Source organism: Burkholderia sp. Bp8998, assembly GCF_003854235.1.
GTDB lineage: Bacteria > Pseudomonadota > Gammaproteobacteria > Burkholderiales > Burkholderiaceae > Burkholderia.
In genome coordinates this window covers 1-42,988 of record NZ_QTQF01000053.1, presented here as the reverse complement: position 1 = coordinate 42,988, position 42,988 = coordinate 1, and the positions used below count along the sequence as shown (strand labels likewise).

Genomic DNA, 42,988 nt, shown 5'->3' with positions numbered 1-42,988 from the left:
CGCCTGTTGCGCTCGCTCGCGAAGGGCGAGGCGATCACGCAGGACACGTCCACGCTCGAGAACCCGGCGATCCTCGAGCAGCTCGCCGAAGTGCGCTGATCGCGCCTGTTGCGCACGTTGCGCGCACGAGCCCCTGCGCGGCAATCCCGATTGCCCGCGCAGGGGCTTTTTGCTAAATAACGGCATGACCGTTCCGTCCCGTCCGGTGCCTGCCGCGCCGCCGCCCGTTCCCGAGCCGCTCGCGCGTGCCCATGCGCGCTATTGGCGTTTCAACGTCGCGCTGATTCTGGTGCTGATGGCGATCGGCTTCACGGTGTCGTTCGTCGTGCCGTTCTTCGCACCCGCGCTCGCGGGCATTCGCTTTGCCGGTTTCAGCCTGCCGTTCTATGTCGGCGCGCAGGGCGCGATTCTCGTCTATCTCGTGCTGATCGTCATCTACATCGGCCTGATGCAGCGCGCGGACCGCACGTTGCGGCGCGCGTACGACGAGCATGCCGCGCACGCGGACGATGTGCACCATGCCCGCTGATCCATGCTGACGCATCGACTGATTCGCGCGTACGCGCTCTACACGCTCGGCTTTCTCGGGTTCGTGCTGCTGCTGTGGCGGATCGAGCGCGCGACCGGCTCCGGCGTCTGGATCGGCTACGTGTTCCTGTTCGTGCCGATTGCCGTGTATGCGGTGATCGGGCTGCTGTCGCGCACGTCCGATCTCGTTGAATACTACGTGGCCGGGCGGCGCGTGCCGTCCGCGTTCAACGGGATGGCGACGGCGGCCGACTGGCTGTCGGCGGCGTCGTTCATCGGTCTCGCCGGCTCGCTCTACGCAACCGGCTACGACGCGCTCGCGTACGTGATGGGGTGGACCGGCGGGTTCTGCCTCGTCGCGTTCCTGCTCGCGCCGTATGTGCGCAAGCTCGCGCGTTACACGATTCCGGATTTTCTCGGCACGCGCTTTTCGAGCACCGCCGTGCGCGCGCTCGCGGCCGGCGCGGCGATCCTGTGCTCGTTCGTCTACCTGGTCGCACAGATCCAGGGGATCGGGCTGATCGCGACGCGCTTCATCGGCGTCGATTTCGCGATCGGGATCTTCTGCGGGCTCGCGGGCATTCTCGTGTGCTCGTTTCTCGGCGGGATGCGCGCGGTCACGTGGACGCAGGTCGCGCAGTACATCATCCTGATCAGCGCGATCCTGATCCCCGTGTCGCTGATCGCAATGAAGAACGGGCTCGGGCCAGTGCCGCAGTTCAACTACGGCAAGCTGATGGAGCGCGTGGCGGCGCGCGAGGCGCAGCTGCGCCTCGCGGCCGAGGAGCAGCAGGTGCGCGATGCGTACCGCCGGCAGGCCGCGGTCGTGCAGGCGCAGCTCGATCGCCTGCCCGCATCGTATGCGGACGCGCGCAGGCAACTCGTCGACCAGCTCGCGGACCTGCGGCGCCACAACGGGCCGCTGCGCGAGATCAACCAGCGCGAGCGCGAACTGGCCGACTTCCCGCGCGACCCGACGGCGGCGCGCGTGACCTGGACCCAGGCGCGCGACGACCTGCTGGCACGCGCCGAGCCGCCCGTACCGATGCACGAGCCGTTTCCCGCGGCGAACGACGACGATCGCAAGCCGCGCGAGCGGAATTTCCTCGCGCTGCTGCTGTGCCTGTCGCTCGGCACCGCGAGCCTGCCGCACATTCTCACGCGCTACAACACGACGACGTCGGTGGCGTCCGCACGGCGCTCGGTCGGGTGGACGCTGTTCTTCATCGCGCTGTTCTATCTGAGCGTGCCGGTGCTCGCCGTGATGATCAAGTACGAGATTCTCACCAACCTGGTCGGGCGGCCGATCGCCGAATTGCCCGCGTGGGTCACGCAGTGGCATCACTTCGAACCGGACCTGATCAGCGTGGTCGAGGTGATTCGCGACGGCATCGTCCACTGGTCGGAGATCCAGATGCAGCCGGACATGGTCGTGTTGGCCGCGCCGGAGATCGCGGGGCTGCCGTACGTCGTGTCGGGGCTGATCGCGGCCGGTGCGCTGGCCGCGGCGCTGTCGACCGCGGACGGGTTGCTGCTGACGATCGCGAATGCGTTGTCGCACGACGTCTATTACTGCATGGTCGCGCCGGATGCATCGAGCCAGCGGCGCGTGACGATCTCGAAGGTGCTGCTGCTCGGCGTCGCGCTGTTCGCGTCGTATGTCGCGTCGCTCAATACGGGGAAGATCCTGTTTCTGGTGGGGGCGGCGTTTTCGCTGGCGGCGTCCAGCTTCTTTCCGGTGCTCGTGCTTGGAGTGTTCTGGAAACGCACGACGACGCGCGGTGCGATCGCCGGGATGGTGACGGGGCTCGCGGTGTGCGTGTATTACATCGTGTCGACTTATCCGTATTTCACGCAACTGACGGGCTTCGCGGGGCGGGCGTGGTTCGGGATCGAACCGATCAGTTCAGGCGTGTTCGGCGTGCCGGCGGGGTTTGCGGTGGCGATCGTGGTCAGTCTGCTCGATCGGGAGCCGGATGAATACACGCGGGCGTTGGTGGATTACATTCGGCATCCGTGAGGGGGGCGGCGCGGGGAGGCCGGCGGAACGGCAGCATTGCCACGCACGCCGACGACAAGTCGCCGAATTCGTTACCTCGAATCCTGAACGGATATGACGCGCTCGACGATATGGGCGAAGGTCTGGACGGAGGGGCGGATGGCTTCGACATCGAGCGCGCCGAACCCCAACAGAAACCCGTCACGAAACTTGGGGTCGCCTTGATTGAACGTATGCAGCCGTCGAAGGTAAATGCCCTGTTCGAGAGAACGCGATATGGTCGTGTCGAAGTCGACCAGATCGCGAATCCTGACGGTCATATGCAGACCCACCGCGTTTCGCGACGTCTCGTGTGCATCGCCAAAACTCCGATCCAGGCATCGGAGCAATTCCGAATGTCTCGCACCGTAGATATCGCGCATCCGCCGAATGTGCTTCGCGAAATGTCCATCGGCAATGAAATCGGCCATCGCCGCTTGCAACGAAAGGTGCCCTGGCCTGTACAGACGTAACGAAGCGGCTGCAAAGGAATCGACCAGGTCGGGCGGAACGACCAAATAGCTGAGCCTCATGCCGGGATACATGACCTTGCTGAACGTTCCCATCAGAATGACCCGCCCGTTTTTGTCGGCGCCTTGGAGAGACGGAAGCGTGCGCTGGTCGTATCGGAATTCACTGTCGTAGTCGTCTTCCAGCACGAATGCGTCCCACCGTTCGGCAGCCTCGCACAGCTGGGCTCGCCGTTCATCCGACAATGTGACGCCCATCGGAAACTGGTGTGATGGCGTCGTCACGATCAGGCGGGGCCGACGCGCGCATCGTTCGATCTGTATGCCGTTGTGATCGACAGCAATAGCCTCCACATCCAGCCCGTTGGCGCGCAGCAGGATCGGCGTCGCCCAATGGCAAGGGTTTTCAACATAAGCCAGCTCGCCCGCATCGGCCAGAATGCGCGAGCACAGATCGATCGACTGATTGCTGCCCATGGTCACGATGATCTGTTCCGGAGTAGTTCGGACTGCTCGCGATACGCGCAAGTAATCGGACAGCGCGCGGCGCAACGGAAGATATCCCCCTGGATTGGAGTAGCCCATGAGATCCACGTGCTGCTCGCCGAGATAGCGATTCTGGATACGCCGCCATATCTGATAAGGAAAGCAAGTCGTATCGCAAACCCCGGGCACGAACGCGCCCTTGCGCTCCTGAATGCCGGCCGGAGCACGTATCAGTTGCTCCCCGCGTTCAGACAGCGTTCGTGCCGTCGATGCTCGAAGCGACGGCTTGGTCGATTGCGGCAGCGTGTCGGCGACAAGCGTGCCGCTCGTGGAGTCGGAACGAAGATAGCCGTCGGCCGAGAGTCTTTCATAAGCCGTGACGACGGTTATCCGGGAAACCTCGAGTGCCGCTGCGAGCGTTCGCGACGACGGCAAACGCGTTGCGGCCTTCAGCATGCCGTCGGATATCGCGTCTCGAATCGCGTTCGCGATCTGGATCTGCAGCGGTGCGGACCCGTCTCGACGAATGCGGCTGATCAGGAGGTCGGCGAGCAGCGAGTCAGCCATTGGACCTATCGAACTTTCTGAATTGGACTCATAGCATCACCACGGGAACACGTACTGTCAAGGCCAACCTCATTCCGCTTATTGGTGGTCCTATGCGAGTTTCTCTGCGTCTGAATATTCTTCAGTTGCATCGGGCAATAGGTCTGAGCATTGGCCTGTTCGTCGTCATGGTGGCGATGACGGGCGCGGGCATGCTGTTTCGTGCGCAGCTCGAACCGATCGTCTACCCCAGTCTGCTCAAGGTTCAGACGTGTCATGCGCGCCTGCCGCTCGATACGTTGATCGCCAATGCCCGCGCTTCCAATCCCGCAGCAGGCCAGCCAAAGCAACTCCGCATATACGACGACGCGGATTCCTGCACACGTATTCTTCTTGGCGACAACCGGTGGTACTACGTAAATCCATGCACCGGCAAAGTCCTCGGAAGCGAGGATCGTTACGGTGGCCTGTTCGGTGCGATGGCTGCTCTCCACAGTTTTCATTTCCTGAAGAATGGAAGCGTCGTCGCCGGATCGCTCGCGCTGACATTCGCGTTCGCCCTCGTCATCGGCGGCCTGGCGGTGTGGATTCCGGAGACGCTGCGCAAACGCAGGCGTGCCGACGCGACCTCGGTCAACCTTCCCGTTCGTGCGCGCCGGCTCAACCTGCACAAAACGCTCGGCGGCTATGTCAGCGTCATTCTGCTTGCGTGCGCGCTCACCGGCGCCCTGCAATCGTTCCAGTTCGTGAGCGACGCGCTCTACGCACTGACGGCCTCCATGCCTCCCACGCCGTCTCCCAAGCTGGCCGCGCAGTCCACTACGCCCGGTTTGTCGGTGGAGGAACTGTGGCGACGCGCACAGGCTCTGGTGCCGATGCCGGAATATGCCCGCATTCACTACCCGGCCAAGCCCGGGGATGCTTTCAACGTCGACCTAGTCGCACGCGGCGCACCGCATATCAATGCATTTTCCTATGCAAGTCTCGATACGAGAACGGGCAAGGTGTTGCGTTTCACTTCTTATTCCGATAACAGCCTAGGCGACCGAATTTACTTGACGGCGCTTGCGTTTCACTACGGATGGTTGAGCGGCGGGTTCTTGCAGATGCTGCAACTCATCGGCGTACTCTCGGTGCCGGTCCTGGCTTACATCGGCATCGGAAGCTATCTGCGCGGAAAGCGCAAACGACCCGAATCGGCGCTCGCATCGGCACCCGCGGCTCAACGGACGACGCTCACGTTGAAAGTGGCCAGGAAAACAGCCGAAGCGGAGGCCGTTCAATCGTTCGAACTTGTCGACCCGGCCGGAAAACCGCTGCCGCCATTTACGGCCGGCTCCCACATCGATGTTCATGTACCCGGTGGAAAGGTGCGTCAGTACTCGTTGTGCAATTCGTCGACGGACAGGCATCGGTATCTGATTGCCGTCATGCTGGCCGAATCGACGCGCGGCGGATCGAAGGCCATGCATGAACGGCTCGACGAAGGGGACTTGATCGAAGTCGGCATGCCTAGGAACTTCTTCCCGCTCGTGGAAACCGCGAAGCGCTCCGTGCTTGTCGCAGGCGGTATTGGTATCACGCCGATCCTGTGCATGTCGGAACACCTGGCTGATGTGGGGGCCGATTTCGACCTGCACTACTTTGCGCGCTCCGCGTCGCGCGCAGCCTTTGTCGAGCGCATCCGGCGTTCGACATTCGCGGATCATGCCTTCTTTCACTTCGCGCAAGACGAGCAACGGCAGCGGCTGGATCTGGCCGAGCTTTTCGACAGACACGATACCGAAACGCACCTGTATGTATGCGGTGGTGAGGCATTCATGAATGCGGTCATCAACACCGCCTTGGAAAAGGGGTGGAGCGAAAGCCGAGTACACCGGGAGTATTTCAGCGCAGAGCAGAGGGAATGTGACGGCAATGTCGAATTCGACGTCGTGATTGCAAGCACGGGCAAGACGATCCGCGTACCCGAAGACAAGACCGTCATGGTGGCTTTGGCCGATTGCGGAATCCATATCCCGGCGTCTTGCGAACAAGGCGTCTGCGGCACCTGCGTGACGCGCGTGCTGGACGGCGAACCGCAACATCGCGACTTGTTTCTTTCCGATGCCGAGAGAAAAAGAAACGACTTCTTCACGCCCTGTTGCTCGCGCGCCAATAGCCGGACGCTGGTACTCGATCTTTAAGTGCAACGACCGGCGGCGTCGACAAAAACCGTCAACAAATTTCTGATTGGACAAGCCGTTGGCGCGATCGAGGATCGTGCTCTCGGTTTGGCATGCGCTCGTCAAGCGCAGGTTCGAGCTATTCGCAGCGTTGCTGCGGCTGCACGGCGCATTGCCTTCGTGGCCAATGAGATCGACAGGAATCGCCCTTTTTTTCAACCACTGGATGGAGACACAAATGAAGATCCCCACAAAGCTGGCCGTCGTGGCAAGCCTGCTTGCAGGCATGGGCGCGGGCAGCCTCGCGCAGGCTCATGGCATCTGGTTCGCGCAGCGTTCGAACCAGTTGGCGTTGGTCTACGGCCTTGGCGCCGACGATCTGGACATGATCAAGCGGCAGTCCAAGGTGAAGAGCGTCACCGCCTACGACGAACAAGGCAAGGAGGTTTCCACGCAACTCACGGCCAGTGGGCCGCTACTCGTCGTGAATACCGACAACCAGCCGGCAATCGTTGCGGGCGTGTTGGACAACGGCCTGTGGAGCAAGACGACGGATGGCAAGTGGTACAACAAGGGCAAGGACGAAGTGCGCAACGCCGAGATCAGCTTGCATACGTTCAAGTACGCGGTGAACCTGCGTCGCCCTCTGCATGGGGCGATGCCGATACTGGCAGGGCAGAAGCTGCAGATCGTGCCGGTCGGCAATCAACTGCCGGATCGGCTGGGCCAGCCGCTCACGGTTCGGGTGCTGTACGACGGCAAGCCCGCAGCGGGCGCCGAGGTGCAGCCTGATCTTCTGAACGATCCGGACTCCGAACCGCTTAAGACGGGAGCCGACGGCCAAGTGACCATTCCGGTGCGCAACCAGGGTTTGAACGTCGTCGTTGCGAAATTCGACTCGCCGCCGTCGGAACCCGCGAAGACGAACAGCGACGAGCACGAGGCCACGCTGTCTTTCGTGCTGCCGCATCTGCCGGAGTGATCGACCGGGCCACCTTCTGCTGGTCGCAGGCAACCAGGATCGCCGGCGTTCTCGTCGTTCCCGAAAGCGCTGCTTGCCACGCGTGAAGGACATTGTTTCAACCTGTTTTTTATTCACCCACACCGCATTCACATGAAAAAGTCCTTGATTGCAGCGGTCCTGCTAGCCTCGGTCGCATGTACGGCACGTGCCCAGAGCAGCGTTACGCTCTACGGCTTGATTGACGTCGGGATGAACTATGCGAACAACATTGGCGGTCATAGCCAGTATTCGTTGGGCGCGGGCAATCTCGCCGGCGATCGCTGGGGGCTGCGCGGCACCGAGGATCTCGGCGGGGGCCTGAAAACGATTTTCGTGCTGGAAAACGGATTCAGTCTTGCGAACGGAAGGCTTGGCCAAGGGGGCGACGAATTCGGGCGCCATGCGTATGTCGGCCTGTCGTCATCGAAGATCGGTACCGTTACGTTCGGCCGTCAATATGATCCGATTACCGACCTGATCTACATGTTCGTCGCGGCTCAGACGTGGGCCGGATACGCGAGCGCCCATCCGGGCGATGTAGACAACACCGATGGCAGCAACCACATCAACAATGCGATCAAGTTCACCAGCGTGTCGTATGGTGGATTCACATTCGAGGGGGCTTACAGCTTCGGCGGTATCGCCGGAAAATTCAGCCAGAATCAGATCTGGTCGGTCGCGGCGAACTATGTTCGGGGGCCGCTCACGCTTGGGGCCGCCTTCGCCGATGCACGGGATCCCAACTTCTCTTACTTCGGCAACAACGCGGCTTCAAGCGCTACCGGGTCCAATATGGCCGCAAGTCGTGTGTATTCGGGCTATGCGTCCGCGAAAAGACAGCAGATTTTCGTCGCGGGCGCTTCTTACGTCGTCGGTGCCGCGACCCTCGCTGTCGACTACAGCAACACGCAGTTCAAGGATATCGGTGCGTTGCCGGGGCTCCCGGCAACAGGCGCGGGCGGCGATGCACGATTCCACGACATTGAAGTCAACGTCCTCTATCGCCTCACGCCTGCACTCCAGGTGGGCGTTGGCTATAACTTCTTGAAAGGTTATGGCGTCAACGGCGCGACTTACAATCAAGGCGCGATTGGCATCGATTACTTCCTGTCGAAGCGGACGGATCTATACGCAAATGCTGTTTACCAGCACGCGTCGGGCACGGATTCGACTGGTGGGAGAGCAGTCGCCAACCTCAACGGCCTGACGGCCTCCACCACCCAGAGTCAAGCGGAAGTCGTTCTCGGCATTCGACATCGCTTTTAGCAATCTGCGTTCGAGGACTGAAACCGATTCGCGCCTCGCGGGCACGTTACGAGTTCGTGAACCGGAAAACAAAAAACCCCGCAAATCATTGATTTTGCGGGGTTTTTGCCGAGAATTCTGGCGGAGAGAGGGGGATTCGAACCCCCGATAGGCGATTAACCTATACACGCTTTCCAGGCGTGCGACTTAAACCACTCATCCATCTCTCCGGAAGACCGAGAGTATAGCAAACTCTGGTGGCCGCCCGCCACTTCCTTCGACGATCGGCCGGAGGCAGCCGGAAATCGGGCCGCCGAGGCCGGTACGGTGCGCCTTCACCCGCATCGGAAATCCTTCGCGAGACCAATCGATCTGCTCGCGCGCTGCCCACCTGATGAGAGTCGTGCTGCCGGCGGCGCGGGGCGCACGGCCGCACCGTCAAGCGAACGACACGGCCACACGCGCTTCGGCGCGCCGGGGCGCGTGTCGAGCCAGACGGCTTCGCGCACGTTACCGCGAGTCTGCTATCTTCCCGGGCATCTCATCGCTCTCCCGCCGATTCCCCATGACTGACCGCATCGTCGCCGCATTCGATTTCGACGGCACCATCACGACCACCGATAGCTTCCGTCATTTCGTCCGCTACGCGGTCGGCACGCCGCGCTTCGCGTGGGCCGGGCTGCGCGCGCTGCCGTGGATCGTCGCGATGAAAGCCGGGCTGCTGTCGCGCGGCGACGCGAAAGCGAAGTTCGCGTGGTTTGCGTTCGGACCGATCCGCGAGGACGCGCTCGATGCGGTGGCGCTGCGGTTCGTCGACAGCTATCTGCCAAACCTCGTACGTCCGGACATGCTGGAACGGGTGCGCGAGCATCGCGCGCGCGGACACGAAGTCGTGCTGGTCAGCGCGTCGCCGTCGCTGTATCTGGAGAAGTGGGCGAAGACGGCGGGCATCGACACGGTGCTCGCGACGCGCCTCGCATTCGAGCGCGACACGTTCACCGGGAGGCTGAGCGGCGAGAACTGCTGGGGTCCGCAGAAGGTCGTGCGCTTGCGCGGCTGGTGGGGAAATCGGGCGCCGGGGAAACTGTTCGCGTACGGCGACAGTCGTGGCGACAAGGAAATGGCCGCGCTCGCGAACTGGGCGTGGATCCGCGGGCAGGGGCCGATGCCGCCGATCGGCGACTGACGGATTGACCCGGCACGCGGGTCACCACTATGCGTCGGCCCGTCGCACGCCGTGCACACCGCGTGCCGGACGATACGCGCCCCAGCGATTCGCCCGCCTGAACGTGCCGACATCGTTGAACCGCACGCCGACCTCACGCAGCGCCGCATGCGCGGGGCGCGCGGTCAGCTGCCGGATGTAGAACGGATCGCGCACGACGAAGTGATGGATCGCGTGGGTGCTGCCGAAGTTGAAGCAGAACAGCTGGAACGGCAGCATCCACCACGGGTTGAGCACCTGGGTCTGCTGGATCACGTTGTGCGAATCGATGTCGCCGAAGTAATGCATGTTCGAGCTGACGAAGTTGATGCAGAAGCTGCGCACGAAGTTCGGCCCGAGCCATACGACCGCAAGGAAATCGACGACGTGCATCACGCGCTCGACGACAGTCGGCACGGTCACTGCGTAGCCGAATGCATGCAGCGCGAACAGGACGGCGTGATAGACGATGAACGCGTGCCACAGCGCGTAGTACGCGTGACCGATCGGCATGTAGGACGACACCTGCTCGACGCGCAATTGCGCACGTTCAGCCGCATCCTGCACCGGCTGCGCGGCGACGTACTGCTTGACCTTTCGGCGCATCGCATCCGGCCGCAGCACGACGGCGAGCATCCCGTCCGCGATCATCAGCAGCCGCTTCACGCCCCAGCGCTCGCCGTTGGTGATGCCGAATTCCTCGAGATCCGATTCGCCGCCCGATACCTTGTGGTGATGCAGGTGCATGCGCCGGCGCGTCCACGGGTTGATCGTGCCCGGCCGCGTGAGCCAGCACAGCGCCATCATCAGGTGATAGGCCCACGGCGTCTTCCTGAAGTACATTAGATGGATCAGGTCGTGCTCGAGTTCGTGGATCAGCGACGTGACGAACGCGGCGAGCGGCAGCGCGACGTACCACGCGATCGCGCCGCGCGCATACAGCCACGCGATCGCGAGCATCGCGCTCACCGACACGGCCATCACGGTCGCGCCGACGAGGTTCTGGTTGTCGAGCAGCGGAAAGCGCACGCGGATCGCGTCGCTCGCGGCGTTGACCTCGCGGCGGACATACGCGACCTTGTCGGCGTCGTGGCGAAAGACGGTGCGTGCAGGTTGGCTCATCGACGGGAATCCGTGAGGAAAGAATGGGGCGCAATGCCGATGCGACAAGCATAGGCGAGCGCCGTTGCGCACGCGAGGGCCGCCGGTGCCAATGATGGTGTCAATTTGGGCCACGATGGCCGGCGCATCGGCGCCCGATGCGGCCTCGTATGGCTAGAGTGCCACCGTGGTGTCATTGCGGGCCAGCGACGCTACAATCCGCCGAAACCGCTCCGGAGTCCGCCGCATGGCCCTGTCCGTTCCGGATGCCGCGCGCCAGCTGAACAAGGCGACGGTATCGTCCGCGTATGCGCTGTTCATGCTGATGCTCGCCGAGGAGCGCGGCATCGATGGCGGCCGCATTCTCGCCGGCTCGGGCGTCGAGCGCGACCGGCTCGCCCAGCCCGATGCGCGCATCACGCCGCTGCAGCAGGCCGCGATCGTGTTCAACCTGCTCGACGCGACGAACGATCCGTCGATCGCGATCGAGATCGGCCTGCGCAGCAGTCTGACGAAATCCGGGCTGATCGGTTTCGGGCTGATGAGCTGTGCGACGCTCGGCGAGGCGATCGCGCTCGGCATCCGTTACCTGCCGACGCGCGTGCCGTTCTTTTCGGTGCGGCTCGCGCAGCTCGACGGGATCGTCGACATCGACGTGCTGGAGGCGTTTCCGCTCGGGCGGCTGCGCCAGTTCGCGGTGGAAAACTTCCTGGTCGAGACGGCGATCCTGTTCAACTCGCTGCTCGATCCCGCGCCGGGGCGCACGCTGCAGTCGCGTGCGGAGCTGCATTTCGAATGGCCGGAGCCGCCGTGGTTCGAGCGCTATCGTGCGCGGCTGCCGCGCTGTCATTTCGATGCGAGCGCGAACCGCATCCGCTGCGATGCCGCGCTGCTCGACGAGCCGATCGGCACCGCGAATGCGCAGACGGCGCAGATGATCGTCCAGCAATGCGAGGCGGAGCTCGCGCGGCTCGGCTATGCGGAGAGCATTGTCGAGCGCGTGCGCAACCTGCTGATCTGCGGCGAGACCGGCTATCCGTCGGTCGACGAGGTTGCGCGCGAACTCCATGTGTCGGCGCGGACGTTGAAGCGCAAGCTCGCGGAATTCGGCGCGACCTATTCGGTGCTGCTCGACGAGATCCGGCTGCGCGATGCGCTTCGCCTGCTCGAGGGCACGCGCCTGCCGGTCGACGAGATCGCGGCGCGGGTCGGCTACACCGACCGCGCGAACTTCACGCGAGCGTTCAAGCGCTGGACCGGCGTCGCGCCGAGCGGGCGGCGCTGACGGCGCGCCGGGCGGCGCGGGCCGGTGCCGCCCGTGCGCCGCGGTGTCGATCCAGCGATCCAGCGGTCATGCGGCCGATCAGACGATCGCAACCCAGTTCGCCCCGCGGCCGCCCGGCACGCGCGCGTGCAATGCCAGCGTGCCGTCGTCGGGCGCGATCGCGTAGACCGACACGTATTCCGACTGCTCGCCGCACGCGACGAGCCAGCGTCCCGACGGATCGATCGCGAAGCCGCGCGGCTGCGTTTCGGTGGCCGTCGCGTGCGCGGGTTCGAAGCTGCCGTGCGCATCGCGGCGATAGCAGAGCAACTGGCTCGACGTGCGTTCGCCGACATACGCGAAGCGCTCGTCGGGCGTGAGGTGGAGATCGGCAGCCCACACGGCGGGTTCGGTCGGCGCGGGCGGGCGCGCATGGCCGTGCGCGAGCTCCGCGATGGCCGGGTGGCGCGCGCTGATCCGTGCGTCGCCGAGGCGGCCGCTGTCGGCGTCGCGTGCGAAGGTCGCGAGCGTGGCCTGGAACTCGCTGACCGCGACGAGCGCACGGCCGTCGCGCGCGAAGCGCAGGTGACGCGGCCCGAAGCCGCCCGGCACGCGCGTTTCGCCGTGTTCGCGTGCACGCGGGCCGCCGGCATCCTCGATGAGCGCGAACGTGAAGATCCGGTCGGAGCCGAGCGAGCTGACATACGCGAACCGGTTGTCCGGCGACACGATGACCGCATGCGCGTTCGCGATGCCGTGCGCGACCTGCAGCGGCGCACCGTCGCCGTCGCGCATGCGCGCGGCGTCGTAGAGACTCAGCGAGTTGCCGCCGTACGACGCGCCGAGCAGCCAACGGCCGCTGAGGTCGAGCGACAGGTACGCATGGCTCGCGTCGATCGCGGTCGAGCCGATGCGTGCGAGCGCGCCGGTACTCGTTGCCACGCGGAACGCGACGATCGTCGGCTGCTCGCCGCGCGTCGCGACGTACAGCCGCGCGCGATCGGGCTGCACGGCGATGGGCATCGTGATGTCGCCGGCCGGGTAGCGCGCGAGCGGTGCGAGCGCGCCGTCGGACGCGAGCGAGAACGTGGCGAGGTCGCCGTCGGCGGCATTCGAGACGACGACGGTCAGGCGGTCAGTGTTCGGCATGGCGGAGCATGGCGGTGTTCGTGAAAGGCTCGTCGGCCGGCAGCCCGCGCGGCGGATCGCTGCGATGGTGCGTGCGGGCGAACAGCGCGGCGACCGCGGCGACGAGGGATGCGATCGCGAGCGCATACAGGCCGCCGGTGATCGAACCCGTATGTTGCTTCAGATAGCCGAATGCCGTCGGCGCGACGAAGCCGCCGAGGTTGCCGACCGAGTTGATCAGCGCGATCACGGCCGCGGCCACGCGCGTGTCGAGATAGCCCTGCGGGATCGGCCAGAACAGCGACGACGCGGCCTTGAAGCCGAGCGCGGCGAAGCAGATCGACGCGAACGACCAGACGGGATCGTGCGAGGTCGACGCGAACAGCCCGCACGCGGCGAGCACGAGCGCGAACGACAGCCAGCGCTGCGGATGCTTCCACTTCGCGGACAGCACCGCGAAACCGTACATCGCGCCGATCGCGATCATCCACGGAATCGTGTTGTAGAGGCCGACCTGGAAGTCGGTGAGGCCGCCCATCTTGCGGATGATCGTCGGCAGCCAGAAGGTGGCCGCGTAGATCGTCAGCTGGATCGCGAAATACAGGAAGCAGAACAGCATGATCTGCGGGTCGCGCAGCAGCGTGGCGGCCGAAACGTGCACCTTCGAGCGCACGTCGCGCGACGCACGCTCTTCATCGAGTGCGTTCCGGAGCGCCGCGCGTTCGTCGGCGGTGAGCCACGTCGCGTCGCGGATGTGCGACTTCAGCAGGAGCCAGCTCGCGCCGCACAGCGCGACCGAGAACATCCCTTCGATCAGGAACATCCACTGCCAGCCCTGCAGGCCGAAGCCGTGGATCGACAGCAGCGCGCCGGTGACGGGCCCGGACAGCACCGACGCCAACGCGGACCCGCCGAGGAAGATCGCCATCGCCTTGCCGCGTTCCTGCGGCGGCAGCCATTGCGACAGGTACAGCACGACGCCGGGGAAAAAGCCGGCCTCGGCCGCGCCGAGCAGGAAACGCAGCACGTAGAACGACGTGTCGTTCCACACGAACGCCATCGCGGCGGCGACGATGCCCCACGTCGCCATGATCCGCGCGAGCCAGATACGCGCGCCGTAGCGCTGCATCAGCAGGTTCGACGGCACTTCGAACAGCGCGTAGCCGACGAAGAACAGGCCGGCGCCGAGCCCGTACGCGGCCGCGCCGATTCCGATCGACGCTTCGAGGTGGCGGTCGACGAAGCCGACGTTCACGCGATCGATGTAGTTCGCGATGAACATGATCAGCACGAGCGGCAGCACGTGCCATTTCACTTTCGAGACGGCGGACGCGAGCGGGTCGCGGCCGGGCAGGGCGGGCGAAGTCAAGGGGAGTCTCCGGTCGGGCGGCGAACGGGGCGGCGGCCCGCGTTGGCGTCGGGTGGTGATCTATGTAGTATGTCGTCGTATGACATGGTACGCTTGAGATTCCAGCGTGACGTCGCGGGTTTACCCGGGATATGCCCAAATATTGGGGAATATCAGGAGACTGCCGTCATGTCCAATCACATCTGATGACGTATGACATGCGCTGCGCGGCGAGGCGTCGCCCCAAGGGCGCGGCCCGCTACGCCATCGACACGACGCTGTTCAGCAGCATCTTCACGAGCACCGCCTGCCGCGTCGCGCCCGTCTTCGCAAAGATTCCGCGCAGGTGCGCGCGGGCGGTGTTCTTCGTGATGCCGGTCGCGGCGGCCGCTTCGTCGAGCGTCAGGCCGTCGACGAGCCGCAGCGCGATCTCGGTTTCCATCGGCGTGAGGCGAAACAGCCGGTGCAGCATGTCGCGCGACGTCTGCGGCGACGACGCCGGATCGCGGACGAACACCGCGACGGCCGGCCGGTGCTGGCGATCCTCCGCGCCGCGATAGGGCGCGAGCGGGCGCAGCAGCACGTTCAACGGCATCGCGCCGCCGGGGCGCGACAGCGTGGTGGCCTCGATGCGCGCGAGCGCGCCTGCACGGAAATGTTCGAGCGCGGCCTGCAGCGCCCTCTGCAGCCGGCGCTCGTCGAGCGGGCAGGACGCATGGAGCCGCGCCTGGCGCAGGCAAAGACCGTCCTGCTGCTCGATCAGCCGTTCGGCGATGCGGTTGTGCTTGATCACGCGGCCGTCCTCGTCGAGGATCGCGGTGCCGACGTCGAGCCGGTCGACGGTGCCCGCGTACAGTGCGCGCTCGGCATCGAGCACGTCGAGCGCCGCATGCAGCTCGACCGCGCGCTGCAGATGCGGCAGCAGCGTCGCGACCTGCGCGCGTTCGACCGGGTCGAAGTCGCGGGCGCGATGAGCACGGCTCACGAAGAACGCGCACTCGACGCCGTGCTCGCCGCGCAGGTTCGCGCCGAGGATGAAGCGCAGGTCGAGCGGCTGCAGGTACTGCCGGTAGAAATCGTGCGCGCACCACCGGGTGGCGCCTAACAGCCCGTCGGCCGTGAACACCTGGCCGGGCGGCTGGTCGAGAAACGGGCATAGCGCGTAGAACTGCTCGCTGTACGACGGCTCGCCGGGCAGCAGCGGGCCGTGGGCCGATGCGTTGATGATGAGCCCGCGCCGCGAGCCGCCGGGGTTGCGCAGCACGAGCGTCGTGAAGCTCGCGTCGAGCCGCACGCGGATCGCTTCGAGAAAGCCCGCCCACGGCGTCGTTTCGGACGGACCCTGATAGACGAGCCCGAGCCACGCGCTGAGTTCGCGGGCCGTCCACGCCGCGTCGTCGAAACCGTCGTGCGCGGCCGTATCGTGGGGCGCCAGCGCGATCCGCATGCTCGTGTTCTCCTGGGTCGGGGTGAATGCTGCCGACCCAGCATACCGACCGGCCAGCGGCTCGCGTCATCCGAACGGAGTAGACGACGCGGGCCGTGGCCATGCGACGGTGCTTGTGCTGCCCGAGCGTGCATATGCCGCTGACGTCGCTTATGCCGCGCGCTCGCGCAGCAGGTACGCGACGATGCGTTCCGCCGCCGCTTCCGGCGACTCGGCCACCGTATCGATGCGCAGCTCGGGCCGCGCGGGCGGCTCGTACGGCGAGTCGATGCCCGTGAAGTGCTTCAGCTCGCCCCGGCGTGCCTTCTTGTACAGGCCCTTCGGGTCGCGTTCCTCGGCGATCGCGAGCGGCGTGTCGACGAACACTTCGACGAACTCGTCGGGGCCGGCCAGCGCGCGCGCCATGTCGCGTTCCGCGCGGAACGGCGAGATGAACGACACGAGCGTGACGAGCCCGGCATCGAGCATCAGCCGCGCGACCTCGGCCACGCGCCGGATGTTCTCCACGCGATCGGCCTCGGTGAAGCCGAGATCGCGGTTGAGCCCGTGCCGCACGTTGTCGCCGTCGAGCAGGTAGGTGTGCTTGCCGAGCGCATGCAGTCGACGCTCGACGAGGTTCGCGATCGTCGACTTGCCCGCGCCGGACAGTCCGGTCAGCCACACGATGCGCGGCGTCTGCGCCTTATGCACCGCGCGCGCGTCGCGGTCGACGTCGACCGCCTGCCAGTGCACGTTGTGCGCGCGGCGAAGCGCGAAGTGCAGCATCCCGGCGCCGACCGTGTCGTTGGTGAAGCGGTCGATCACGATGAAGCCGCCGGTGTGGCGGTTCCGCTCGTACGGATCGAACGCGACGGGCCGGTCGAAGCTCAGGTTGCACACGCCGATCTCGTTCAGCGCGAGCGTGCGCGCGGCGAGGTGCTCGCGCGTGTTCACGTCGATCTTGTACTTCGGCGTCGCGCAGGTCGCACCGACCGTCTGGGTGCCGAGCTTCACGAGATACGGCCGGCCCGGCAGCAGCGGTTCGTCGTGCATCCACACGAGCGTTGCCTCGAACTGGTCGGCCACCTCGGGCGGCGCGTCGGCACGCGCGATCATGTCGCCGCGGCTGATGTCGATCTCGTCGGCGAGCGTGAGCGTCACCGCTTCGCCGGCGCGCGCGACGCCGGCTTCGCCGGCCGGCGTGATCACCGACGCGACGCGGCTCTCCTTGCCGGACGGCAGCACGCGCACCCGTTCGCCGACGCGAACCTCGCCCGACGCGATGCTGCCGGCATAGCCGCGGAAGTTCAGGTGCGGCCGGTTGACCCATTGCACGGGCAGGCGGAACGGTTCGTCGCGAGTCACGCGCTCGACGAGCGGCAGCGTGTCGAGATGCTGCATCAGCGTGGGGCCCGCGTACCACGGCATCCGCGCGCTCGCCGCGATCACGTTGTCGCCGCGCAGCGCGGACATCGGAATGCTGACGATCTCCTCGAGACCGAGCTCGGCCGCGAACGCGCGATAGTCGGCGTCGATGCACTCGAATACCGCGCGGTCGTGGTCGACCAGGTCCATCTTGTTGATCGCGAGCACGACGCGCTTGATGCCGATCAGCGCGACGAGATGGCTGTGGCGGCGCGTCTGCGTGAGCACGCCCTTGCGCGCGTCGATCAGGATCACCGCGAGATCGGCGGTCGACGCGCCGGTGATCATGTTGCGCGTGTACTGCTCGTGGCCGGGCGTATCGGCGACGATGAACTTGCGTCGCGCGGTCGCGAAGAAGCGGTACGCGACGTCGATCGTGATGCCCTGTTCGCGCTCGGCCGACAGGCCGTCGACGAGCAGCGCGAAATCGAGTTCGCCGCCTTGCGTGCCGACTTTCTTCGAATCGGCCTCGAGCTGGATCAGCTGGTCGTCGAACAGCAGGTTCGATTCGTAGAGCAGGCGGCCGATCAGCGTGCTCTTGCCGTCGTCGACGCTGCCGCAGGTGATGAAGCGCAGCAGGTCCTTTGTCTGCGCATCGTCGGTGTGCATGTCGGCAGACGCGTGCGCGAGCGTGTCGGGCGCGGTGAGAACGTGTGTCATCAGAAATATCCCTCCTGTTTCTTCCTTTCCATCGAACCGGCCGAATCGCTGTCGATCAGGCGTCCCTGGCGCTCGGACGTGCGCGTGTCGCGCATCTCCTGCAGGATGTCGTCGAGCGAGCTCGCATCGCTGTCGATCGCACCCGTCAGCGGATAGCAGCCGAGCGTGCGAAAGCGCACCTTGCGCAGCTGCGGCACTTCGCCTTCGCGCAGCGGCAGGCGTGCGTCGTCGACCATGATCAGCGCGCCGTCGCGCTCGACCACGGGCCGCGCCTTCGCGTAGTAGAGCGGCACGATCGGAATGTCGTGCAGCCGGATGTACTGCCAGATGTCGAGCTCGGTCCAGTTGCAAATCGGGAACACGCGCAGGCTTTCGCCCTTGCGCTTGCGCGCGTTGTACAGCGACCAGAGTTCGGGGCGCTGGCGCTTCGGGTCCCAGCGGTGCTGCTCCGAGCGCAGCGACACGATGCGCTCCTTCGCGCGCGATTTCTCCTCGTCGCGGCGCGCGCCGCCGAACGCGGCGTCGAAGCCGTAGTGGTCGAGCGCCTGCTTGAGGCCCTGGGTCTTCCACACGTCGGTATGCACGGCCGAGCCGTGCGTGAACGGATTGATGTCGTTCGACACGCCATCCGGGTTCACGTGCACGCGCAGGTCGAGGCCGAGGCGCTCGGCCGTCTCGTCGCGAAACGCGATCATCTCGCGGAACTTCCACGTCGTGTCGACGTGCAGCAGCGGAAAGGGCGGCTTCGCCGGGTAGAACGCCTTCATCGCGAGATGCAGCATGACCGAGCTGTCCTTGCCGATCGAATAGAGCATCACCGGGTTTTCGCTTTCCGCGACCACCTCGCGCATGATGTGGATGCTCTCGGCCTCCAGTCGCTCCAAGTGGGTCAACATCGTTCGTCTCCTTGTTTCATGCCGGCGCCGCGCGACATGTGCGGCGTTTCGTGCATGACGCCAACGGTATCGAGCGAGGGCGGTCCGATTCTTCGTCCGGGTGGACTAGGGCCTGTTCACGCTAATAACGGGCCAGCCCCACGAATGAATTTTCCAAAACAGGGGAACGTGCCTTTCCGCCCGCATTGCGGCGTCGTTCGTCGTTGCAATAGCTACGGCTATTGCGCCTCCTCTCTCCTTGCCCTGCGGGCGGAAAGGCACGTTCGCAAGCCCGTTATTAGCGTGAACAGGCCCTAAACCGCGGCTCGGCCGCGCAGCGGATCTTTCCTTAGTCCGCCCGGACGAAGTGGCGCGTGGCGCGCTCGCTTAAGGTGAGCGCTCGACCATCGGCGGAGACGACACATGACGGACGACACACGTGCCACGCTTTTGCTTTCGGGCCAGACCTGGGCCGATTTCTGCGACACCCTGAAACGCAGCGGACAGCAGATCCTGCGCGCCGAGGCGCCGGACGATCCGCTTACGCGCACGGAAGGGTTCCGCTACCTGAGCCGGCTGATGCGCATCGCGCTCGAGATGCACGTCGAGTTCGCGGACGGCGCGTGGCCCGGCTTCTTCTCGCCGTCGCACGAGACCGCGAAGATCGGCGCCGACAATCCCGACAACCTGTACCAGTACGCGCGCCTCGACGGCCGCTGCGCATATCGCGTGACGGGGCGGCGCGGCACGGTCGCGTACCTGAGCTTCGGTACGCAGAAGGGCGGCTACGAGACGGACGGCAAGATGCTGCAGACGGGATTTCTCGACGCGAAGCAGCTCGAGATCGCGCCGGACGGCAGCTTCGAGATCGTGCTGAGCGAAACGCCGCGCGCGGGCAACTGGGTGCGCATGGAGCCCGGCACGAACGCGCTGCTGGTGCGCCAGACCTTCCTTGACCGGCGTGCGGAGACGCCCGCGCAACTGAGGATCGAGCGCATCGGCGCGCGCGATCGCCCGGCGCCGCTCGACCCGCTCGTGCTGCAGGGCGGCCTCACGCGCGCCGCGCGGTTCGTCGAGCAGACGTCGAAGCTGTTCGCCGACTGGGCCGCGAGCTACGGGGCGCACGTGAACGCGCTGCCGCCCGCGGACCAGGCGCTGTGCCAGTCGGTCGGCGGCGATCCGAACATCTACTACTACCACTCGTGCTGGTCGCTCGCCGACGACGAGGCGCTCGTGATCGACGTCGACACGGTGCCCGACTGCGACTTCTGGAACGTGCAGCTCAACAACTACTGGATGGAGTCGCTCGACTACCGGCACTTCGACATCTGCGTGAACAAGCACGGCGCGCGGCTGAATGCCGACGGCGGCGTGACGGTGGTGGTCGCCGCGTCGCGGCCGCGCGACACGAACTGGCTCGATACGGCCGGGCATCGCACCGGCACGATCTGCTGGCGCTGGGTCGGCGCCGCGTTGCCGGTCCATCCGCGCACGCGCGTCGTCAAGCTCGCGACGCTGAAGGAGGCTGCATGAACGCGCCGCTCGACCGGATCCGCACGCAGCTCGATGCCGACGGGCTGATTGCAGAGGCGATATCGCGCACGGGCGGCCTCACCGCGTTCGGCGACGGCCCGTATCGCGAGGCGCTCGACGTGATGTGCGCAGCGCTGATCGATGAAGCGAAGCTGTCCGCGCGCGGGGCGGAGATGATGCGTGAAAAGCTGGTCGGCCAGCTCGTGAACCGGCTCGTCGTCGAGGACTACTGCCGCCGTCATCCGGAGATCGCCGACATCGAGATCGACGACCCGCTCGTGATCGTCGGGCTGCCGCGCACCGGCACGACGCTGCTGCAGCGGCTGCTTGCCGTCGATCCGCGTTTCCATTCGGCCGCGTGGTGGGAAACGCGCTATCCGGCGCCGCTCGCCGGCGAGACGCTCGACGCGCCGGCCGTGCGCATCGCGCGCGCGCAGGCCGAGGTCGCGACGATGATCGACTGCATTCCGCAGATCCTGACGATCCATCCGCTCGACGCGATGCTCGCCGACGAGGAGTTCATGCTGATGGAGCATTCGTTCGTGTGCGCGATGGATTCGTACGCGAACGTGCCGACCTATACGGCGTGGCTCGCGAAGCAGGACCTGACGCCGGTCTACACGTACCTGAAGCGGATGCTGCAGTTCCTGCAGTGGCAGAAGGCGCAACGCGGCGTCGCCCCGGCCGAGCGCTGGCTGCTGAAGACGCCGCAGCACCTGCACGCGCTCGATGTGCTGTGCCGCGTGTTCCCGCGCGCGCAGGTCGTGCTCACGCACCGCGACCCGGCGCAGACGATTCCGTCGATGGCGAGCATGGCGCACACGCTGTGGCAGATGTACGCGGACGACCCGGACCCGCTCGCCGTCGGCGCGCAGTGGAACGCAGGGATGGCGCGCGCGATCGGCGCGGCGATGACGGCGCGCGACGCACTGCCCACGGCGCGCTTTCTCGACGTGCGTTTCGAGGACACGGTGTCGAATCCGCTCGGCGTCGCGCAGGCCGTGTACCGCTTCGCGGGGATGCCGCTCGATGCACGGCAGCGCGCGGCGATGGCGGACTGGATGGCGCGCAACGGCCGCGACAAGCGTGCAGCACATGACTATTCGATTGCGCGCTTCGGCTTCACAGATGCGCAACTGGCGCACGACTTCGCCGCGTATCGCGCGCGGCACCTGCGGGCGGCCGGCTGACCGCGCGCCCGAGAGACGAACGACAACCAGGAGACAACTCATGTTGCTGAAGGACAAGATCGTCGTGATTTCCGGGATCGGGCCGGGGCTCGGCGTGAAGCTCGCCGTCGAGGCGGCACGCGAGGGCGCGCGCGGCGTGGTCGTCGCGGCACGCACGATGGAAAAGCTCGACGATGCGGAGGCACGGATCCGCGAACTCGGCGTCGCGTGCGACGTGCTGAAGGTGCGAACCGACATCGCCGAGCGCGCGCAGTGCCGGCAGCTCGCGACGCAGGCGGTCGAGTGCTTCGGCCGGATCGACGCGCTCGTGAACAGCGCGTTCGTGCACGGCACGTTTCCGGAGGCCGTCGAGGACGCCGATCTCGACGGCTGGCGTGCGGTGTTCGACACCAACGTGTTCGGCACGATGACGCTCACGCAGGAAGTCGTGCCGCACATGAAGCGGCAGAAGCGCGGCGCGATCGTGATGATCAACACGCAGGCGACCCGCAAGCCGTTTGCAGGGGAATCGGGCTACGCTGTATCGAAGGGCGCGCTCGCCGTTGCGGCAAAATACCTGGCGCGCGAGCTCGGCGTGCACGGGATTCGCGCGAACAGCATTCACATGGGCTGGATGTGGGGCGTGCCGACGCAGGCGTATTTCCGGCAGGCGGCCGCCGAGTACGGGATGACGGAGCAGGAGATCATTGCGCCGATCGCGTCGAACATCGCGCTCGCGAAACTGCCGACCGACGACGACTGCGCGCGCGCGGCGCTGTTTCTCGCGTCGGATTACGCGAACGCGGTGACCGGCGCGACGCTGGATGCGAACGGCGGCGATTTCATGCCCTGAGGACGGAGCAACGGATCATGCAGGAAAAACAACAGGGACGGTATTTCTTCGCGTTCAACGGCGACGCGGACGGCCTGTGCGCGCTGCAGCAACTGCGGCTCGCGGAGGGCGAACGCGGCACGCTCGTGACGGGCGTGAAGCGGGACATCAAGCTGCTCGAGCGAATCGATGCGCGCGCCGGCGATCGCGTGACCGTGCTCGACGTGTCGCACGACCAAAACCGCGACGCATGCGCGCGGCTGCTGCGCGACGGCGCGGCGGTCCGCTATTTCGACCATCACTTCGCGGGTGAGCTGCCCGGCGATCCGCGTTTCGACGCGTACATCGACACGGCCGCCGACGTCTGCACGAGCGCGCTCGTGAACCGCCATCTCGGCGGCCGGCATGTGCGCTGGGCGATCGTCGCGGCGTTCGGCGACGAACTGCCGGCACTCGGCGACGCGCTCGCGCGCGAATACGGGCTCGGCGAAGTCGAACGCTGCACGCTCGCCGAACTCGGGCTCTACCTGAACTACAACGCATACGGCGACTGCGTCGGCGATCTGCATTACGATCCGGCGGCGCTGGCCGACGCGATGCTGCCGTGCGTCGATCCGCTCGACTTCGTGCGCGGCACCCCGGTGTTCGCCGCGCTGCGCGACGGCTATCGCGACGACATGGCGCGGGCATGCGCGCTCGTGCCGCTGCGCGACGTGCCGGGCGCGACGCTGATCAGGATGCCGGATCAGCCGTGGGCGCGGCGCGCGACGGGGATGCTCGCGAACGAACGGATGCGCAATGCGCCGCATGCGGCGCTCGCGGTGCTGTCGCCGCGCGCGCAGGGCGGGCTCGTGGTCAGCGTGCGCGTGCCCGACGGCCGGCCGCTCGGCGCCGACGAATTCTGTCGCGGCTTCCCGACCGGCGGCGGGCGCAAGCGCGCGGGCGGCATCAACCATCTGCCGGAAACCGAGTTCGACGCGTTCGCCGAGCGTTTCGAAGCGGCGTTTCGTCTCGACTGACCCGACGGCCTGCGACGCGCGCGCCGTGCAGCGATGCCACGGTGCGCGCCTCGTGCGACATGCCGGCGATGCCGCCCGTCGCGAGATAGTCGATCTTCGCGTCGCGCGTGAATACCGCATCGAGCGCGTCGAAGTCGCGCATCGATCGCGCTCGAATACGCGACGATCCGCTCGCGGATGTCGTGATGGTCGGAGCGGGTTTGCAGATCGGGCATCGGCTGTGCTCCGTCACGCGCTTTTGCGCCGGCGCGCCGCATGCAGCGCTTCCGCACGCTGCTTCACGTCGCGCGCGCACTGGTCGAACCCCTGTTTTACCCAGCCGCCGTGCTCGCGCATGATCGTTTCCGCGTTGATGCCGAGAAACTGGTCGGTCGTGAAGTAGCGGCAACGGTCGGCGCCGTCGGCTTCGACGTACTGGTCGCGGCGCGCGGCGTCCTTGTTGTCGCCGGTCGGGCGCTGCTCCCACGACAGCAGGCGCTCGGGCTCGCATGCGACGAGGATTTCGTTGACGGGAATCATCGTCTCCGTGCCCGGAATGCGCACCTGCATGTGCACGAAGTCGCCGATCCGGCCGGTCGTTTCGAGGCCGACGCAGAACGTGTTCCATTCGCCGTAGCGCGGGAAGTCGGTCAGCACTTCCCACACGACGGAAGCGGGGGTGTCGATCGCGACGGTGATCGAGGTGACGAGATTGGCGGATTTGGTCATGGCGGGTATCGGGTGAGATCGAGGGAGAGAATGGGACCGCGGGCGAGCCCGAACGGACGAGCACGCGCCGCGATGGCCGGAACGGTCCGCGCGGGCGCCCGCGGGCATGGGGGATGCGTCGCGCGATGCAACGGTTTGACTCGCGACCGGCGCGTGCCGCGTATCGCGGCGAACCCGACATCGAGCGTAGGCCGGCACGCGCGGCGAAGAATCGTCGGAATGGACTAAGGCGTTTCACCGGGCCGGCGATCCGGCGGCGACATGGGAACGCAGCGCGCGAGCGCATGCAGCATGCGGGTCGAACATCGACATCGTGCGACCCTGCCGCGACAATACGGATCACATTTCAGCTTCCTGCCCCGAGGTGCCCGTGCCAGCCAAGTCGTCCGTTGCTCCTGCCGTCGTGTGGTTCCGCGACGATCTGCGCGTGACCGACCAGCCCGCGTTGACGCGTGCGGTCGCGTCGGGCCGGCCGCTCGTGTGCGTGTATGTCGATGACACGGGCGAACGCGCGGGGCGCGCGCTCGGCGGCGCGGCGCGCTGGTGGCTGCACGGCTCGCTCGCCGGACTCGACGCGGCGCTCGCGCGTCATGGCGGCCACCTGCTGCTGTTGCGCGGCGATGCACCGCGCGAGATCGAACGCGTCGTGCACGACACGGGCGCGGCGGCCGTGTACTGGAACCGCCGCTATGCGCAGCCGCAGCGCGACGCCGATGCGGCATTGAAGACGTCGCTGAAGGCGCGCGGCCTCGAGGTCGAGAGCAGCAACGGCAGCCTGCTGAACGAGCCGTGGGACGTGCTGACGGGTGCCGGCACGCCGTTCCAGGTGTTCACCGCCTACTGGCGCGCGGTGCGGCGCGATCGCACGGTGGCGGCGCCGCTGCCGGAACCGGAGCGGATCGCGTTTCATCCGTGGCCGGTCCGCGTGCGCGAACGTGCGCTGGCGCTCGACGCGCTCGCATTGCGCCCGCACGCGCCGGACTGGGCGGGCGGCCTGCGCGACGCGTGGCCGGCACCCGACGAAGTCGGCGCGCATGCGCGGCTCGACGCGTTTTCCCGCGAATCGCTGGCCGACTACGCCGATACGCGCGACCGGCCCGACCAGTCGGCGACGAGCCGGCTGTCGCCGTGCCTGCGCTTCGGCAACGTGTCGCCGCGACAGGTGTGGCATGCGGTGCAGGGTGCCGCACACGCGGGCGGTGCGGCGTGTGCGGCCGGCGCCGGGAAATTCCTGAGCGAGCTCGGCTGGCGAGAATTCAGCCACGTGCTGCTGTATCACTTCCCGGCGCTCGCGACCGACAACTTCCGCGCGCAGTTCGACGCGATGCCGTGGCGCGACGATCCCGCCGCGCTGCGCGCGTGGCAGCGCGGGCTGACCGGCTATCCGCTCGTCGATGCGGGAATGCGCGAGCTGTGGACGACCGGCTGGATGCACAACCGCGTGCGGATGGTCGTCGCGTCGTTTCTCGTCAAGCATCTGCTGATCGACTGGCGGGCCGGCGAGCGCTGGTTCCACGACACGCTCGTCGACGCGGACGCCGCGAACAACCCGGCGAACTGGCAATGGGTGGCCGGCTGCGGCGCCGACGCCGCGCCGTATTTCCGCATCTTCAATCCGGTGACGCAGGGCCGGAAGTTCGACCCGCAGGGTGCGTACGTGCGCCGCTGGGTGCCGGAACTCGCCGGCCTCGACGCGGCGACGATCCATGCGCCATGGGAGGCGTCGCCGGTGGCGCTCGCGGCGGCCGGTGTGCGGCTCGACGTCGACTATCCGGCGCCGATCGTCGATCACGACGGCGCGCGGCGTCGCGCGCTCGATGCGCTGGCCACGTTGCCGAAGCGTCACTGAGTGCCACCGAGCGCAGCTGCCGCGTTTTCGTGCGCGCGGCGCCGCCCGCGGCGTTACTCGCAGAACGCCGCGTGCTCGAGCAGCGCAAGCGCGACGCCCGAATCGAAGTAGGCCGCGGTGCACCACGCGACGAACGCGAGCGCGCCGGCCGCCAGTGCGGCACGAATCATGCCCATGCGGCTTTGCCCGGCACCGGCCGCGCGATGCGCGCGTCGTCTATCGGCAGGTGCAGCAGCGCGGCCAGCACGCCGAGCGCGATCGAGCCGATCCATAGCGGCAGGTATGAATGCGTCGCGTCGTACACGAGCGCGCCGAGCCAGACGCCGAAGAAGCTGCCGAGCTGGTGCCCGAAGAAGACGAAGCCGAACAGCGTCGCGATGTAGCGCACGCCGAACACCTGCGAGATCACGCCGTTGGTCAGCGGCACCGTGCCGAGCCACGTGAAGCCCATCACGGCCGCGAACACGTAGACGCTCCCGGGTGACAACGGTGCCGCGACGAATGCCGCCATCGCCAGCGCGCGCACGAGATACAGCCCGGACAGCACGTACTTGCGCCGCAGCAGCCCGCCGAGATGGCCACATGCGTAGGTGCCGGCCACGTTGGTCAGCGCGATCAGCGCGAGCGCGACGCTGGCGTGGCGCGCCGGCAGGCCGTGATCGAGCAGGTACGCGGGCAGGTGGGTCGCGATGAACGCGAGCTGGAACCCGCAGGCGAAGAACCCCGCGTTCAGCAGCCAGAAGCCGCGGTGCGCGAACGCTTCGCGCACCGCCGCGCCGATCGACTGGTCGGGGCCGTCCGCGCGGCTCGCGGCCTGCGCGGGCCGGTCGCGCACCAGCATGGCGAGCGGCGCGAGCAGCGCGGCGACGAGGGCGAGCGCGACGAATGCATGCTGCCAGCCGATGTCGCCGATCAGGACCTGCGCGACCGGCACCATGCAGAACTGGCCGAGCCCGCCGATCGCGCCGGCGACACCGAGCGCCCAGCTGCGCCGGTCGGGCGGAAACAGCCGGCTCAACGCACCGTAGATTGACGCGAAGGCCGACCCCGACAGCGCGATGCCGATCACGAGCCCTGCGCCGACCGTGAACACGCCGGCCGACGCCGCCAGCGCCATCGTGAGGAGCCCGACCGCGTACAGCAGCATGCCGGCGACGATCACGCGCACCGACCCGAAGCGGTCGGCGATCATCCCGGTGAACGGCTGCGCGATGCCCCAGATCAGGTTCTGCAGCGCGAGCGCGAGGCCGAACGCTTCGCGCGACCAGCCGTGGTCGAGCGTGACGGGGGCGAGGAACAACCCCTGCACGTGGCGGATGCCGAGCGCGGCACCCATGATCAGGCCGCCGGCGAGCACCGGCAGCCAGCGGCGCCGGGCATCTTGTTCGATCGGGGTCATGCGTGTCTCCGGATGAATGCGTGCGGCGCGGCGGCCGCGTTCGATCCGATTAGACGATCCGGTGCCGGTATCGCTCAAGCGATCATTCGGTCGGGTTCGCATGCTTGGGGGGAATGCGAGGCGGAATGGCTGCGCGGCCGGCGGAGCCTGAGCGCCGCCACGACGCAGGCGGTTGCATATCGGCAGGGCGGTGGCGGCGGAACAGGCGCATCTTCGCATCGCTTGCCGGGGTGTGATCCGGCGCGCAATGCCGCACCGGCATCGGCCCGATGCGGCACGTCGCGCCCGGCTTACCGCTGCGCCACGCCATACGCGCGCATGGCCGCGTCGCATTCGGCTGCTTCCGCGAGAATCCAGTCGCGCACGTCGGCGACTTCGCGGCGCGGTGCCGGATCGTGCCGGAACAGCCAGTAGCCGTACGCATCCGACAACGCCTGCGAGTGCGGGCCGAGCACCGCGAGCCGGCCGTCGGCGAGCATCGGTGCGACGAGCGCGAGCCGCCCGAGCGCGACGCCCTGGCCGGCGATCGCCGCGTGGATCACCTGGTCGTACTGGTTGAAGCGCAGCACGCCCTTCGGGCGCGCGTCGCCGAGCCCGGCCGCGTGCAGGTGCTCACGCCACTGGAGCCGGGTTTGCGGCGGCCCGTCGAATTCGAGCAGCACATGGTCGGCGATCGCGGCCGCGTCGGTGACGGGCCGGGTGGCCAGCGCGGGGTGCGCGACCGGCACGACGATCTCGTCGAACAGGTGCAGCGCACCGGCCGGCGCGCGCTCGCGCGGGCAGTAGCGGATGCCGAGGTCGATGCCTTCCGCGCGCAAATCGAGTACCTTGTCGTTCGCGGCCACGCGCAAGTCGATGTCGGGCAGGCGCGCCTGCAGGCGCCCGAGCCGCGGCAGCAGCCACAGCGCGGTGACGCCGATGCTCGCGGTGATCGTGACGGGCTGGCGCTCGCGCGCGGCGGCGAGCGACGCGACGGTGTCCTGCAGGCTGAGCAGCGCCGCATCCGCGGCGCGGAACAGCCGCTCGCCTTCCGCCGTGAACGCGATCTTGCGATAGCCGCGCTGCAGCAGCGCGACGCCGAGATGCGCTTCGAGCGCATGCACCTGGCGGCTGACCGCCGACTGCGTGACGCACAGGTCCTGCGCGGCGAGCGTGATGCTCATGCGGCGGCCGACGGCGACGAAGCCGCGCACGAGGTCCAGCGACGGGAGACGGACGAGCGGCGTTGACATGCGTAGGGCTCATGCGAACGGAGCAGCAAGATTGGTTGAGAACGCCGGGCGCGTCAAGTTCAATGGAGGCTGGCCGATCGGGCGGGCGCCGGATCATGCGGCGCCGCACAGGAGACAGGATGACGATTTCGAACGAAGCAGGCGGGGCCGCGCGCAGCACGCGCGCGGCGGAGCAGGCGGCCGGGCGTCCGCCGGGCGCGTTGCCGCCGGAGCCCGTGACGCTGACCGCGGCCGACGGTTACGTGCTGCGCGGCTACGTGTGGCGCCATCGCGGCGGCGCCGCCGTGCGGCCCGTGACGGTCGTCAATTGCGCGACGTCGGTGCGCTGCGACTACTACTTCCGCTTCGCGGCCTGGCTGTTCGCACAGGGACGCGACGTGCTCGTGTACGACTATCGCGGGATCGGCGGCTCGCGCCCCGCGCGGCTCGCGAAGCTGCACGCGAACTGGCTCGACTGGGGGCGGCTCGATTGCGAGGCTGCATTGCAGTACGCGCGCGACGCGTTTGCCGGCCAGCCGCTCGACGTCGTCGCGCACAGCATCGGCGGCTGCGTGCTAGGGCTCGCGGCGTCGAACGCATACGTGCGTCACGTGGTGACCGTGGGCGCGCAGTATGCGTACTGGCGCGACTATCGGCCGGCAGAGCGGCGGCGCATGTGGTGGAAGTGGCACGTTGCGATGCCGGCGCTCGCGGCCGTGTTCGGCTACGTGCCCGCGAAACGGCTCGGCTGGATGGAAGACACGCCGCGCGGCGTCGCGCTGTCGTGGGTGCGCTCGCAAGCGCGCTTCGAGGACGCCTACACGCACGGCCCGCTCGCCGAAACCGCGGCGAGCCGCGCCGCGTTGCCGGCCCGCTTCGCGCGGCTGCCGGCGTCGATGCTCGCGATCGGCGTCGACGACGACGGGTTCGGCACGGTCGACGCGATCGAACGGCTGGTCGGCTACTACACGGGCAGCGACGTCACGCACCTGCGGATCGCGCCGCGCGACATCGGCGTCGACGCGATCGGCCACTTCGCGTTCTTCCACAGCCGCTTCACCGACACGCTGTGGCCGGTCGCGCTGTACTGGCTGCAACACGGCGCGCTGCCGGCCGATGCGCCGGGCCGCGTCCACGCGCGCCATCCGGCGCAGCGTTCGCGGCTGGCGGGAAGCGGCGTGCCGGGCGCCGTCGCGCACGGGTGAACGCGCACGCGCGCGCAGCCAGGCCGGCGCTTCGATGAGGCGGCCGCGCCGGCTGCCGCTGCCGACGATCGCGATCGCGGTCGCGATGCGTCGGTCTCCGTTCCATGCGATCGATTAACATCGAACGTTTCGTTCGCCTGGCTGCCGCGTGCCGATGTCCATTCCGCCCGATTTCGAGATTTCCGCCGACCTGTCCCGCGCGTGGCGCGTGCACCGGCTCGATGTGCCGCCTGCCGCGTCGCGTGCCGGCGTGCAGGTGGCGCGTGTCGATTTCCACTGGCGCGTGCCGCTCGCGTCGCCTGCTTACGCGGCACTGAGCGACGCCGAGCGCGCGCGTGCCGGCCGCTACCTGCGGCACGAGGATGCGGTGCGCAGTGCCGCGACGCGCGCCGCGCTGCGCGACGTGCTCGGCGCGGCGCTCGGTGTCGCGCCGCGGGACATCGCAATCGTGGTCGACGAATCGGGGCGGCCGTCGCTGGATCCCGCGCATCGGGCATCGCTCGATTTCAACGTGTCGCATGCGGGCGATCACGCGCTGATCGCGTGGGCCGGGACGGGGCGCGTCGGCGTCGATATCGAAAGCTGCAATCGCACGACCGACTGGCGTGCGCTGACGCGCGAAGTGTGCGCGGCCGCCGAGGCCGCGTATCTCGACGGCCTGCCGCTCGTCGCGCGTGCCGACGCGTTCATGCGCGTGTGGTCCGCGAAGGAGGCGCTGCTGAAGGCGCTCGGCACCGGCATCGTCGGTGGTCTGCGTGCGTTCGCGGTCGTGCCGCCGCGCGATACGGCGACGCCCGCGACGACGATCGTCGAGCCGGCCGCGCCCGCCGCCGGCGTGGCCGCGTTCGACGCGGCATGGCTCGACGCGGCGCCCGGCTACGCGGCGTGCGTCGCGTGGACGCGCTGAACCCGTTTCAGCAAGCGGCGCTTACTCGAGCGGCGCGTCGTTCGGCGCCGCATAGCGCGCCTTGATCACGTCGCTCATCGGGAAGTCGAACGCGAGTCCCTTCGGCGGCACCGGCTTCATGAACCATTTGTCGTACAGCGCGTTGATCTCGCCGCTCTTCATCAGCTGCACGAGCACGCCGTCGACGAGCGCCTTGAACTGCGGATCGTCCTTGCGCAGCATGAACCCGTACGCTTCCGACGACTGCGGCGTGCCGACGATCACCCAGTCGGCCGGCTTCGCCGCGAGCTGGCGCACGCCGGCGAGCAGCACGTCGTCCATCATGTAGGCGGCCGCGCGGCCCGATTCGAGCGTGAGGCGTCCCTCGCCGTAGTCCTTCGCGCTGATGATCTGCATGTTCATTTTCTTTTCCTCGTTCATCTTGCGCAGCAGGCGTTCGGACGTCGTGCCCTGGTTCGTCACGACCGTCTTGCCGGCGAGATCGGGGAAGTCGCGGATGCCCGAGTTCGTGCGTGTGAGCAGCCGCGTCGTCGCGACGAAGAAGGTGGTCGAGAACGCGACCTGCGCGTGGCGCGCGGCGAGGTTGGTGGTCACCCCGCATTCGAGATCGACGGTGCCGTTCTGCACCAGCGGGATACGGTTCTGCGACGTGACCGGGATGAAGCGCACCTGCAGGTCGGGCTTGCCGGTGCGCGCCTTCACGGCGGCGATCACGCGGTCGCACAGGTCCTGCGAGAAGCCGATCACCTTGCCGCTCGCGTCGACATAGGAGAACGGCACCGACGTCTCGCGATGGCCGATCGAGATCAGGTTGCCCTGGCGGATCTTCTCGAGCGTGCCGGACAGCGGCTCCGCGGCGAGCGATGCGCCGCACGCAAGCGTGCACGCGGCGACGAGCAGGCTGCGGCCGAACAGGGCGGTCAACCGGGGCGGGATGGTCATGGCGGGTCTCCGTGGCGGACTGTAGGGAAGCGCGGATTCGTATGTTGCCAAAGACAAAATAATTGCAACATACGTTAAACGCGGAGTCTGCCGGGCCGGTCCGGCGGGCCGCGCCGGACATCAGGGAAACTCCCGAGTCGAAATCATGAAAAACGGGGTTGTCTAGACAAGTTCCGATGGCTACACTGCAATCCATCCCGAACTTGTCTAGACAGGATTGCTCACATGATTACGTTGACCCCCGGCCACCTGACCCTCCCGCAACTGCGCAAGATCGCTCGCGAATCCGTGCAGCTCAAGCTCGACCCGGCGAGCTTCGCGAAGATCGACGCCGGCGCGAAGGCCGTCGCCGACATCGCGGCAAAGGGCGAGCCGGCATACGGCATCAACACGGGCTTCGGCCGCCTGGCCAGCACGCACATCCCGCACGACCAGCTCGAGCTGCTGCAGAAGAACCTGGTGCTGTCGCACGCGGTCGGTGTCGGCGAACCGATGGCACGCTCGTCGGTGCGCCTGCTGATGGCACTGAAGCTGTCGAGCCTCGGCCGCGGCCACTCGGGCATCCGCCGCGAAGTGATGGACGCGCTGATCACGCTGTTCAACGCCGACGTGCTGCCGCTGATCCCGGTCAAGGGCTCGGTCGGCGCATCGGGCGACCTCGCGCCGCTCGCGCACATGTCGGCCGTGCTGCTGGGCGTCGGCGAAGTGTTCATCCGCGGCGAGCGCGCCAGCGCGCTCGACGGTCTGCGCGTCGCGGGCCTCGCGCCGCTGACGCTGCAGGCGAAGGAAGGCCTGGCGCTGCTGAACGGCACGCAGGCATCGACCGCACTGGCGCTCGACAACATGTTCGCGATCGAAGACCTGTACCGCACCGCGCTCGTCGCGGGTGCGCTGTCGGTCGACGCGGCCGCCGGCTCGGTGAAGCCGTTCGATGCCCGCATCCACGAACTGCGCGGCCATCAAGGCCAGATGGACGCGGCCGCGTCGTACCGCGACCTGCTCGAAGGCTCGCCGATCAACCAGTCGCACCGCGACTGCGACAAGGTGCAGGATCCGTACAGCCTGCGCTGCCAGCCGCAGGTGATGGGCGCGTGTCTGGACCAGATGCGCCATGCGGCCGACGTGCTGCTGGTCGAAGCGAACGCCGTGTCGGACAACCCGCTGATCTTCCCGGATACCGGTGAAGTGCTGTCGGGCGGCAACTTCCACGCCGAACCCGTCGCATTCGCGGCCGACAACCTCGCGCTCGCCGCATCGGAAATCGGCGCGCTGGCCGAGCGCCGCATCGCGCTCTTGATCGACGCGACGCTGTCGGGCCTGCCCCCGTTCCTCGTGAGGGACGGCGGCGTGAACTCGGGCTTCATGATCGCCCACGTGACGGCTGCCGCGCTGGCATCGGAAAACAAGACGCTCGCGCACCCGGCGTCGGTCGACTCGCTGCCGACCTCGGCGAACCAGGAAGACCACGTGTCGATGGCGACGTTCGCCGCGCGCAAGCTCGCCGACATCGCGGACAACACCAAGCACATCCTCGCGATCGAACTGCTGGCCGCCGCCCAGGGCGTCGACCTGCGCGCGCCGTACCACACGAGCCCGAAGCTCGCGCCGGTGATGGAAACGATCCGCAGCCAGGTTGCGCACTACGAGCTCGACCACTACTTCGCCCCGGACATCGCGGTGATCGCGAAGCTCGTCGGCGAGCGCGCGTTCGCGAAGGTCGCGCCGTTCTCGTTCGCATCGGAACAGTAAGCCCATGAGCGCGCCGGTCTACCAGGAGATCAAGGATTTCATCCTGGGCCGCATTCACGCCGGCGAGTGGGCGGAGGGCGACCAGGTGCCCTCCGAGAACGAACTGGCCCGCGAGTTCAAGGTCGCGCGCATGACCGTCAACCGCGCGCTGCGCGAGCTGACGGCCGAGCAGGTGCTGACGCGCATGAAGGGCGCCGGCACCTACGTCGCGCGGCCGAAGTACGAGTCGACGCTCGTTGCGATCCGCAGTATCTCGGAGGAGGTCGACGCGCGCGGGCACGCGTACCGCGCCAGCGTGCTCGGCCTCGAGACGATCCGCGCCGACGAGGCGCTCGCCGACGAGATGCAGATGGCCGTGCGCGCGAAGCTGTTTTATTCGCAGGTGTTGCACTTCGAGAACGACGAACCCGTCCAGCTCGAAGAACGGTGGGTGAATCCGGCGGTGGCGCCGGATTATGCCGAGCAGGATTTCACGAACACGACGCCGAACCTGTACCTGATGCGCGCGGCACCGCTGCAGCGCGTCGAGTACCGGATCGAAGCGGCGGCTCCGGCGCCCGAGCGGCGCGAGCAACTGCGGATGGACGACGTCGAGCCGTGTCTGGTTTTACATCGGCGCACCTGGTCGCAGGGCGTCGTCGCCTCGGTGGCGAATCTGTGGCACCCCGGCAGCCGTTATCGCTTCACCGGGCATTTCTGATTCCTTATTGATATTCACTTTCCCTCGGGAGCAGCCGTCATGAACCATCCGAAACACATCGATCCCCGTCTCGATCCGACGCGCACGATCCGCGCACCGCGCGGCAGCGAGAAGGTCTGCAAGACCTGGCTGGCCGAAGCGGCCTACCGGATGATCCAGAACAACCTGGATCCGGAAGTCGCCGAGCATCCGCATGCGCTCGTCGTGTACGGCGGCATCGGCCGCGCGGCGCGCAACTGGGAATGCTACGACCAGATCCTCGCGTCGCTGAAGGATCTCGAAGAGAACGAAACGCTGCTGATTCAATCGGGCAAGCCGGTCGGTGTGTTCCGCACGCATAAGGATGCGCCGCGCGTGCTGCTCGCGAACTCGAACCTGGTGCCGCACTGGGCGACCTGGGATCACTTCCACGAACTCGATCGCAAGGGCCTGATGATGTACGGCCAGATGACGGCCGGCAGCTGGATCTACATCGGCAGCCAGGGCATCGTGCAGGGCACCTACGAGACGTTCTTCTCGGTCGCGAACCAGCACTTCAACGGCGATCCGTCGGGCCGCTGGATCCTGACGGGCGGTCTCGGCGGCATGGGCGGCGCGCAGCCGCTGGCCGCGACGATGGCCGGCTTCTCGATGATCGCGGTCGAATGCGACGAGACCCGCATCGACTTCCGCCTGAAGACGCGCTACGTGGACAAGAAGGCGACGACGCTCGACGAAGCGCTCGGCATGATCGAGGAAGCGAAGCGCACCGGCAAGCCGGTGTCGGTCGGCCTGCTCGGCAATGCGGCCGACGTGTTCCCGGAACTCGTCAAGCGCGGCATCACGCCGGACTGCGTGACGGACCAGACGAGCGCGCACGACCCGATCAACGGCTACCTGCCGCAGGGCTGGACCGTCGCGCAATGGCGCGAAGCGCAGAAGGTCGATCCGCAGAGCATCGTGAAGGTCGCGAAGCAGTCGATGGCCGTCCAGGTGCAGGCGATGCTGGATCTGCAGGAACGCGGCGCGGCGACGCTCGACTACGGCAACAACATCCGCCAGATGGCGCTGGAAATGGGCGTCGAGAACGCATTCGACTTCCCGGGTTTCGTGCCGGCCTATATCCGCCCGCTGTTCTGCGAAGGCAAGGGCCCGTTCCGCTGGGTCGCGCTGTCGGGCGATCCGGAAGACATCTACAAGACCGACCAGAAGGTGAAGGAGCTGATCCCCGACGATCCGCACCTGCACAACTGGCTCGACATGGCACGTGAGCGCATCGCGTTCCAGGGCCTGCCGGCACGTATTTGCTGGGTCGGCGTGAAGGATCGCTACCGCCTCGGCCAGGCGTTCAACGAGATGGTGAAGAACGGCGAACTGAAGGCGCCGATCGTGATCGGCCGCGACCACCTCGACACCGGTTCGGTCGCGAGCCCGAACCGCGAGACGGAATCGATGAAGGACGGTTCGGACGCCGTCAGCGACTGGCCGCTGCTGAACGCGCTGCTGAACACCGCAGGCGGCGCATCGTGGGTGTCGCTGCACCATGGCGGCGGTGTCGGGATGGGCTTCTCGCAGCACTCGGGTGTCGTGATCGTCGCCGACGGTACCGCCGAAGCGCACGAGCGTCTCGGCCGCGTGCTGCTGAACGATCCGGCGACGGGCGTGATGCGCCATGCGGATGCCGGCTACGAACTCGCGCAGCAGACGGCCCGTGAAGCCGGCCTGAAGCTGCCGATGCTCGGCCGCTGAGCATGACGGCGCTCGACCAGGCGCCGGTGCACGCAACGATGATTCGCGCGGCGGATCTCGTTGCGTCGCCGTGGAAGAACGGCGGCGGCGTGACGCGCGAAATCGGCGCGTTCCCTCAGGGCGCCGCGCTCGACGCGTTCGCATGGCGCGTGAGCGTCGCGGACGTCGGCGCGGCAGGCCCGTTCTCGCGTTTCGACGGCGTCGACCGCACGCTCGTGCTGCTGTCCGGCGCGGGCATGACGCTCGCGGAAGAAGGCGGTGCGCGCCATGTGCTCGACACGCCGCTCGCCCGTGCGGACTTCGCCGGCGAAACGGCGATCGACGCGACGCTGCATGATGGCGCGACGCGCGACTTCAACCTGATGACGCGCCGTTCGGCCGCGCGCGGGACCGTCGACGTGTGGCCCGAAGGCACGCACCGCGTCGAGCCCGCCGATACCGTGCTGCTGTTCTGCGCGACCGGTGCGGTCGGCGTCGAGATCGACGGTGCGCACTACGCACTGCGGGAAATGGACACGCTGCGGCTCGACGGGCCGCGGCGTGCGTTTGACGTCGTCGTGAGCGGAGGCGGCGCGCTGCTCGCCGTGTCGCTCGTCGTCGGCGCACGAGACTGAACGCATGAAACCGACTGTCTGGCATCACCTGAGGCTGTGTCCGCACGGCCACCCCGACGAGACGATCGACGACGCGGCGATCGCCGTCGACGAAACCGGCGTGATCGTGTGGCTGGGCGCCTTTTCCGCGCTGCCGCACGGTTACGCGCACTGGCAGCGGGAAGACCTGCACGGCGCGTGGGTGACGCCGGGCCTCGTCGACTGCCACACGCACCTCGTATACGGCGGCACGCGCGCCGACGAATTCGCGCAGCGCCTCGCCGGCGTCAGCTACGAGGAGATCGCGCGGCAGGGCGGCGGGATCGTGTCGACGGTGCGCGCGACGCGCGCGGCCGACGAGACGACGCTGTTCGTGCAGGCCGCCGCGCGCCTGCAGCCGCTGCTCGCCGACGGCGTGACCGCGATCGAGATCAAGTCGGGCTACGGGCTCGACCTCGCGAGCGAGCGCAAGATGCTGCGCGTCGCGCGCCAGCTCGGCGAGCGCTTCCCGGTCACGGTCTACACGACCTTCCTCGGCGCGCACGCGCTGCCGCCGGAATACGCGGGTCGTGCGGATGACTATATCGACGACGTGTGCGAACGGATGCTGCCGGCGCTGGCCGACGAAGGCCTCGTCGACGCGGTCGACGTGTTCTGCGAGCGCATCGGCTTTTCGCTCGCGCAGACCGAGCGCGTGCTCGAGGCCGCGACGCGGCGCGGCCTGCCGGTGAAACTGCACGCGGAGCAGTTGTCGAACGCGGGCGGTACCGCGCTTGCCGCGCGCTATCGCGCGTTGTCCGCCGACCACCTCGAATTTCTCGACGAAGCCGGCATCGAGGCGATGAAGGCGGCCGGCACGGTCGCCGTGCTGTTGCCCGGCGCGTATTACTTCATTCGCGAAACGCAATTGCCGCCCATCGATCTGCTGCGCAAGCACGGCGTGCCGATCGCGCTCGCGACCGATCACAACCCCGGCACGTCGCCGCTGGAATCGCTGCTGCTGACGCTGAACATGGGCTGCACGCTGTTCCGCATGACGGTGCCCGAGGTGCTGCAGGGCGTGACGCGCCATGCGGCCGCGGCGCTCGGCCGCGCGGATCGCCACGGTGCGCTCGAAATCGGTCGCCAGGCCGATTTCGCGGTCTGGTCGGTCGGCTCGCTGTCGGAGCTCGCTTACTGGATCGGCCGGCCGCTGTGCGAGCAGGTCGTGCGCGGCGGTGCGACGGTGTTTCGCCGGATGAACGGCTAGCCTTGCAACAGACGAGACTCACGATGACCGAAATGACGCTGTTCGCGGACCATGCCTACCTGCCCGATGGCTGGCGCCGCAACGTGCTGCTGCGCTGGGACGCGGCCGGCACGCTGACCGACGTGACGCCCGACACCGACGCGCCGGCTGGCATCGCGCGCGCGGCCGGGCCCGTGCTGCCCGGCATGCCGAACCTGCATTCGCACGCGTTCCAGCGCGCGATGGCAGGGCTCACCGAGTACCGCGCGAATCCTGCCGACAGCTTCTGGAGCTGGCGCGACCTGATGTACCGCTTCGCGCTGAAGATCACGCCCGACGCGCTCGCGGCGATCGCGCGCTGGCTGTACGTCGAGATGCTGAAGTGCGGCTACACGTCGGTGTGCGAATTCCACTACGTGCATCACGCGCAGGATGGCTCGCGCTATCCGCAGATCGCGGAACTCGGCACGCGCGTGATCGACGCGGCCCGCTCTGCCGGCATCGGCATCACGATGCTGCCCGTGTCGTACCAGTTCGCCGGCTTCGGCAACAAGCCGCCGCGCGACGACCAGCGCCGCTTCATCAACACGCCGGACGGCCTGCTCGAACTGCTCGACTCGATGCGACGCGTCGCGCCCGAGCACGGCGGCCTGCGCTACGGCGTCGCGCCGCACTCGCTGCGCGCGGTGTCCGAGAGCGGATTGCGCGCGCTGCTCGACGGCCTGCCCGATGACGCGCCGGTGCATATCCATATCGCCGAACAGACGGCCGAAGTCGACGATTGCGTGCGCGCCTACGGCGCACGCCCCGTGCAATGGCTGCTCGACCGCTTCGACGTCGGCGCACGCTGGTGTCTCGTGCACGCGACACACGTCGATGCGGCCGAAACGGCGGCGCTCGCGAAGCGCCGCGCGGTGGCGGGCCTGTGCCTGACCACCGAAGCGAACCTCGGCGACGGCGTGTTCCCGGCCGTCGACTATCTCGCGCAGGGTGGCGTGATCGGCGTCGGCTCGGACAGCCATGCATCGGTCGACTGGCGCTCGGAACTGCGCCTGCTCGAATACGGGCAGCGGCTCGTGCATCGCGCGCGCAACGTGCTCGCGAGCGACACGCAGGCGCATGTCGCCGATCGACTGTTCGATGCGTCACTCGCGGGCGGCGTGCAGGCCAGCGGGCGGCGCATCGGTGCGCTGCGCGAAGGCAGCCGCGCCGACTGGCTCGTGCTTGATCCCGATCATCCGGCGATCGCCGAACACGACAGCACGGCATGGTTATCGGGCGCGGTGTTCGCCGAGCACGGCGACACGCCGGTGCTCGACGTCTACACCGGCGGCGAGCGTGTCGTGACCGGCCGCCGCCATCGCGACGAAGCCGTCGCGTACGCCGACTACCGCGCCGCGCTGGCGCAACTGCTGCGCTGACGCGCGGCACCCGGCGCACGCCGCGCGCGTGCGCCGGCAGACTTTTACGGTGATGCGACATGACTGAACAACCGGCTGTATTCACGCTGAAGCAGGGCGCGCTGCCGCTGCTGATCTCGATTCCGCACGCAGGCACCCACATCCCCGACGACATCGCCGCGACGATGACGCCCGACGCGCGCTTCGTCGACGATTGCGACTGGCACCTCGAGCGGCTGTACGGGTTCGCGGCGACGCTCGGCGCGTCGGTCCTCGTGCCGTCGCACGCGCGTTACGTGGTCGACCTGAACCGTCCGCCCGACAACGAGAACCTGTATCCGGGGCAGGACACGACCGGGCTCGTGCCGGTCGACACGTTCGACAAGGCGCCGCTGTATCCGGCGAACGCGCCGCCCGGCAACGACGAGATCATGCGCCGCCGTGACCGTTACTGGCGCCCGTACCACGACGCGCTGCAAGGCGAGATCGCGCGGCTGAAGCGCGAGCACGGCCGCGTGCTCGTGTGGGAAGCGCATTCGATCCGCTCGCACGTGCCGCGCTTTTTCGAAGGCCGCCTGCCGGACTTCAACTTCGGCACGTCGAGCGGCGCGAGCGCCGCGCCGGGCCTTGCCGAGGCGCTGGCCGCATGCGTGACCGCGCACGGCGGGTATACGGCCGTCGCGAACGGGCGTTTCAAGGGCGGCTATATCACGCGTCACTATGGCGTGCCTGCGACCGGTGTCGAAGCCGTGCAGCTCGAGCTGTCGCAAATCACCTACATGGAAGAGACGCGTCCGTATGCGTACGACGAAGCGCGCGCCGCGCGGATCGTGCCGCTGCTGCAGACGCTCGTCGAAACCGCGCTCGCGCATCGCTGATCCATCGGCGCGCTGCGTGCGGCGGCGCGGCGATATCGCGCGCCACGGCCCGCCGGCGCGCCATACGCGCGCTGACGCGGCGCACAAAACGGCATCGACTCCGCCGGTCGATGCCGTTTTTCATTCGTCTGATCGATGTCGGGATCGATACCTGAAAATTTGACGACATTTTTGGGTGATATAAGCTGAATGTCAGGAAGTCGTCACGCGCGCACCGGCCGCGACGGCATCGATCAGCGCCGCTCCGCGCCGGAATCCGTTGCGAGACATCTTGCCGACGTGTCGGCGCGCGGCGTTGCCGTCTCCGCTTCATCGCGACACGTGTCCTGCCTTCATCAGTCAGTCGAGTACGATCGTGAAAGCCGCCAGCCCTTCGATACGCCGGACCCGAAGTCCGTCGGCGGGCGTGCCGCCTCAGGCCGGGCCGATCCGGCATGCTGATCGCGGCACGCGCGCCGCCCTCATACGCGAGCCTCGTTTCTTCGCTGTGTCCCATCGCGGCCTGCGCCGCTTCAACCTCGTGACCGCGCACGTGTTCAGCGCAGTGCAGTGCGACGGCAGCGCTTCATTGTTGCCCTAGCGTCCTTTTCCGCGTTCGCATCGGGTCGCACCGCCTGTTGCCGCACCGTCCGAGCGGCGGCACGATTGCGCGCGGGCGCGTTCGGCTTCATCGTGGACTTCCATCGTCTTGCGCGTCCGCATGCGTCGCGCATTTTTCGCGGAGGCGATCATGCGACCGCGCCCGCTCGTAGCCGTCACCGCCGACCGCGTCATGCGCGGCGCCCACCCGAACCACACGGCGGGAGAGAAGTACCTCGTCGCGCTGGTCGACGGCGCCGGCGCGCTGGCGTTCGTGCTGCCCGCGCTCGGCGCACGGCAGCCGGTCGACGTGATCGTCGCGTCGATCGACGGGCTGCTGCTGACCGGCAGCTATTCGAACGTCGAGCCGCATCACTACGGCGGCCCGGCGAGTGAGCCCGATACGCTGCACGATCCCGCGCGCGATGCGACCGCGCTGCCGCTGATCCGCGCGGCGATCGATGCGGGCGTGCCCGTGCTGGCGATCTGCCGCGGCATGCAGGAGCTGAACGTCGCGTATGGCGGCACGCTGCATCAGCGACTGCATGCGCGCGCGGGCTTCCACGACCATCGCGAGCGCGATGGCGATCCGCTCGAGCGGCAGTATGGCCCCGCGCACCGCGTGCAGCTCGCGCCGGGCGGCCTGCTGCAACGGGTCGCGCGCGGCGCGCACGACGCGATGGTCAATTCATTGCACGACCAGGGCATCGCGCGGCTCGGCGCGGGGCTCGCGGTCGAGGCGAGCGCGCCCGACGGGCTGATCGAGGCCGTCAGCGTGCGCGGTGCGCGTGCGTTCGCGCTCGGCGTGCAGTGGCATCCCGAATGGCGCCACGCGGAACAACCGCTGTCTCGCGACATCTTCGCGGCATTCGGCGCGGCATGCCGCGCGCGCATGACACACCGCATTCATGCGGCCGGCGGCACCATGCCGTCGCCGGCCGCATCCGACATCGACTGAACGAGGCCGATCATGCAACCCGAACTGAGCGAATTCCTGCGTCAGCACCGCATCACCGAAGTCGAGGCGATCATTCCCGACATGGCCGGCATCGCGCGCGGCAAGATCATTCCGCGCAACAAGTTCGAATCCGGTGAATCGATGCGCCTGCCGCAGGCCGTGATGGTGCAGACCGTCACCGGCGACTATCCGGAGGACGGCTCGCTGACCGGCGTGACCGATCCCGACATGGTGTGCGTGCCCGATCCGTCGACGATCTGCCTGATTCCGTGGGCCGTCGACCCGACCGCGCAGGTGATCCACGATTGCGTGCATTTCGACGGATCGCCCGTCGAGATCTCGCCGCGCTACGTGCTGCGCCGCGTGCTCGACCTGTACGAGGAGAAGGGCTGGAAGCCCGTGGTCGCGCCCGAGCTCGAGTTCTATCTGGTCGACATGAACGCCGATCCCGACCTGCCGTTGCGTCCGCCGGTCGGGCGCACCGGCCGCGCGGAGACGGGCCGCCAGTCGTATTCGATCGAGGCGGTCAACGAGTTCGATCCGCTGTTCGAGGACATCTACGAATACTGCGAGATGCAGGGTCTCGACATCGAGACGCTGATCCACGAGGTCGGCGCCGCGCAGATGGAGATCAACTTCGTGCACGGCGATGCGCTGTCGCTCGCGGACCAGGTGTTCCTGTTCAAGCGCACGGTGCGCGAGGCGGCGCTGCGCCACAACATGTATGCGACGTTCATGGCCAAGCCGATGGAAAACGAACCGGGTTCCGCGATGCATATCCACCAGAGCCTCGCCGACGTGCACACCGGCCACAACCTGTTCGCCGACGACGGCGGCGTCGTATCGCCGATGTTCCAAAGCTATCTCGCGGGGCTGCAGAAATACACACCCGCGCTGATGCCGATCTTCGCGCCGTACATCAACTCGTATCGCCGCCTGTCGCGCTTCATGGCCGCGCCGATCAACGTGCAGTGGGGCTACGACAACCGCACGGTCGGTTTTCGCATCCCGCAGTCGACGCCGGTCGCGCGGCGCATCGAGAACCGGATTCCGGGCGTCGACTGCAACCCTTACCTCGCGTTCGCGGCGACGCTCGCGGCCGGCTATCTCGGCATGACGCAGCGGCTCGCGCCGACCGAGCCGATCGCGTCCGACGGCTACGACCTGCCGTACCAGCTGCCGCGCAATCTCGAGGAGGGCATCTCGCTGATGGCCGCGTGCACGCCGCTCGCCGGCATTCTCGGCGACAAGTTCGTGAAGGCGTACCTGGCGCTGAAGGAAACCGAATACGAAGCGTTCTTCCGCGTGATCAGCTCGTGGGAGCGCCGCCATCTTCTGCTGCACGTGTGAGCGTGCGGCATCGACCAGCGGAGGCAACATGACCGAACCAAACGAAGCCGTCGTCGCGCGGCCGACCGCCGAATACCGCGCGCTCGACGCCGCGCACCATATCCACCCGTTCTCGGACATGGGGGCGCTCAATCGCGCG

Annotated in this window: 34 protein-coding genes, 1 tRNA gene and 1 pseudogene; 23 read left to right on the top strand and 13 right to left on the bottom strand. The window is 67.4% G+C overall.

What is annotated here, in order from left to right; genetic code table 11:
- The first annotated feature begins 184 nt into the window (after positions 1-184).
- Both DIE06_RS33710 and DIE06_RS33705 read left to right on the top strand, forming a co-directional pair.
- Positions 185-529 (top strand): DUF4212 domain-containing protein, encoded by a 345-nt coding sequence (locus DIE06_RS33710; protein WP_124665114.1) that lies wholly within the window; start codon positions 185-187, stop codon positions 527-529.
- A gap of 3 nt (positions 530-532) precedes the next feature.
- Positions 533-2,548 carry a sodium:solute symporter family protein gene (locus DIE06_RS33705; protein ID WP_124665113.1) on the top strand — a complete coding sequence of 672 codons (2,016 nt, stop codon included), beginning with the start codon at positions 533-535 and terminating at the stop codon, positions 2,546-2,548.
- 71 nt (positions 2,549-2,619) lie between these two features.
- On the opposite strand, the gene DIE06_RS33700 is transcribed toward DIE06_RS33705, so the two are convergent.
- Positions 2,620-4,089 carry a PLP-dependent aminotransferase family protein gene (locus DIE06_RS33700; protein ID WP_124665112.1) on the bottom strand — a complete coding sequence of 490 codons (1,470 nt, stop codon included), beginning with the start codon at positions 4,087-4,089 and terminating at the stop codon, positions 2,620-2,622.
- A 92-nt stretch (positions 4,090-4,181) separates the two neighbouring features.
- Between DIE06_RS33700 and DIE06_RS39480 the strand changes: the two genes are divergently transcribed.
- The 3 genes from DIE06_RS39480 to DIE06_RS33685 all read left to right on the top strand — a co-directional run bounded on the left by DIE06_RS39480 (position 4,182) and on the right by DIE06_RS33685 (position 8,502).
- A complete protein-coding gene (locus tag DIE06_RS39480; RefSeq protein ID WP_311767655.1) occupies positions 4,182-6,254 on the top strand; it encodes a PepSY domain-containing protein in 2,073 nt (690 codons plus the stop codon).
- 217 nt (positions 6,255-6,471) lie between these two features.
- Positions 6,472-7,215: a DUF4198 domain-containing protein gene (locus DIE06_RS33690; protein ID WP_124665111.1), complete on the top strand. Its 744-nt coding sequence runs from the start codon at positions 6,472-6,474 to the stop codon at positions 7,213-7,215.
- Between the two features lie 132 nt (positions 7,216-7,347).
- Positions 7,348-8,502 (top strand): porin, encoded by a 1,155-nt coding sequence (locus tag DIE06_RS33685; protein WP_124665110.1) that lies wholly within the window; start codon positions 7,348-7,350, stop codon positions 8,500-8,502.
- 118 nt (positions 8,503-8,620) lie between these two features.
- On the opposite strand, the gene DIE06_RS33680 is transcribed toward DIE06_RS33685, so the two are convergent.
- Positions 8,621-8,711 (bottom strand) — tRNA-Ser (locus DIE06_RS33680).
- Between the two features lie 335 nt (positions 8,712-9,046).
- Here DIE06_RS33680 and DIE06_RS33675 point away from each other — a divergent pair.
- The gene (locus tag DIE06_RS33675) at positions 9,047-9,667 is read left to right on the top strand and encodes an HAD family hydrolase (protein WP_124665109.1); all 621 of its coding nucleotides are present in this window, start codon (positions 9,047-9,049) and stop codon (positions 9,665-9,667) included.
- 27 nt (positions 9,668-9,694) lie between these two features.
- Here DIE06_RS33675 and DIE06_RS33670 read toward each other — a convergent pair whose 3' ends face one another.
- On the bottom strand, positions 9,695-10,807 hold the full coding sequence (locus DIE06_RS33670) for a fatty acid desaturase (protein WP_124665108.1): 1,113 nt from the start codon (positions 10,805-10,807) through the stop codon (positions 9,695-9,697).
- Positions 10,808-11,033: 226 nt separating this feature from the next.
- Here DIE06_RS33670 and DIE06_RS33665 point away from each other — a divergent pair, with 226 nt between their 5' ends.
- Positions 11,034-12,071: an AraC family transcriptional regulator gene (locus DIE06_RS33665; protein WP_124665107.1), complete on the top strand. Its 1,038-nt coding sequence runs from the start codon at positions 11,034-11,036 to the stop codon at positions 12,069-12,071.
- A 78-nt stretch (positions 12,072-12,149) separates the two neighbouring features.
- On the opposite strand, the gene DIE06_RS33660 is transcribed toward DIE06_RS33665, so the two are convergent.
- The 5 genes and pseudogenes from DIE06_RS33660 to cysD form a co-directional block, all read right to left on the bottom strand.
- Positions 12,150-13,199, bottom strand: a complete 1,050-nt coding sequence (locus DIE06_RS33660; RefSeq protein WP_124665106.1) for a beta-propeller fold lactonase family protein — start codon at positions 13,197-13,199, stop codon at positions 12,150-12,152.
- A complete protein-coding gene (locus DIE06_RS33655; protein ID WP_124665105.1) occupies positions 13,186-14,547 on the bottom strand; it encodes an MFS transporter in 1,362 nt (453 codons plus the stop codon). The genes DIE06_RS33660 and DIE06_RS33655 overlap by 14 nt, the downstream gene beginning before the upstream one ends.
- A gap of 238 nt (positions 14,548-14,785) precedes the next feature.
- Entirely contained in the window at positions 14,786-15,973 is a 1,188-nt protein-coding gene (locus DIE06_RS33645; RefSeq protein ID WP_124665103.1) for a helix-turn-helix transcriptional regulator, read from the bottom strand.
- A 150-nt stretch (positions 15,974-16,123) separates the two neighbouring features.
- Positions 16,124-18,037, bottom strand: a complete 1,914-nt coding sequence (gene cysN / locus DIE06_RS33640; protein ID WP_124665102.1) for a sulfate adenylyltransferase subunit CysN — start codon at positions 18,035-18,037, stop codon at positions 16,124-16,126.
- Positions 18,037-18,957: pseudogene (gene cysD / locus DIE06_RS33635) on the bottom strand (sulfate adenylyltransferase subunit CysD); the annotation flags it as partial. The gene cysN and the pseudogene cysD, both read right to left, overlap by 1 nt.
- A gap of 378 nt (positions 18,958-19,335) precedes the next feature.
- Between cysD and DIE06_RS33630 the strand changes: the two are divergent.
- The 4 genes from DIE06_RS33630 to DIE06_RS33615 are packed head-to-tail and all read left to right on the top strand — an operon-like array spanning position 19,336 to position 23,465.
- Complete coding sequence (locus DIE06_RS33630) at positions 19,336-20,445, top strand: DUF1214 domain-containing protein (protein ID WP_124665100.1); 1,110 nt, start codon at positions 19,336-19,338, stop codon at positions 20,443-20,445.
- Positions 20,442-21,635: a sulfotransferase gene (locus DIE06_RS33625; protein ID WP_124665099.1), complete on the top strand. Its 1,194-nt coding sequence runs from the start codon at positions 20,442-20,444 to the stop codon at positions 21,633-21,635. Before DIE06_RS33630 ends, DIE06_RS33625 begins: the two co-directional genes overlap by 4 nt.
- A 40-nt stretch (positions 21,636-21,675) precedes the next feature.
- Positions 21,676-22,467 (top strand): SDR family oxidoreductase, encoded by a 792-nt coding sequence (locus DIE06_RS33620; protein WP_124665098.1) that lies wholly within the window; start codon positions 21,676-21,678, stop codon positions 22,465-22,467.
- A gap of 17 nt (positions 22,468-22,484) precedes the next feature.
- Positions 22,485-23,465: an acetyltransferase gene (locus tag DIE06_RS33615; RefSeq protein WP_124665097.1), complete on the top strand. Its 981-nt coding sequence runs from the start codon at positions 22,485-22,487 to the stop codon at positions 23,463-23,465.
- 228 nt (positions 23,466-23,693) lie between these two features.
- On the opposite strand, the gene DIE06_RS33605 is transcribed toward DIE06_RS33615, so the two are convergent.
- Positions 23,694-24,173, bottom strand: a complete 480-nt coding sequence (locus tag DIE06_RS33605) for an SRPBCC domain-containing protein (protein ID WP_124665096.1) — start codon at positions 24,171-24,173, stop codon at positions 23,694-23,696.
- Positions 24,174-24,543: 370 nt separating this feature from the next.
- On the opposite strand from DIE06_RS33605, the gene DIE06_RS33600 reads away from it, so the two are divergent.
- Positions 24,544-26,022, top strand: a complete 1,479-nt coding sequence (locus tag DIE06_RS33600; RefSeq protein ID WP_124665095.1) for a deoxyribodipyrimidine photo-lyase — start codon at positions 24,544-24,546, stop codon at positions 26,020-26,022.
- A gap of 53 nt (positions 26,023-26,075) precedes the next feature.
- Here DIE06_RS33600 and DIE06_RS39270 read toward each other — a convergent pair whose 3' ends face one another.
- The 3 genes from DIE06_RS39270 to DIE06_RS33590 form a co-directional block, all read right to left on the bottom strand.
- A complete protein-coding gene (locus tag DIE06_RS39270) occupies positions 26,076-26,198 on the bottom strand; it encodes a hypothetical protein (protein WP_260433861.1) in 123 nt (40 codons plus the stop codon).
- A complete protein-coding gene (locus DIE06_RS33595) occupies positions 26,189-27,421 on the bottom strand; it encodes an MFS transporter (RefSeq protein WP_260433860.1) in 1,233 nt (410 codons plus the stop codon). Before DIE06_RS33595 ends, DIE06_RS39270 begins: the two co-directional genes overlap by 10 nt.
- 290 nt (positions 27,422-27,711) lie before the next feature.
- Positions 27,712-28,653: a LysR substrate-binding domain-containing protein gene (locus DIE06_RS33590; protein WP_124665094.1), complete on the bottom strand. Its 942-nt coding sequence runs from the start codon at positions 28,651-28,653 to the stop codon at positions 27,712-27,714.
- A 119-nt stretch (positions 28,654-28,772) separates the two neighbouring features.
- Between DIE06_RS33590 and DIE06_RS33585 the strand changes: the two genes are divergently transcribed.
- Both DIE06_RS33585 and DIE06_RS33580 read left to right on the top strand, forming a co-directional pair.
- Positions 28,773-29,837, top strand: coding sequence for an alpha/beta fold hydrolase (locus DIE06_RS33585; RefSeq protein WP_124665093.1), 1,065 nt, complete (start codon positions 28,773-28,775; stop codon positions 29,835-29,837).
- 154 nt (positions 29,838-29,991) lie between these two features.
- A complete protein-coding gene (locus tag DIE06_RS33580; RefSeq protein ID WP_124665092.1) occupies positions 29,992-30,744 on the top strand; it encodes a 4'-phosphopantetheinyl transferase superfamily protein in 753 nt (250 codons plus the stop codon).
- Between the two features lie 21 nt (positions 30,745-30,765).
- On the opposite strand, the gene DIE06_RS33575 is transcribed toward DIE06_RS33580, so the two are convergent.
- Positions 30,766-31,686 carry a glutamate/aspartate ABC transporter substrate-binding protein gene (locus DIE06_RS33575; RefSeq protein WP_124665091.1) on the bottom strand — a complete coding sequence of 307 codons (921 nt, stop codon included), beginning with the start codon at positions 31,684-31,686 and terminating at the stop codon, positions 30,766-30,768.
- Between the two features lie 225 nt (positions 31,687-31,911).
- Between DIE06_RS33575 and hutH the strand changes: the two genes are divergently transcribed.
- From hutH to DIE06_RS33525, 9 genes are all read left to right on the top strand, one after another.
- Entirely contained in the window at positions 31,912-33,435 is a 1,524-nt protein-coding gene (hutH, locus tag DIE06_RS33570; protein WP_124665090.1) for a histidine ammonia-lyase, read from the top strand.
- A 4-nt stretch (positions 33,436-33,439) separates the two neighbouring features.
- Complete coding sequence (gene hutC / locus DIE06_RS33565) at positions 33,440-34,135, top strand: histidine utilization repressor (RefSeq protein WP_044847652.1); 696 nt, start codon at positions 33,440-33,442, stop codon at positions 34,133-34,135.
- A gap of 39 nt (positions 34,136-34,174) precedes the next feature.
- Entirely contained in the window at positions 34,175-35,863 is a 1,689-nt protein-coding gene (gene hutU, locus DIE06_RS33560) for a urocanate hydratase (protein WP_124665089.1), read from the top strand.
- 2 nt (positions 35,864-35,865) lie between these two features.
- Entirely contained in the window at positions 35,866-36,477 is a 612-nt protein-coding gene (locus tag DIE06_RS33555) for a HutD family protein (protein ID WP_124665088.1), read from the top strand.
- A gap of 4 nt (positions 36,478-36,481) precedes the next feature.
- On the top strand, positions 36,482-37,705 hold the full coding sequence (gene hutI, locus DIE06_RS33550) for an imidazolonepropionase (protein WP_124665087.1): 1,224 nt from the start codon (positions 36,482-36,484) through the stop codon (positions 37,703-37,705).
- A gap of 23 nt (positions 37,706-37,728) precedes the next feature.
- Complete coding sequence (locus DIE06_RS33545; protein WP_124665086.1) at positions 37,729-39,105, top strand: formimidoylglutamate deiminase; 1,377 nt, start codon at positions 37,729-37,731, stop codon at positions 39,103-39,105.
- 59 nt (positions 39,106-39,164) lie between these two features.
- Positions 39,165-39,962 (top strand): N-formylglutamate deformylase, encoded by a 798-nt coding sequence (hutG, locus tag DIE06_RS33540; RefSeq protein WP_124665085.1) that lies wholly within the window; start codon positions 39,165-39,167, stop codon positions 39,960-39,962.
- 730 nt (positions 39,963-40,692) lie between these two features.
- On the top strand, positions 40,693-41,499 hold the full coding sequence (locus DIE06_RS33530; RefSeq protein ID WP_124665083.1) for a gamma-glutamyl-gamma-aminobutyrate hydrolase family protein: 807 nt from the start codon (positions 40,693-40,695) through the stop codon (positions 41,497-41,499).
- 12 nt (positions 41,500-41,511) lie between these two features.
- Positions 41,512-42,849 carry a glutamine synthetase family protein gene (locus DIE06_RS33525; protein ID WP_124665082.1) on the top strand — a complete coding sequence of 446 codons (1,338 nt, stop codon included), beginning with the start codon at positions 41,512-41,514 and terminating at the stop codon, positions 42,847-42,849.
- The last annotated feature ends 139 nt before the right edge of the window (positions 42,850-42,988 follow it).

Coding starts and splice junctions, on each gene's coding strand:
- DIE06_RS39270 (WP_260433861.1), bottom strand. CDS start 26,198: ATGGGCATGATTCGTGCCGCACTGGCGGCCGGCGCGCTCGCGTTCGTC.
- DIE06_RS33685 (WP_124665110.1), top strand. CDS start 7,348: ATGAAAAAGTCCTTGATTGCAGCGGTCCTGCTAGCCTCGGTCGCATGT.
- DIE06_RS33665 (WP_124665107.1), top strand. CDS start 11,034: ATGGCCCTGTCCGTTCCGGATGCCGCGCGCCAGCTGAACAAGGCGACG.
- DIE06_RS33585 (WP_124665093.1), top strand. CDS start 28,773: ATGACGATTTCGAACGAAGCAGGCGGGGCCGCGCGCAGCACGCGCGCG.
- DIE06_RS33670 (WP_124665108.1), bottom strand. CDS start 10,807: ATGAGCCAACCTGCACGCACCGTCTTTCGCCACGACGCCGACAAGGTC.
- DIE06_RS33615 (WP_124665097.1), top strand. CDS start 22,485: ATGCAGGAAAAACAACAGGGACGGTATTTCTTCGCGTTCAACGGCGAC.
- DIE06_RS33645 (WP_124665103.1), bottom strand. CDS start 15,973: ATGCGGATCGCGCTGGCGCCCCACGATACGGCCGCGCACGACGGTTTC.
- DIE06_RS33700 (WP_124665112.1), bottom strand. CDS start 4,089: ATGGCTGACTCGCTGCTCGCCGACCTCCTGATCAGCCGCATTCGTCGA.
- hutI (WP_124665087.1), top strand. CDS start 36,482: ATGAAACCGACTGTCTGGCATCACCTGAGGCTGTGTCCGCACGGCCAC.
- DIE06_RS33710 (WP_124665114.1), top strand. CDS start 185: ATGACCGTTCCGTCCCGTCCGGTGCCTGCCGCGCCGCCGCCCGTTCCC.
- DIE06_RS39480 (WP_311767655.1), top strand. CDS start 4,182: ATGCGAGTTTCTCTGCGTCTGAATATTCTTCAGTTGCATCGGGCAATA.
- hutU (WP_124665089.1), top strand. CDS start 34,175: ATGAACCATCCGAAACACATCGATCCCCGTCTCGATCCGACGCGCACG.
- DIE06_RS33525 (WP_124665082.1), top strand. CDS start 41,512: ATGCAACCCGAACTGAGCGAATTCCTGCGTCAGCACCGCATCACCGAA.
- DIE06_RS33595 (WP_260433860.1), bottom strand. CDS start 27,421: ATGACCCCGATCGAACAAGATGCCCGGCGCCGCTGGCTGCCGGTGCTC.
- DIE06_RS33580 (WP_124665092.1), top strand. CDS start 29,992: ATGTCCATTCCGCCCGATTTCGAGATTTCCGCCGACCTGTCCCGCGCG.
- cysN (WP_124665102.1), bottom strand. CDS start 18,037: ATGACACACGTTCTCACCGCGCCCGACACGCTCGCGCACGCGTCTGCC.
- hutC (WP_044847652.1), top strand. CDS start 33,440: ATGAGCGCGCCGGTCTACCAGGAGATCAAGGATTTCATCCTGGGCCGC.
- DIE06_RS33690 (WP_124665111.1), top strand. CDS start 6,472: ATGAAGATCCCCACAAAGCTGGCCGTCGTGGCAAGCCTGCTTGCAGGC.
- DIE06_RS33545 (WP_124665086.1), top strand. CDS start 37,729: ATGACCGAAATGACGCTGTTCGCGGACCATGCCTACCTGCCCGATGGC.
- DIE06_RS33625 (WP_124665099.1), top strand. CDS start 20,442: ATGAACGCGCCGCTCGACCGGATCCGCACGCAGCTCGATGCCGACGGG.
- hutH (WP_124665090.1), top strand. CDS start 31,912: ATGATTACGTTGACCCCCGGCCACCTGACCCTCCCGCAACTGCGCAAG.
- DIE06_RS33630 (WP_124665100.1), top strand. CDS start 19,336: ATGACGGACGACACACGTGCCACGCTTTTGCTTTCGGGCCAGACCTGG.
- DIE06_RS33575 (WP_124665091.1), bottom strand. CDS start 31,686: ATGACCATCCCGCCCCGGTTGACCGCCCTGTTCGGCCGCAGCCTGCTC.
- DIE06_RS33705 (WP_124665113.1), top strand. CDS start 533: ATGCTGACGCATCGACTGATTCGCGCGTACGCGCTCTACACGCTCGGC.
- DIE06_RS33555 (WP_124665088.1), top strand. CDS start 35,866: ATGACGGCGCTCGACCAGGCGCCGGTGCACGCAACGATGATTCGCGCG.
- DIE06_RS33675 (WP_124665109.1), top strand. CDS start 9,047: ATGACTGACCGCATCGTCGCCGCATTCGATTTCGACGGCACCATCACG.
- DIE06_RS33620 (WP_124665098.1), top strand. CDS start 21,676: ATGTTGCTGAAGGACAAGATCGTCGTGATTTCCGGGATCGGGCCGGGG.
- DIE06_RS33530 (WP_124665083.1), top strand. CDS start 40,693: ATGCGACCGCGCCCGCTCGTAGCCGTCACCGCCGACCGCGTCATGCGC.
- DIE06_RS33660 (WP_124665106.1), bottom strand. CDS start 13,199: ATGCCGAACACTGACCGCCTGACCGTCGTCGTCTCGAATGCCGCCGAC.
- DIE06_RS33605 (WP_124665096.1), bottom strand. CDS start 24,173: ATGACCAAATCCGCCAATCTCGTCACCTCGATCACCGTCGCGATCGAC.
- DIE06_RS33590 (WP_124665094.1), bottom strand. CDS start 28,653: ATGTCAACGCCGCTCGTCCGTCTCCCGTCGCTGGACCTCGTGCGCGGC.
- hutG (WP_124665085.1), top strand. CDS start 39,165: ATGACTGAACAACCGGCTGTATTCACGCTGAAGCAGGGCGCGCTGCCG.